55 protein-coding genes and 1 pseudogene (1 of these 56 running past the window's edge) are annotated in these 57,314 nt (G+C 62.3%); 32 read left to right on the top strand and 24 right to left on the bottom strand.

Translation table 11 applies throughout. The features are described from left to right. The 3 genes from DBV08_RS18455 to DBV08_RS18445 form a co-directional block, all read right to left on the bottom strand. Window positions 1–94, bottom strand: partial view of a hypothetical protein gene (locus DBV08_RS18455; protein WP_124568405.1) — the 5' portion only. 245 nt of this gene lie to the left of the window's left edge; the window shows 94 of its 339 coding nt (coding positions 1–94); the start codon lies at window positions 92–94; the stop codon falls past the left edge of the window. Next, window positions 91–894: a hypothetical protein gene (locus DBV08_RS18450; RefSeq protein ID WP_124568404.1), complete on the bottom strand. Its 804-nt coding sequence runs from the start codon at window positions 892–894 to the stop codon at window positions 91–93. Before DBV08_RS18450 ends, DBV08_RS18455 begins: the two co-directional genes overlap by 4 nt. A 98-nt stretch (window positions 895–992) precedes the next feature. After that, window positions 993–1,712, bottom strand: a complete 720-nt coding sequence (locus tag DBV08_RS18445) for an SOS response-associated peptidase (RefSeq protein WP_124568403.1) — start codon at window positions 1,710–1,712, stop codon at window positions 993–995. A gap of 157 nt (window positions 1,713–1,869) precedes the next feature. Between DBV08_RS18445 and DBV08_RS32340 the strand changes: the two genes are divergently transcribed. Both DBV08_RS32340 and DBV08_RS18440 read left to right on the top strand, forming a co-directional pair. Next, window positions 1,870–2,007: a hypothetical protein gene (locus tag DBV08_RS32340; protein ID WP_185564723.1), complete on the top strand. Its 138-nt coding sequence runs from the start codon at window positions 1,870–1,872 to the stop codon at window positions 2,005–2,007. 425 nt (window positions 2,008–2,432) lie between these two features. Further along, on the top strand, window positions 2,433–2,861 hold the full coding sequence (locus tag DBV08_RS18440; RefSeq protein ID WP_124568402.1) for a hypothetical protein: 429 nt from the start codon (window positions 2,433–2,435) through the stop codon (window positions 2,859–2,861). A 427-nt stretch (window positions 2,862–3,288) separates the two neighbouring features. On the opposite strand, the gene DBV08_RS18435 is transcribed toward DBV08_RS18440, so the two are convergent. The 3 genes from DBV08_RS18435 to ligD form a co-directional block, all read right to left on the bottom strand. Continuing rightward, window positions 3,289–3,735, bottom strand: a complete 447-nt coding sequence (locus DBV08_RS18435) for a hypothetical protein (RefSeq protein WP_124568401.1) — start codon at window positions 3,733–3,735, stop codon at window positions 3,289–3,291. A gap of 12 nt (window positions 3,736–3,747) precedes the next feature. Further along, window positions 3,748–4,806, bottom strand: a complete 1,059-nt coding sequence (locus DBV08_RS18430; RefSeq protein ID WP_221621611.1) for a S41 family peptidase — start codon at window positions 4,804–4,806, stop codon at window positions 3,748–3,750. Between the two features lie 124 nt (window positions 4,807–4,930). Beyond that, a complete protein-coding gene (ligD, locus tag DBV08_RS18425) occupies window positions 4,931–5,920 on the bottom strand; it encodes a non-homologous end-joining DNA ligase (RefSeq protein WP_124568400.1) in 990 nt (329 codons plus the stop codon). A gap of 65 nt (window positions 5,921–5,985) precedes the next feature. On the opposite strand from ligD, the gene DBV08_RS32335 reads away from it, so the two are divergent. Further along, entirely contained in the window at window positions 5,986–6,150 is a 165-nt protein-coding gene (locus DBV08_RS32335) for a hypothetical protein (protein WP_185564720.1), read from the top strand. Window positions 6,151–6,201: 51 nt separating this feature from the next. Here the strand turns inward: DBV08_RS32335 and DBV08_RS18420 are convergent, their stop codons facing one another. Next, entirely contained in the window at window positions 6,202–6,387 is a 186-nt protein-coding gene (locus DBV08_RS18420; RefSeq protein ID WP_124568399.1) for a hypothetical protein, read from the bottom strand. 532 nt (window positions 6,388–6,919) lie between these two features. Between DBV08_RS18420 and DBV08_RS18415 the strand changes: the two genes are divergently transcribed. Together DBV08_RS18415 and DBV08_RS18410 are read left to right on the top strand one after the other, a co-directional pair. Continuing rightward, window positions 6,920–8,305 carry a pentapeptide repeat-containing protein gene (locus tag DBV08_RS18415; protein WP_124568398.1) on the top strand — a complete coding sequence of 462 codons (1,386 nt, stop codon included), beginning with the start codon at window positions 6,920–6,922 and terminating at the stop codon, window positions 8,303–8,305. A gap of 246 nt (window positions 8,306–8,551) precedes the next feature. Next, window positions 8,552–9,472 carry a toll/interleukin-1 receptor domain-containing protein gene (locus tag DBV08_RS18410; protein WP_185564718.1) on the top strand — a complete coding sequence of 307 codons (921 nt, stop codon included), beginning with the start codon at window positions 8,552–8,554 and terminating at the stop codon, window positions 9,470–9,472. A 181-nt stretch (window positions 9,473–9,653) separates the two neighbouring features. Here DBV08_RS18410 and DBV08_RS18405 read toward each other — a convergent pair whose 3' ends face one another. The 5 genes from DBV08_RS18405 to DBV08_RS18390 all read right to left on the bottom strand — a co-directional run bounded on the left by DBV08_RS18405 (window position 9,654) and on the right by DBV08_RS18390 (window position 13,535). After that, a complete protein-coding gene (locus DBV08_RS18405) occupies window positions 9,654–10,334 on the bottom strand; it encodes a TetR/AcrR family transcriptional regulator (protein ID WP_124568396.1) in 681 nt (226 codons plus the stop codon). Beyond that, entirely contained in the window at window positions 10,331–10,993 is a 663-nt protein-coding gene (locus DBV08_RS18400; protein ID WP_124568442.1) for a TetR/AcrR family transcriptional regulator, read from the bottom strand. The genes DBV08_RS18405 and DBV08_RS18400 overlap by 4 nt, the downstream gene beginning before the upstream one ends. Window positions 10,994–11,074: 81 nt before the next feature. Further along, window positions 11,075–12,172 carry a DUF2637 domain-containing protein gene (locus DBV08_RS18395; protein ID WP_260395643.1) on the bottom strand — a complete coding sequence of 366 codons (1,098 nt, stop codon included), beginning with the start codon at window positions 12,170–12,172 and terminating at the stop codon, window positions 11,075–11,077. An 80-nt stretch (window positions 12,173–12,252) separates the two neighbouring features. Then, the gene (locus DBV08_RS33305; RefSeq protein ID WP_196248321.1) at window positions 12,253–12,552 is read right to left on the bottom strand and encodes a ParB family protein; all 300 of its coding nucleotides are present in this window, start codon (window positions 12,550–12,552) and stop codon (window positions 12,253–12,255) included. 65 nt (window positions 12,553–12,617) lie between these two features. Then, window positions 12,618–13,535, bottom strand: coding sequence for a ParA family protein (locus DBV08_RS18390; protein ID WP_124568395.1), 918 nt, complete (start codon window positions 13,533–13,535; stop codon window positions 12,618–12,620). Between the two features lie 595 nt (window positions 13,536–14,130). Here DBV08_RS18390 and DBV08_RS18385 point away from each other — a divergent pair. Further along, window positions 14,131–14,943 (top strand): SDR family oxidoreductase, encoded by an 813-nt coding sequence (locus DBV08_RS18385; RefSeq protein ID WP_124568440.1) that lies wholly within the window; start codon window positions 14,131–14,133, stop codon window positions 14,941–14,943. 129 nt (window positions 14,944–15,072) lie between these two features. Beyond that, complete coding sequence (locus DBV08_RS18380; protein WP_124568394.1) at window positions 15,073–16,080, top strand: GAF domain-containing protein; 1,008 nt, start codon at window positions 15,073–15,075, stop codon at window positions 16,078–16,080. Between the two features lie 4 nt (window positions 16,081–16,084). Here the strand turns inward: DBV08_RS18380 and DBV08_RS18375 are convergent, their stop codons facing one another. The 3 genes from DBV08_RS18375 to DBV08_RS18365 all read right to left on the bottom strand — a co-directional run bounded on the left by DBV08_RS18375 (window position 16,085) and on the right by DBV08_RS18365 (window position 18,497). Then, complete coding sequence (locus DBV08_RS18375; protein ID WP_260395642.1) at window positions 16,085–17,260, bottom strand: replication protein; 1,176 nt, start codon at window positions 17,258–17,260, stop codon at window positions 16,085–16,087. 390 nt (window positions 17,261–17,650) lie between these two features. Further along, window positions 17,651–17,851, bottom strand: a complete 201-nt coding sequence (locus tag DBV08_RS18370; protein ID WP_020971495.1) for a hypothetical protein — start codon at window positions 17,849–17,851, stop codon at window positions 17,651–17,653. A gap of 145 nt (window positions 17,852–17,996) precedes the next feature. After that, entirely contained in the window at window positions 17,997–18,497 is a 501-nt protein-coding gene (locus DBV08_RS18365) for a helix-turn-helix transcriptional regulator (protein ID WP_124568393.1), read from the bottom strand. A 1,057-nt stretch (window positions 18,498–19,554) separates the two neighbouring features. Here DBV08_RS18365 and DBV08_RS18360 point away from each other — a divergent pair. From DBV08_RS18360 to DBV08_RS18285, 16 genes are all read left to right on the top strand, one after another. Beyond that, window positions 19,555–20,745, top strand: a complete 1,191-nt coding sequence (locus tag DBV08_RS18360) for an insoluble domain protein (RefSeq protein WP_124568392.1) — start codon at window positions 19,555–19,557, stop codon at window positions 20,743–20,745. Window positions 20,746–20,969: 224 nt separating this feature from the next. Then, entirely contained in the window at window positions 20,970–21,470 is a 501-nt protein-coding gene (locus DBV08_RS18355; protein ID WP_124568391.1) for a hypothetical protein, read from the top strand. Next, window positions 21,470–23,557 (top strand): cutinase family protein, encoded by a 2,088-nt coding sequence (locus tag DBV08_RS18350; protein WP_124568390.1) that lies wholly within the window; start codon window positions 21,470–21,472, stop codon window positions 23,555–23,557. The genes DBV08_RS18355 and DBV08_RS18350 overlap by 1 nt, the downstream gene beginning before the upstream one ends. Before the next feature lie 154 nt (window positions 23,558–23,711). After that, entirely contained in the window at window positions 23,712–25,355 is a 1,644-nt protein-coding gene (locus DBV08_RS18345; protein WP_124568389.1) for a peptidoglycan DD-metalloendopeptidase family protein, read from the top strand. An 80-nt stretch (window positions 25,356–25,435) separates the two neighbouring features. Next, window positions 25,436–26,083, top strand: coding sequence for a hypothetical protein (locus DBV08_RS18340; protein ID WP_124568388.1), 648 nt, complete (start codon window positions 25,436–25,438; stop codon window positions 26,081–26,083). After that, window positions 26,080–26,691 (top strand): hypothetical protein, encoded by a 612-nt coding sequence (locus tag DBV08_RS18335; protein ID WP_124568387.1) that lies wholly within the window; start codon window positions 26,080–26,082, stop codon window positions 26,689–26,691. Before DBV08_RS18340 ends, DBV08_RS18335 begins: the two co-directional genes overlap by 4 nt. Before the next feature lie 50 nt (window positions 26,692–26,741). Then, window positions 26,742–28,106: a ParA family protein gene (locus DBV08_RS18330; RefSeq protein WP_185564716.1), complete on the top strand. Its 1,365-nt coding sequence runs from the start codon at window positions 26,742–26,744 to the stop codon at window positions 28,104–28,106. A gap of 80 nt (window positions 28,107–28,186) precedes the next feature. Next, complete coding sequence (locus DBV08_RS18325) at window positions 28,187–28,543, top strand: hypothetical protein (RefSeq protein ID WP_260395640.1); 357 nt, start codon at window positions 28,187–28,189, stop codon at window positions 28,541–28,543. A 70-nt stretch (window positions 28,544–28,613) separates the two neighbouring features. Further along, entirely contained in the window at window positions 28,614–29,345 is a 732-nt protein-coding gene (locus tag DBV08_RS18320) for a hypothetical protein (protein WP_124568386.1), read from the top strand. A 16-nt stretch (window positions 29,346–29,361) separates the two neighbouring features. Beyond that, window positions 29,362–31,653: a hypothetical protein gene (locus tag DBV08_RS18315; protein ID WP_124568385.1), complete on the top strand. Its 2,292-nt coding sequence runs from the start codon at window positions 29,362–29,364 to the stop codon at window positions 31,651–31,653. Beyond that, on the top strand, window positions 31,653–33,227 hold the full coding sequence (locus DBV08_RS18310; protein ID WP_124568384.1) for a hypothetical protein: 1,575 nt from the start codon (window positions 31,653–31,655) through the stop codon (window positions 33,225–33,227). Before DBV08_RS18315 ends, DBV08_RS18310 begins: the two co-directional genes overlap by 1 nt. A 17-nt stretch (window positions 33,228–33,244) precedes the next feature. Beyond that, complete coding sequence (locus DBV08_RS18305) at window positions 33,245–34,753, top strand: ATP/GTP-binding protein (RefSeq protein ID WP_124568383.1); 1,509 nt, start codon at window positions 33,245–33,247, stop codon at window positions 34,751–34,753. Next, window positions 34,750–36,507: a type IV secretory system conjugative DNA transfer family protein gene (locus tag DBV08_RS18300; protein WP_124568382.1), complete on the top strand. Its 1,758-nt coding sequence runs from the start codon at window positions 34,750–34,752 to the stop codon at window positions 36,505–36,507. Before DBV08_RS18305 ends, DBV08_RS18300 begins: the two co-directional genes overlap by 4 nt. Continuing rightward, entirely contained in the window at window positions 36,504–36,854 is a 351-nt protein-coding gene (locus tag DBV08_RS18295) for a hypothetical protein (protein WP_124568381.1), read from the top strand. Before DBV08_RS18300 ends, DBV08_RS18295 begins: the two co-directional genes overlap by 4 nt. After that, window positions 36,851–37,444, top strand: a complete 594-nt coding sequence (locus DBV08_RS18290) for a hypothetical protein (protein WP_124568380.1) — start codon at window positions 36,851–36,853, stop codon at window positions 37,442–37,444. Before DBV08_RS18295 ends, DBV08_RS18290 begins: the two co-directional genes overlap by 4 nt. A 221-nt stretch (window positions 37,445–37,665) precedes the next feature. Then, a complete protein-coding gene (locus DBV08_RS18285) occupies window positions 37,666–37,911 on the top strand; it encodes a hypothetical protein (RefSeq protein ID WP_124568379.1) in 246 nt (81 codons plus the stop codon). A gap of 76 nt (window positions 37,912–37,987) precedes the next feature. On the opposite strand, the gene DBV08_RS32325 is transcribed toward DBV08_RS18285, so the two are convergent. Continuing rightward, a complete protein-coding gene (locus tag DBV08_RS32325; RefSeq protein ID WP_185564714.1) occupies window positions 37,988–38,158 on the bottom strand; it encodes a hypothetical protein in 171 nt (56 codons plus the stop codon). A gap of 12 nt (window positions 38,159–38,170) precedes the next feature. Then, window positions 38,171–38,938, bottom strand: a complete 768-nt coding sequence (locus DBV08_RS18280; RefSeq protein WP_124568378.1) for a DUF6338 family protein — start codon at window positions 38,936–38,938, stop codon at window positions 38,171–38,173. Window positions 38,939–39,062: 124 nt separating this feature from the next. Here DBV08_RS18280 and DBV08_RS18275 point away from each other — a divergent pair, with 124 nt between their 5' ends. Beyond that, complete coding sequence (locus DBV08_RS18275) at window positions 39,063–39,566, top strand: hypothetical protein (protein ID WP_124568377.1); 504 nt, start codon at window positions 39,063–39,065, stop codon at window positions 39,564–39,566. 1,049 nt (window positions 39,567–40,615) lie between these two features. Here DBV08_RS18275 and mobF read toward each other — a convergent pair. After that, on the bottom strand, window positions 40,616–45,133 hold the full coding sequence (gene mobF / locus DBV08_RS18270) for a MobF family relaxase (protein WP_185564711.1): 4,518 nt from the start codon (window positions 45,131–45,133) through the stop codon (window positions 40,616–40,618). Between the two features lie 324 nt (window positions 45,134–45,457). Between mobF and DBV08_RS18265 the strand changes: the two genes are divergently transcribed. The 3 genes from DBV08_RS18265 to DBV08_RS18255 all read left to right on the top strand — a co-directional run bounded on the left by DBV08_RS18265 (window position 45,458) and on the right by DBV08_RS18255 (window position 46,828). Continuing rightward, window positions 45,458–45,904 (top strand): hypothetical protein, encoded by a 447-nt coding sequence (locus DBV08_RS18265; RefSeq protein ID WP_124568375.1) that lies wholly within the window; start codon window positions 45,458–45,460, stop codon window positions 45,902–45,904. A gap of 196 nt (window positions 45,905–46,100) precedes the next feature. Next, complete coding sequence (locus tag DBV08_RS32920; RefSeq protein WP_124568374.1) at window positions 46,101–46,610, top strand: hypothetical protein; 510 nt, start codon at window positions 46,101–46,103, stop codon at window positions 46,608–46,610. Window positions 46,611–46,630: 20 nt separating this feature from the next. Then, complete coding sequence (locus DBV08_RS18255) at window positions 46,631–46,828, top strand: hypothetical protein (RefSeq protein ID WP_124568373.1); 198 nt, start codon at window positions 46,631–46,633, stop codon at window positions 46,826–46,828. Between the two features lie 145 nt (window positions 46,829–46,973). On the opposite strand, the gene DBV08_RS18250 is transcribed toward DBV08_RS18255, so the two are convergent. Then, window positions 46,974–47,945, bottom strand: a complete 972-nt coding sequence (locus tag DBV08_RS18250) for a DUF4192 domain-containing protein (RefSeq protein WP_124568372.1) — start codon at window positions 47,943–47,945, stop codon at window positions 46,974–46,976. Window positions 47,946–48,373: 428 nt separating this feature from the next. On the opposite strand from DBV08_RS18250, the gene DBV08_RS18245 reads away from it, so the two are divergent. Next, the gene (locus DBV08_RS18245) at window positions 48,374–49,348 is read left to right on the top strand and encodes an SMI1/KNR4 family protein (RefSeq protein WP_124568371.1); all 975 of its coding nucleotides are present in this window, start codon (window positions 48,374–48,376) and stop codon (window positions 49,346–49,348) included. A 149-nt stretch (window positions 49,349–49,497) separates the two neighbouring features. Beyond that, window positions 49,498–49,950, top strand: a complete 453-nt coding sequence (locus tag DBV08_RS18240; RefSeq protein ID WP_124568370.1) for an HIT family protein — start codon at window positions 49,498–49,500, stop codon at window positions 49,948–49,950. A gap of 37 nt (window positions 49,951–49,987) precedes the next feature. On the opposite strand, the gene DBV08_RS18235 is transcribed toward DBV08_RS18240, so the two are convergent. The 5 genes and pseudogenes from DBV08_RS18235 to DBV08_RS32910 all read right to left on the bottom strand — a co-directional run. Continuing rightward, the gene (locus tag DBV08_RS18235; RefSeq protein ID WP_124568369.1) at window positions 49,988–51,187 is read right to left on the bottom strand and encodes an IS110 family transposase; all 1,200 of its coding nucleotides are present in this window, start codon (window positions 51,185–51,187) and stop codon (window positions 49,988–49,990) included. Between the two features lie 334 nt (window positions 51,188–51,521). Next, window positions 51,522–51,860: a hypothetical protein gene (locus DBV08_RS18230; protein ID WP_124568368.1), complete on the bottom strand. Its 339-nt coding sequence runs from the start codon at window positions 51,858–51,860 to the stop codon at window positions 51,522–51,524. Further along, the gene (locus tag DBV08_RS18225; RefSeq protein WP_124568367.1) at window positions 51,854–52,192 is read right to left on the bottom strand and encodes a hypothetical protein; all 339 of its coding nucleotides are present in this window, start codon (window positions 52,190–52,192) and stop codon (window positions 51,854–51,856) included. Before DBV08_RS18225 ends, DBV08_RS18230 begins: the two co-directional genes overlap by 7 nt. Window positions 52,193–52,279: 87 nt before the next feature. Then, window positions 52,280–52,486, bottom strand: coding sequence for a hypothetical protein (locus DBV08_RS32915; protein ID WP_260395639.1), 207 nt, complete (start codon window positions 52,484–52,486; stop codon window positions 52,280–52,282). 373 nt (window positions 52,487–52,859) lie between these two features. Next, window positions 52,860–53,171 (bottom strand): annotated as a pseudogene (locus tag DBV08_RS32910) (ArdC family protein); the annotation flags it as partial. Between the two features lie 880 nt (window positions 53,172–54,051). On the opposite strand from DBV08_RS32910, the gene DBV08_RS18215 reads away from it, so the two are divergent. From DBV08_RS18215 to DBV08_RS18205, 3 genes are all read left to right on the top strand, one after another. Then, complete coding sequence (locus DBV08_RS18215) at window positions 54,052–54,441, top strand: hypothetical protein (RefSeq protein ID WP_124568366.1); 390 nt, start codon at window positions 54,052–54,054, stop codon at window positions 54,439–54,441. A gap of 140 nt (window positions 54,442–54,581) precedes the next feature. Further along, window positions 54,582–55,334 carry a CPBP family intramembrane glutamic endopeptidase gene (locus DBV08_RS18210; protein ID WP_185564700.1) on the top strand — a complete coding sequence of 251 codons (753 nt, stop codon included), beginning with the start codon at window positions 54,582–54,584 and terminating at the stop codon, window positions 55,332–55,334. 611 nt (window positions 55,335–55,945) lie between these two features. After that, window positions 55,946–57,314 (top strand): PIN domain-containing protein (locus DBV08_RS18205; protein ID WP_124568364.1); only part of this gene is annotated, 1,369 nt, incomplete at its 3' end.

The raw sequence follows: 57,314 nt of genomic DNA, 5'->3' as shown, positions 1-57,314 counted from the left end.
GGCCTATGTCGACTTTCACTGCCCTCGGTGGGTCGAACGTCCTGATCACGGGGTGGTCGGGCCAGCGTTCGGTCCAATGGTCGGTATTGATCACTGTGCTGCCCTCAACGGCGGTGTCGATGTGAGGGTGGTGCCGTCGACGGTGGCCCAGCGGAGTTGTCCGGTGTCGTCGCAGATTTCCATGCGGCCCGTGCGTTGTTGGAATCCTTTGCCGGCGGCCGCGACGTCGAGCCGAATGCCTGTCACACGCCCTCTCCCCGCTGTCAGTCCTGTGTATCCGGCGACTCGGGATGAGATTCGCAGATCCGGGCCGTCCCATTGCCCTGCTGTCACGATGAGCAGCGATCCCTTACTCCTCGCACGCGCGGCCACCGCTCGCCCGCGGGAGGGCGTTACCGCGCCACCAGAGAGCCCCAGGACAACCACGTCGAATCCCTCCAGCAAAATTGCGGCGCAGTCGATTGCAGCGTCCTTGGGCTGGGGCACGAGGGCGACCTTCGCCAAGTCGCCGCCCTGCTCGTGGAAGGCGAGGAGTCCGAGTCCGTGCATTCCGATCACCGCCACGTGCCCACCGGCAGCGGTGACGGTGGCGAGGAGTCCGATCAGGACCGATGCTGCGCCGTCGACACCGACGACGGTTCCTCGGGCCAACCCGCCGCGTGGGAGCAGATCACCGATCGGCTCCGGAACGGGAAGCATCCGGAGGGTCGATTGCGCGGTGGCCACGATCGGAGTCGGCTCGCGCTCGCCTACGGGTTTGAGCATCACCGACGGCGTAGCGGGTTCGGTGCCGTCGGAGCGGGCGGGGATCGAGGCCATCTTGCGGCGTAGCTGTTCGAGCTTTTCCGCCTTGGTCAGCACTGTCGTTGCTGATGAGTGGGGCTGTTGGTTCATCGTCGCCCCCGCTTTCCTGGATCCGCGCATACGTCCCGCACACCCAGGTTACTCGAACACAGGTTCGATCAGAACCGTATCGAAAGAGGTCTAGATCGCTACTGTCGGGCCACGGGCTCGAGCAAGCTCGGATCGTTGTTCCTCGGAGAGTTCACAGCGGTCGAGACTTCGTAGGGTTCGAGGTGCGGCTCCGGAACGGAGTTGATCATGGCCTGGACTTCACCTTTATCGGTGAGTGTCGGGTCGAGCCAGTGCTCCCAGAATGATTCGGGCAGAATCAGCGGTGATCTGTCGTGTATGTGTCCCGTGGCATCGCTGGCTGGCCGAGTCAAGACTGTGCAGGTCCATACCCACCTGTTCGGATCATCTTCGGGCAGTTCAGGATCGGGCCACAACTCGTAGAGTCCGGCCATTGCAAGGATGTCGTCCTCGCTGTGAAGGAAGTATGGAATCTTCGACCCTGCATCACTTTTCATCCATTCGTAGTATCCTGCGGCCGGGATGATGGCACGCCGTTTGGATGCACTACTTCTGAATGAGGGCTTCTCCGTGACGGTTTCACTGCGGGCGTTGATGAGTTTGGAGGCCATCTTTCTATCTTTTGCCCAGGCGGGCAGCAGGCCCCATTGGACGGTCCGGAGCTGGCGCTGGGGCTCGGCGTCGGGTTCCTCGTGTGGGGTTCGTTCGAGGATCACCCGGACAGGTTGGGTGGGTGCGACGTTGTAGGACGGTGGAAGTGCGTCGCCGACGGTCTGCATGGTGTCGAAAAACGACTGCAATTCCTTATCTGAGCTCTTGCTTGCATAGCGCCCGCACATGGCCTGACCTCCTCGTAGTCGGTTCCCGTCCCATTGAACAGCGTGGGTCCGACGTCCGCGCCCAACGGCGTGTGATGATCTCTGCGAGTACGTCGTCGACTGTCGCGGAAGGGGAAGTGCGATCACCAGCCCTCGGCCGGCGCCTACCGATGTTGCGTTGGCGATCGTGGCCGCAACGGTCCTCGGTGTCATGGTCGGAGTTCTCCTCGCCGACGTGGTGGCCGGTATAGCGGTCGGGGCCGGTACCGCGGTGGTCTTCCGCTTCGTATTGCGGACGATCATCCCCCGGAAATGACCGCCAGCGCTGGTCAGCGGATCGGAATAACTCTCTGACGGTGTTCGTTGTAGAGGCTGTCGGTGTTCGGTTCTTTGCCCCGGGTACCACCCCAGAAATGCCGCTTCGAGCGGCCACTTGCCGAGAGGCGCAAGACGGGCACCGACCCTGTGAAGCCGCTGGACACCTTTCGGTGCCGGCGGCTTCGTCATGTCCGGCGGTCAGGGAGACGGATTGCATCAGATGCAAGTTTGATGCATCTGTTTTGGGTGCCGGCTGCTCGTCGTGACGGCGGTCAGTGTCGGCCGGGGAGATCGACTGGCGGATGTGCAGCATTCGAAACGTGCAGTATTCACTTGGGAGCGATCAGGCGTCCGCAAGCCCGCCGACAGGTGTAGTCATCTCGGGCGTGTCCGCAGCAGGCGTTGTGTGTTCTAGTTGGTTCCATGGACTGGGTGGGTAGAGAGTTGTCTACGGCCGCGACGCTCGGAGCAACTACCGGCGCTGCCATCATGGTTCCAGTTGTCGGTCTCACCGGATTTTTGCTGCCCGCGATCATCGGCGCGGCAGTAGGGCTGGTCGTCGGGTTGGGTGCGGTCGCTGGCGGACGGTACGCGCTGGCCACTGCACGTGTATGGCCAGCGCGTAGCCACCGCTCGTGGAAGCACCGATTTGCATTGTGTTCGACTGTGGCCGTCCTTTTGATTGTCGCGGGCGCATTCATCTGGGCGATCGCCGCTTCAGGCGAGTTGTCACCGCAGGGTGCGGGTTTCCCTGGAACCCTCTTTGTCTTGGCGGCGATACTCGCAGTGAGTTACGTATGCGCGTATGGGTTCGCTCCATACGCGCCTACAGGGCCGAAGATCGACGAGTGATTCTCGGTGCTCGAGATCGCGGTCCGAGCGCAGAGGACGTGAGCGCACCGAACAGGTGTCGGACAGACAGGTGCACCGGCTGAGCGCGCCCGCAAACCACTACGTCGCCCTTGCCCGGGACGCGGACCCCGCCCACGTGCAGCAGCTCGCTGACGAGTTCGCGAACCGTAAGCGGAGCTGACGCGAAGCCATTGCCGAGCATCGGCCCGAAGCCTGGCACAAGAGCAATCACCCCTGCGTGCCGGTGGCGACGGAAGCGTCCCTCGATCGGGTAATTCAACTCTCGTAGCTCAACATTGGAGTCACATCCGTTGCGTCAACCCGCCTGTGCGGCACCATCTTGCCCAGCCACCCTCTCCACTGCGGTGCAGTCTCGATCGCACTGCACAGCAACTGAGCGATGGTTCGGCGATTGCGGGCGCCGCAGCTACCGAGTACCGGCAGTCTGCTTTCGGCGGGCGGCTTCCGTGCTCCCCCAGATTCGTCGATCGTCGCCGTCACGAAAGGTCACCCCGACCCCTTCGATGCCCCAGTTGATATTTGTGACCTCGCCGTCCTTGTCCGAACCACTATTGGAGGTGGTCGTACCGACCGGGCCGACTTCGACGACACCCCAATCGTCGGGCAACCTAATCCTCACACCCTCCGCATCGCAATCGTGCAGCATGGCTTGATCCAATGCTTCCACGGGAATCTCGGACTGCACGTCGCACCTCGACAGCGACTCGTATCCCGGCTCGATTACTTGTGGCTCCGGCCCACAACCGGCAAGCAGACACGCCAGTCCGCAAGCCGTCAACCCCGTCACGAAACGTGGGGCACCCTCCCGCGCAGCAGCAATTCCGAGCATTGCGACCCCCCGTTTGCGGTCCACCAAGTGACGAACTTAACGGTTACATCCGTTGTCGTGCAGCCATTGCCGAGCAGCATCGATAGTGTCCTCCGGTGCAGTCCGCGAATTGGGCTCGATCGGTTGCTCGTCGACGCTCCTACCATCCCGGTCGACGTACACACTTGTCGTGAGCACGAGACGGGCACCATCATAAAGAGGGTGCACTGAGTTCGCGGATGAGTACCCGGCACTGTCGGAGCCGAAGGAACGGACGTTGTCGAGTCCGCGAAATGCGGTCAAGACCGCTTCACCACTCGACGCTGTATCCCCATCCTGCAAAACGGCTATGGGTTGACCGGCGACTTTCGACATGCCTTCAATCGGAACTACGACATCGTCGATACCAGCTCCGTCGTCGGCGATGGAGACAGCGGTGTCCACCGCCTCACGGGTGCGGAAGGTCATTGCGGTCCCATTCGGGAGGAGCGGAGCCAGACCGGTCAGCATCGGATACATTGTCCCGCCGGTGTTTCCGCGGAGGTCGACAATCCAGGCGCATGTGGTGGCGGCTGCGCTTGCAATGCCGTCAGCTGCGGCGTGGGCGTAACGCTGCTGCATTTCGGTCGACACTGGACCCACGGCGGGAACTGTCACCGTGGTGACACCGTCGGCGCTCGTGATTGTCGGGGCGTTGAACTCAGTCGCGGCTCGGGTGTTGGATCGTTCAGCCTTGGCCGGGTCGAGGAAGAACGAGTGTTTTCCTCCCGCAACCCTCGCCGCTGCCGCCAGCGGCTCATGCAATTCACCGATACTTGATGCGCCTACGGCGATAGCGTGCACGCGTGCCCGTTCTTCATCCCATCGCGGACCTGATGCGTAGTAGCCATCGTCCATCACGTCCAAGGCGAGCTCGGCATACCTCTCCGGCGACGGAGCGAACAAATAGAAACCGTGTCGAGGCCCATATTCGTTTGCTGCCCAGGCGCCTGCCGTAAGGACAACAAGCACTGCCACTGCGGCAATTGACAATGCCTTACGCCACCGTCGACGGGGTCTGGTGGACGGGCCCTTCGACGTTGCGCTGTCACAATCGATTTGGGGAGCTGTCGTCACCCCCTCACCTTAAACGTACCGACTGGACTGCTTCTAATCGGCACTGCCTCTCGTATCAGCATCCGAGACAACCATCTTCCTGTCCCAGATGGATGCCCGGAGAAGTGGAACCGCAGATCGAAAGTTACGTTGCATCTCGGCCGAATACCGGCGCTTTGACGTCATCGGCGGTCTTGTCGATGCGCATACCTTTGAATGCAGGGTGTCTGAGTCCACCGCCTGTGTACTCGCGGTACTCGACGTCGCACACTAAAAGCGGTTCTGACCAGCGGGCTTCGCGGGTGATTGCTCGTCGAGGCGGTGCGATCACGAACGGGCTGGTGGGTCGCTCGATCTCGATGAGTTGCTCGCGTAGTTCGCGGCGCTGTCTCGCAGAAAAGCCGGTACCGACGTTTCCGATGTAGATGAGCGATCCGGAGTCGTCGTGGGCGCCGAGGATCAACGATCCGATTCCGCCGGCCGCGTTGCCGGATCCGGGGACGAAGCCGCAGATAATTCCTTCGGTGTTGGCGCGGAGCGGTGTTTTCAGCCAGCTCGGGGACCGTTTTCCGGGTTGGTAGGTCGAGGTGATGCTTTTGGCGACGATGCCTTCGAGGTGGTGTTTGCGGGCGACCTCGAGCATGGTCGGTCCGTCCACGTTGAGCCAGTGTGGTGGAACTCTGATGCGCGGGTGCTCGAGGCTGAGGTTGGCGAGCGCTTCGCGGCGTTCGAGGTAGGACAGATCGGTCGTCGAGGTGCCGTCGATGTCGAGGACGTCGAAGACGTAGTAGGTGGTCAGGGCGTCGTTGCGGAGCTGCGCGGTGGGTTTGAGGACGTGCATCCGGCGCTGCAACCGGGAGAAGGACGGGACACCGTCGGGTCCGAGTGCGACGATCTCACCGTCGAGGACGGTTTCGCGGTGGTCGAGCACGGCGCTGAGTGCGTCGACGATCTCGGGAAACGAGGCGCTGAAATTGTTGCCGTTGCGCGACCACAATGCCGGCGGTTTGGTGCCGGTGGTGGCGATGGCCCTGACTCCATCCCATTTCGACTCAAATGCCCAGCGCTCCCCCGTTGGTGGATGCCCGAGTGTGGCGAGCATCGGCGGCACTGGCTTTCCTGTGGCGGCGCTCATGCCTTCCACTGTGCGCGGGTTTGTACTGGTTTCGGCAGGTTTAACGAGGTCGAGACAATAGCGAGATGAGTGAGAGTGCAGAACCCGATGAGGTCCGAGGGTGGAGCCCGGCCCCGGATGAGGGCCAGGCCGGCACGGTGCTGACGAAGGATGGTCAGTGGGCCTATCGGTACAAGGACGGCGCGGAGCTGATCATGATGAAGATGCCGGAGCGTCCTGCCCCGGCGTAGGAGTACAGCAGTGGGGCCCGCACCGAATCCGGTGCGGGCCTTGTTGGTTGGTCAGCCCAACTGTGTGTTCATCTTGTTTGCGAGCCATTCCGCGTCCGCCTGGACCATCGGTCCTCGCAGGCAGTAGCGGCCGCCGTTGTCTTGGACGTAGTGGGTGAAGCACTCGTTCTCGTATCCGCCGTGCTCTTCGGTACGGGGTATCGCGACAAAGCGTGTGGGAGCGGCCGTTTCGGTCATGGTGATGCCTTCCTGCGAGTCGGTAGAGTCGCTCCCCTGTCACCATGTCGAGGGTGGGCTGTCAACCCCGTAGAGCGAACCGTGGGTTGACGGGTCGGGCCCCCGGCATGGTGTTCTGGGGCGACTTGTACGACGACTTTCTTGACCACTCGGGGCTGCGTAGCGGCAACGGCGCCGGAGGTGGCGTTTGGTTCTTGTGTGTAGCCGGCGGTTGGTGTGTGCGGTGGTGGGCACCTCCCGCTCGGTGCGCTGGCGTGGTGATTCTGCGAGAGCGACGGAACTGGACCACGGGTGGTGTCGCGGTAGCTCTAGTTTGTGGTGGTAAATGAGAATCAGGTCGCCACGTGCGACCGATCTGCAAGGGTTGTTGCAGGTCAGGACTTCGGCTTTCGCTTCGGTCTGGTCAGTGTGGCGACCTGATGCTCGTCGCGATGTTGATGCTAGTTCGGGGGTCGGACATGTCTGCTCTCGGCCCAATTTGGTTTGAACAGTCGGGTCACTTATGACCCGCTCTTAGTAGAGAATCGACGACATGAGCACGTCAGACGAAACGACGCCCGTTGCGGAGCAACCGGGCCCGATCCCTCCCAGCGTTCCGGCCACGACGCCGCCGCTTCCTCAGAAGCCTAAGTCCGACTGGGATATTGAGCCTTCAAAGCTGCCATGGTGGGCGATTTTCATTGTCGTCTTGGGTGCCATCGTGATTTTTTTGAGCTTGGGTGCAATCATACTTACGGTGGATTTCCAACCCGGCCAGGGAACAGTGCTTGGTGGTGCTGCGGTACTGGTCGGTGGCGGCCTCACTTATCTCGCGAGCCATCAGAAACGGGCAAGTGACGAACGTATCGAGAAGCTCAAGTACCAGCAGACTGCTCAACAGATCGTGCTCGCCGAAGAGGAGGCAAGGCGAGCACGAACAGAATTTGACCAAACATTGCAGTCCCAGTTGGACGCCCAGAATGCTGCTACTGCACGCGAACAGAATCGCGAGTTACGTGCACGGTTTGCAACTGCCACTGATCTCTTAAGTTCTGGGACATATGCAGCGCAGCTGACTGGAGTTCACGAACTCGCGGCGCTTGCCGACGACTGGGCGGAATTCGGCAAGCCGTGGGAGCGGCAAGTCTGCATCGATCTCTTGTGCGCCCAGTTGCGAACACCCCGGGTATCAAAAGATGACGAGCGGGCTCGTATCGAGGATGATCAGCTTCGTACTGGGATCATCCGATTGATTCAGGGTCGGACGATGATTCACCCGGAAACGGGAGATGGTCCATGGCAGGTTTGCAATTTTGATTTCTCGAATGCAGAGCTACCAGACATTGATCTGCAGAATTGCCGGTTCCGAGGCGAGCTAAATTTCCGAAAGACCACCTTTTCCGGATTGGCCAATTTTTTGGGCTCCTATCTGGAGAACACTAGATTCGATAATGCAACATTCGCGAGTTCAGCGATTTTTCGGAGCACAACCTTCGGCAGTCGAGTTAGTTTCTTTTTCGCCACTTTCGCTACCAGGGCCAATTTTAGGGCTGCTAGATTCAGAGGTACCACGGATTTCAGCTACGCAGTCGTAGAGGATGCGACTCTGAATTTTTCGAATGCCCGGTTCTTACCTGGAAGTAAAACTTCCATGCGTTTCATGAGACTTCAGGGACATTCGGTACTCAATTTCTCGTCCGCTTGGTTCTCTGGCGGTGAAGTAGAGCTCCGGTACATCGATTACCGCGAATTCGGTCGTTTCAAGTTTGTTCACCCTCAGGCGCTTAAGGCTGTGCCGCGTGCCGATTGGGAGGATTCGGCAGCTGGTGACCTTCCTCTTGCGCTCGAACCGCGGGAGTGGCCGCCGACGTTATTTCCGCACCCTCCGTTCCGGGAAGATGAACCAGATCCAGCCGAGCAGGGACCTGAAACCACCTAGCATCCTCGGCCCCACTCCCCACGCTCATTGACGAGGGGGGCGTCAGAGCGATCCTGCGAGTTTGGGTGTGCGTTTTGACCAACGCCAAACAGGAAAAGGTCTGAGTGGAATTCAATCTCGCTGTACCCCATCTGGAAACCTCAGATCACATCCCGCCCAATTGTCATCGTCGATGCGACAGCGGGCCGGTCCGAGGGACCTGAGAAGATCGTGGTCCCAGCAAAGGGCAGGCGATTGGAGACATTCTTGGGCGCGGATCTATTCATCTCGTACGCATGGACTTCGGACCAGCATCGCGAATGGGTTCGGTTGCTCGCCGGCCAGTTGAAGGCTCTGGGGTTCGACGTACTCATCGACGCGGATCTCGACTACGGTAACGACCTCACCGGGTTCATGCGGCGGGTCGTCGACAGCAAGCACGTTCTTCTGGTCGTCGACGAGAACTACGTGCAGCGAGCCGACACCCTGCCCGATTCCGGCGTCGGGAAGGAGAACTTCTGGATCGCGGACGTCAAAACCGATCGACCGGCGACATGGCTTGCAGTGCTGTTCAAGGACAACCTCGGCTATCAGCTGCCGGCCTGGCTTGCGGATGCGAGCCCGAAGGGCTTTCCCTTCAACCATGATCCGTCGAGGCCCGCAGACTTCCCCGGGTCCGAACAAGTCGAGGACCTGTGGCGCTGGATCGAAGGACTGCCGGCGAATCGTGACCACGCGACGCCGATCGCAACCTTGCGCGAACGCTCCTCTCGACTCGAGCAGCACTCCTTGCGCAGCGATCCGTTGCAATGGCGGAGGCCCTCGTTGAACGGAGAAGTCTGCTTCGCGTACGCCGACGCGCCCCGCAACACGTTCCACTGGGGATTTGGGGTGTCGGAGTTTGCGTTCGAAGTTACCGGGCATGGATCCGACTCGGTCAATGTTTACAAAGACCAGATCGAGGCCGTCGGAATGGTCCGGAGCGCCGATTTCGAGGACTCAGACCTCGCTGCGCACCTGTCAATCGGCCGCAATGTGGCTGCTTACGTGGGGCAAACCGTGGTCCTCATGAACAAGCACGGAAGGCTCGCGCTGGTCGAAATGCTTGATGTCCAGGATGAGGTAACCCGCGACTTGTATGTCGCGCCCCACGTGACGTTTCGATGGCGTGTCGTCGATAGTTCTTAACTCCAGCTGCGGGGGATCGCTTGCGCAGATCGAGCGGGAAGCTAGCGGCCGGACCCCTTGGATGGAGAACTGAGCTCGAAAATGGGATCCGGCCGACGCCAATGGTGCAGATGTTGTCGGTGTAGTTGTTCCTCAAGTAATTTCGATCGGTTGATGTTGAGGTCAGTGCCCGTGTTTTGGATCAGGCGGGTGTGAGTGCATTGCGCAGCTGTGCTGTTACCGCGTCTTCGATGCGGGTTGCGAGGTCGATGTCTTCTCTCAAGATTGCTGAGGCGTTGGCGGCTCCGATGGTGCCGGCGCAAAGGTTCCATGCGAGTCGGTGTGTGGTGGGGGTGTCGGTGAGTTCTCCGTCGGTGATGGAGGTTTCGATGATGTCGCTGATGGCGTCGACCCAGTGTGCGAAAGCTGCGCCGTTGTCGATGGTGGGTTCGAGGGTGAGTTTCATTCCGGCGCGCAGGTTGGTGTTCTCGGCGACCTGGTGTGCAAGGGAGGTGAAGATCGCTGTCAGCTTCTCTGCTGCTGTGCTGCTCGAACCGGCCGCCAGTGCTTCGCTGATGGTTGCGGCGACGGCGCGGTTCCATTCCGAGATAAGTTGGTTGCCGATCGCTTCCTTGGACGGGAAGTGGTAGTAGAGAGCGCCTTTGGCGAATTTTCCGGTGCGGGTGATGGTGTTGATGCTGGTGTGGCCGTATCCGTCGGTATCGAAATGGTGGGCGACGACGGCGATGATCGCTTCGCGTGTTCGCACTGCGCGGTCCTGCATTGCTGAGTTCTTACTGCCGGGGATGCGCCCGATCCAGGGGCGGGCTGGCGTGGCGGCAGCGCTTTCCGGAGTGGCCGCCGGTTCGATGGGGCTGTTCACAGGGATGCTCCTTCGACCATGCGGACGGCGGCCGGGTCGGTTCCGCGCCACATCAGCAGCAGATCGTCGACTCGTCTCGTGATGGTGTGGTTCACGTCGAGGCTAGCGGCAACCTGCACAGCGCCGACGAATCCGGCGCAGAGAGTGTCTGCGAGCCTGGACATGCTTTCCGCGCAGTCGAGGGCGCCGGAGCGAATAGCGTCGACGACGATCGGTGTGATCGCGTCGGTCCATGCCTCGTAGGTGGCACACGCATCACTGAGCGACTTGTCGACGGACAGGATGAGGCCGGCGCGGATGATCGGCTCGTTTTGGGTGCGGCGGGCGAGTTCACGGTAGATCATCAGCACTTGCCGGTCGGCGGGCTGCCCGGTCGCTGCCGCTTTCTCGACTGTCTCGGAGACTGCGGCGAACCAGCGACGGAGCATCTGGCTCGCGATGGACTCCTTCTTCGAGAAGTGGAAGTACATCGCCCCTTTGGTGGTCTCGGAGATCGCCAGGATGTCGTTGATGCTGGTGCCCGCGTACCCGGTTTGACTGAACAGGGTGGCGGACACCTCGAGGATCGCTTCTCGGGTGATTTTCGCTCGCGGCTGCATAGGTGGTCGGCCGGTTTTGCCGTGGTCGATGCCTTCGGAGCGGTCGGTATGATTGTTCATGGTCACAGGTGCTTTCTGTGGTCATCGGCCCTGACGGTGTTCGTAGCACTGTCGGGGCCACCCTTTGTTGGTGGGAGTTGGTCAAACGGTGGTGAGTTCGCTGCGCATCGGGTTCTCGGCGGCTCGCAGGTCGGGCAATGGTGGGCTGTGGAATCCTGCTTCGCGGGCGGCGGTATCGAATTTCTCGTACCGGCGCCATGCAGTCGATGTCGCGACGGGGGGCTTCGACTCCAAAGCGATGGTTTCCCACGTGAGGTTCTGGTTCGTCAGCTTGCGGACCGCTGTGTCTTTCACGTTCTTCGCCAAATCCGAGCTGGCAATGAACGCCATGAGGTCGTCTATGCCGGCATCCGTGTCGGCATGGGCTTCTTCGGCGGCGCGGCGGTCTGGGAACTCCGTAGCGGCGTCTTGGGGATCGAGGATGTCGTCGAGGCCTTCATTCGTCATTTCGTCGACGAAAAACGGCTCCGCAAAGTCCGCAATAAGCTCGCCCTGGTCGGTCTGCGTGTCCGCCGTTGTGGCGTCCTCGTTTCGTTGCGCTTCCGTCGGCTCCGCAATATTGTGGGCGATCTTCTCGCGGGGCTGAGGGACGCGAATCGGTCCCCGGCCTACGGTGAGGTCAGACGCAATACTCGTTGCATCCTCACTGTCGGTGGCACTTTCGACGATCGAACGGTAAGCGGCGTAGGCCATTCCGACTGCCTTCACCAGGATTGTGATTCCGTGGGTGAATGCCAAGACCAGGGCCGGCGGGATGATCGCAATGGCCGCTGCAATAGCGGGCGCGAGTGGAATGAACCCGAGGTCTCCCCCACCGTCGATCCACTCCTGCGCGGCGATTGCTGCGTGATAGGCGTGGTAGGCGTTTCCGAGGATGCTGATCACGACGACGCTGACGGCGAGTGCGATGTAGAAGCCTCTGTCGCGTTTGTTCATGTTGAGCTTGCTGATGATGACGATGGCGATGGTGGCGCCGAGGATTGCACTGTCGACGATCGCCGGGAAAATCCAGGTCAGGTGTTCGGGGATCAGCGCTTGCTTTGCGAGGTCTCGTTGCACGGCGAAGGAAAGCACGAATGCGCCGGTAGTGATACCGAGCGCAATGACGATCGCGAGTGCGAGCGCAGCAAGCAATGCGCCTAGCTGAACACGGGCAGCTCGGAGGCTAAAGTCGGTCATGACTGGGTTTTTTCCTTCCAGGGGTTTCCCGGTCTGGAGCCTCGTCGGGTGCAACCGGCGAGGCTCCTTCGATGTGTGGGTCAGTCGTCTGAGATGGGGCGCCCGCTGGGAAGTGCGCCGGTCTCTGCTTCGTACTGGTTTCCGCTGTTGTGCGCGGTTTCCCGGCGTTCTGCCTCTGCCGCTAGTGCTTTCTCTACGAATTGCGACCAGGATTTGTCGTCCTCAAGGTGGCTGGTGTTTCGGTAAGCACCTCGGGCGCGACTGAATACGACTTGATCGACGTAGACCGTAATACGTTTGGGCTTGGGCTTTTCCACAGCTGTCGGCGTGGGCTGTGGAGGCGGCGGGACCTGTGCGGCCGTGCGGTTGGACCTCTGCATTCGAGACAGGTCACCAGTCACGTTCCGCGGAGGTAGCGCCGTGAGCTTTCGTTCGGGCCGGTCATTCATACCCGTGCTTCCTCTCTTTCCGCTGTTGCAACGCGGGTGACAACTTCTTGCGCAACTGCAAAGAGGTCGTCTGCAACGGATTTGGACGATTTCGGTGCGAGAGTCTGAGGCTCGGCGTTGCCTTTGATGACGTCGTACCATTTCGGGCCGCTTCGGACGACTGCGTCGAGTTCGGCTGCGAGCATGCCTCGCTCGCGTGTTGCTTGGGCTGTCGCTTCTGAGTGACGAACGGTGGCAGCGAAAACGACGTCGTCGTTGCCGAACGCCTCTGCAATTGCAGACCTGGCTTGCTTGAGCACGGTTTTCGCTGATGTACCGACGGCTACGAGGACGACGCCCAGTAGGTCGAGGTCGGGGTTGATTGCAGCGACAGCATCGATGCGTAGTGCAACGGCTGCCATCCCTTTTCGGCTGGACGCATCGGATTTGACTGGCACGAATGCCCATTTTGCGGCGGCTAGCGCTGCTGTCTGCAAGGTTTCGTCGCCGGGGGGGCAGTCGATGAGGATCATGTCGTATGCGGGCGCCATTGGAGCAAGGACCCTCGCGAGGGCAAGTTTTGCGCCATCGGGATCTTTGGATGCCATGGCGGCAAGCGCTGCTGTTGCTTGTTCGAGGTGAACTCCCCCAGGGAGAACATCGAGATTAGCGCGAACATTTTCGATGGGTTTTGCGTCACCGCCGAAAGCGATTGCGCTAGCAAGCGACCTTCCCTGGTCATCGCCGGTTTCACTGGTGTACCCGAGATCTTCGGCGAGGTTCCCCTGAGGATCGAGGTCGACGAGCAGAATTTTCTGCCCCGACGCTGCCAGTTCTCCACCGACGTTAGCTGTCAGGGTCGTCTTTAAGACACCACCCTTGCCGTTGATTACGGCGATCACCCTTTTGCGTGTTTCGTGAAAGTCGGTCTGCATTGCTCTCCCTCGACAGCGCTGGCACTTTTGACGGTATTACCAGCATTCCACGCCATCGCCAGCAATGCAATCAATAGCAGTAATGCCAGTATTGCTGCTATCGGCTATCGGCCAGGTCGAAGCAACACATCTGGCCTCAAAACTAGTAATGGCAGCAATGCTGGCATTACGCACAGTTTCGCCGTGGCAGCACCTTGACCTGCATGTTTCCAATAGCAGTATTACTGTCATTACGGCAGGCGGGGTTCGCCGAGAATCGAGACAGGCCGAGACTGCCACACCAACATTGACGGTATTACTGGTGTTACTGGGATTACAGATCCCCGGAGCTTGCCCCCAACTCTTTACTGCCATTGACAGTAATGCTGGCATTTCTTCAGTTCGGCGCAATGGCGCAAAATGCCTGGACGTGAGGCGGAGAACGCCACGGCTCGACGACTACGTCACCCGTTCGACCGCACCTGGCGGCCCGCACGTAGGTCGCATCGCTCACTCGACATTTCAATCGAGCAACGTCAGCATGGGTCAATTTTGCGCACCCACCCAACTAAGCCCGTTCCGCGAAACCACCGTTCTCACGAGGAATACTTGCGGCATGGGGTATTTCATAGGACGCGTTGTGGTCGTTACCGGCGCCGGAGCGGGAATCGGGCGGCAACTAAGCATCCAACTGGCCGCCCAAGGCGCAAAGCTCGCACTAATCGACGTCGACCAAGGTGGCCTAGAGGAAACGGTCGAGCTGGCTGGAATCAGCGCCGACTCGGTGATGATCTCGGCGACGGATGTCACGGACCGAGAAGCGATGGGGGAGTGTGCCGCGGCAACGCTCGCCCAGTTCGGGCATGTTGATGCGATCTTCAATAACGCTGGCGTTCTGTATTCCGGAACCGTGGAGGATTCCGACTACGCAGACATCGAGCACGTGATGAATGTCGACTTCTGGGGCGTAGTTAATGGGTCGAAAGCCTTCTTGCCGTACATTATTGCGTCGGATCGTGGGTCCATCGTCAACATCTCATCGGCCTTCGGTCTCATGGCCGCGCCTGGTTACTCTGCCTACAACTCCGCGAAGTTCGCGGTCCGCGGGTTCACCGAGTCGCTCCGACAGGAGATGCTTCTTCATCACCGGCAGGTAGCTGTGATTTGTGTGTTTCCCGGAGGAATCAAGACTTCAATTGCACGTACAGCGCGTGTGGCGACAACTCTCGACCATTCGGAAGTCGTCGAATCCTTCGAGGGTTCCATCGCGAGAACGGATCCAGCGGCCGCTGCCAAAACGATTTTGCGCGGTGTGGAACGGCGCCGACCTCGAGTGCTGATCGGTAAAGATGCCCGCATCGTCGACCTACTAATTAGGACTGCCAGTTCGGGCTACCAACGGATCATTCCAGCACTGAAGTCCGGCTAGTACTTTTGGCAGATGCCCAGGTCAGCGCCGTCCGCCGAAGGACTAAATACCTGTAACGGGCAGTAACATTAAATCTATTTTGTCGGGTAGTGTTCCTCTGTTCGCATCCGCGGGGAGAGGAACTACGCAGTGGCAACAAAGTGGTTGTTGATTGAATCGATCGGCGGCGCTACACCGTCGATCATCGGTCTGGGGAGCACTCCTCGAAAGTTCACACCGTTGGACAAATTCTTCAAAAGCAAGGATTCCCTCGACGAGGTTTACAGCGTGATTGCCGCGGTCATGGCGTCGCCTGACCGCGTAGACAGGGTCACGGCTGATGGCCGCCGGCGTGTCGTTGTAGAGCCCTTGGTGACGTTCTCGGGACGTCTGCATGGCATGTACCTATGGACTGGCGGACCAGACGAAGTCGTTCCCGACAGGGACCCGGCCGGAGCTTGGTTGTTCAACCTGACGGCGAGCAAAGCCAGCGGAAGCAACGATCTGCTCGACTTGTACGGCGTTCCGGAGGATGCGCGACATACCGAGAAAGCAATGGCCGGCGCCTTCACCCGTCTCGTGACCAATCGCGATGAGGGCGAGGCTTTGTCGAAGATCATCCACTCGGCTCCCGGAACCATTCACCAAGCGGTGTGGACAGTGAGGCGAGATGACGACGACCTGCGTGCCGCCCACTTTTCATGCCGAATGCTTGAAGAAATCGATCCTGCGACCGGCAGGTCAGAAGTCATTTTGCGAGGAATAACGCAAGACATCGGCCCCGCGATCGACGTTGCGGCGGCTCCGCCCCCTGTGGTTCTTGAATACCGGGTCCTCGAGGCTGCGACGGAGGAGGGGGAGTACCGAGCGATCGTCAATCTCAAGACGCTGCAACTCATTCGATGGGTAGGCGATCCGATGCCAGACTTGGCGTGGGAATCAGTGGATGACCAGGTTAAACCTGGTATGCATCCCGAGGACTTGCCTGTGGCGCTAGAGATGTCTGCGGGCTTGGCGCGGGGCAAAACGCAAGGCACCGTCCGGTTCAGACAGCTCGACGGGAAGTGGAAAGCCTGTGATGTGCGAGCGACATTGATAATGCTCGACCAGCACACCACCGCCGGCCTGGTCATGGTCCGCGCTGCTGCGGATTCGTAGCTTTTCACCAGTTGTCGATGCCGCGCTGACGCGCGCACAGTTCTGCGCGCGCGTCAGCGGCAGTCCTTCGCTCAGCAATCTGTCTGCGGCGGCGTACTTCCGCAGCATCCGGAACAGCTGCCATCGCTGCCCGGCGGCCGGGGGAGTCCTCGGTCGCGGCCACTGCGTAACGCGCACGTTCGGCCTCGAACTGCGAGGACTGTCGTTTACGTTCAGCTTTTGCCTGCTCAGCGGCAATTTGAGCGAGAACATGCGGTGAGAAGGCCAGATCCTGCTCCTTCATGAGCCAACGGATAAATGCAATCGGATGCTTCGGGTCCGGTGTCATCTTCCGTGCCTCGGCCCACGCGTCGATGGTGAAGTTGAGATCGTTAGCGGTCCAGCCGTGCGCCGCTGATTCGGCCAGTGCCGGCGCCCAACCTCGGGGGGTGTGTTGACGTGCCCAAGCAGGCGTTCTCGGATTCCCGAGCCACTTGGATGCGAGCAACAGGCCTTTCCGGATGCCGTCAGCCTTCTCGACCTCGACGCTGGATTCCTTGCGCCGCGAAGCGGCTCGTTTATCCACAGATCGTTTTGTATTAAGTACCTCTCTACGAGAGGTAGGGATAGAAAACTGACCCCTGCGGGGGTGGGGTGCCATCTGTATAGATCCTGCGACTGACATGCGGGTTTTATCCACAGGCTTACGCGGGTGCAGCGCCCACACCGATGCCCAGCCACGCGACTTGTCATCAAATCTCCACGACGCCATACGTTCGCCTTTGCGACGTAGTCGGCCACGCAATACCTCCGTGGCTACCCGAAGTAGTTTGAGCGCTTGACGGGCTCGCTGAACGGTCCGCTCTCCGAGCCCTGTTCGCTCGACGAGTGTGGCAATGGATAGACGCGAGCTGCGGCCGGAATCGAAATCAGCAGCACCGGCCATGACTTTCGCGACCGCCAACAACGACTTAAGACTGATCCCTCCGCCGGCGACACTGCCTGCCTTCGACGTCTTGACGAGCTCGGGGCGGATGCGGTTGTACTCCGCGGTGTAGGCGCAGCGGACGACGATCTCAACCCAGTGCTGGGCTCCACGCCATGAGGCGATACCGCTGTATGCGCCGGCCTCCAATTCGAGCGTGACCTGGCAGTACCTTCGGCAAGCTACCTCTGGGCCACCGAGCGCGTTGACGAACATCGGGGTCAGGGAATGGCATTGGTGCCCGTGCACATGGCCAGATACAGCGCGAGGCGTACGAGCTGTGCCGTACCGACGCCGCATGGGGCTGCTACCGCAGTACGGGCGCAGTACGGATGTAGGTGCGTGCTCGTGAACAGCGACACGCGCAGGAATCATTGAAACTTCATCAGGCCACGATGTAGCCTGAGACCTGTCCGCCAAGACAGTCCCTTCGGGGATATAGCAGTACCGCTGAGAAACGAGCGTCTAACTCGAATCTCACCAACTTCGAAAAACCCTCGACCCCGCCCGGTTCGGGGGTTTTTTGTTGCAGTCGGTGCGCTACAGCTAACGATGTGTGGTTGTCACGGCATCCCCCGCCCGGGTTTGCCGTCTACGCGACGTTCGTTACGCGGTGAGCTGCAAAACCTCCTGGTCGAGTTCGACGACAAGATTCTTATGGCCAGTGGTGGCCGCCAGTAGATCTGCGACGTACTGGCTGACGGAGCTGACTCCAGCCGCCTTCCGCCGCTTTTCCAGCTCTGCGTACACCGGATCTGGAACGCGACTCACAACCCGGGTTCGATCACCCTTGCTTGGTGTGGGCATGCTCTTCTCCCTTCGGCCCGACCTTGCTCCTAGCGATGCAGTGCCAGGTTCCCGTTCATCCTGTGCCAAGATCGCACAATCGTCACGGTGACACGCCGAAGAAGTACCGAACTTCGACCTTTGGGTGGAATTATGGGGAGATTTTTTAAGAATCGCGAAAGCGTGTCGCGCGTGCTTGACGGTTGTCGCGATCGCGCTGCCAGACCTCAGCGACCAGCTCGGGCGTGACCTTGTACAGCTCAGCAAGCTGCGCCGCCCTGGCCTCGTCGTACTCTTTGCGCCCTTTTTCAATTCGGCCGAGAAGCGTCGCCGAAATTCCGAGAGCTTCAGCAGCTCGCCCTTGAGTCATCCCGGCTTGGGCGCGTAGATCACTAAGGCCAAGTTGGTCATTCGGAATAGGCACAAGGTCAGCAACGGTAAGTCGCAATTCGGCCGCAACCTTGGCTAGCAGCTCGGGAGTTGGTGCCGCACGACCCGTTTCCCATGCAGAGACGGTCTGCTCGGAGACACCAGCGGCGTCGGCCAGGTCTGCAATGTTCGCCTTGCGCGCTAGTCGATAGCGCCGCAACCTGGCAGCACTAAAGCCTCGAACAGCACTCCGCGACACGCCTACTCCAAGCTCTCGAGAACCATCCCCGTGAGTCATTGTGTCGCTCCTTCGGCCCGTCAACTCGCATTGGTGTTTAGAATAATAGGGTGTTATATTGGTTTCGCATAAAAGGTTACCAAGAAAGAGTCGAGGTCAAGGGGCCTATAGCCGGGAAAGGGGAGCTGTGAGGCGATTGAATGAGTTGCCGAACACAAACCGCGCGGTCTACCCTGCAACGGCGTGCCCAGCCTGGGATTCCTCGGTACTTGTCGACGTCGGTACCGCTTGTAGCGCAGAAGAATTTGCACACGTCTATCTGCGTGTGCCTTCTGAGTCCGGGCGGGCGATTTGGATGAACTGGTTTCACGCAGTGCGCGATGCATCATCGCAGGTCACTCTCAGTGACCGTTCTACTTCAAGCACAAATACAAGGACTTCGGCTACTGCCGAGCGTCGTGCTGTCTCGAAAGCCCCAGGTGCGTTGGTGATTGGCGTCCCCTCACGCACCTGGGGTTCTTTCATGTCTACGGTGCTGCACGCACCAAGGCGACCAGACCGCAGGCCTTCGAGCCTATGCGGTGAAGTTGAAAACGCAACTAGCCGGAGGCAGTCGTGGGGAACAACTCTGCGCAAAATACCTATTCCAGCTGGGTAGAACAGGACACTCTCGAACTCGGATTCGCTGACCGCGAACTCGGGCGCCCTGTGGACCCTGCGTGCGGCCATGCCGCCCCGAACCCGGTCCGTCGTGCCACACCCCTCGCGGTGGTCGGCAACACGGTCCGTGAAGCGCCCACCCCGCTCCTCCCGCCCGGGGAGCGGGTGGGTGCACTTACCCCACGCTGCATTCCCTTGTTCGCAAGCGTGGTTCAGTGCTCGGCGAGAACTCCCGGCACTGTCTGTGTGAGCGCCCCCATTCCCAGCTTTTCCCGCGTTTGCCCGATGGGCCACACCGTACTTCCCACTGCATCAACGGTATTCCGCCGTTTCGTGGACAAGTGTCTGCCCTCTTAGGGCGGCACCGATTGTCGAGGCGAAACCTGTGGCCACGTGCATGCCACCTCAGTCCGCATCAATTCCCCGTATTTACAACCCAATTGGAAGGTTCCACACGATGAAGCATCACAAGTCCGGGCGCGGTAAGCATCGCGCAGTCAAGTCGTCCGCGGTTGCAGCGGGAACGTTTTCGCTTCTTGTCGCTGCTACGTTCGCAAACGGTGGTCTCGCGGTCGCAGCACCGCAGCCCGGTATTACCGGCCCCGCACCGGTACAGCCCGGCGTGACCTCGCCGGCGCCGTCGACGCCGACCGTTCCTTCACCATCGCCGTCTGTTCCTGAGGCGCCGGTAGAGGCATGGGTTCCGGTTCCGCCGCAGTACTCGCAGCCGACGAAGCCGATCCCGAACTGGGATTACGACTCGAATCAGTATGTGGCCCCGGCGACTCCGACGTACACACCGCCGATCGACTACTCGCAGATCCGTTTGCCTGCTGACCCGATTACTACTCCGACCGAGGTGTTCATCGCGCCGCGTAACACGGTGATGGTCGGAAACCTGCACTTCACCCAGCCGAACTGGATGAGTGACAACACCGCCGCCCGCACGAATGCCACCACGAATGCGGCGTTGGCTGCGGTCACCGACTTCTGGATCAGCCACAACATTCCGGCCGATCAGGCGCAGCAGCTCGCAGCGGCGCAGCTCGCCGGAACCGCTGGTGGGGCGATCATTGCGGCCGTGACAGCGGGCGGAACCGCCGCGACGTTGGGCGCCCTGTTGGGCGGCACGATCGGCGGCACGTCCGGCGTCGTGTTGGCTGCACCTGCTTTGACCCCGTGGGGCGTGATTCCGGTGGGAACGGTTGCCACGGCGGCCGGCGCTGCCATCGGTGCTGGTCTGGTTGGTGTTCCGGTGGGCTTGGGTGCCGGAATCCTCGGCGGCTTCGGAGGTTTCGCTCTTGCCACGGCATACGGCGACGGCACGAACGGTGTGCCCACCACGATCGACGTTCCGGACATCGACCAGCCTGCCATCACCACCGAAACCCGCGACACGCTCACCTCCTGGGAGCAGTCCGGCCCTGTCGGCACCGCTGCCGCCACGTTCGTTCGTGGCACGGCCGCGAATGCTCCTGTCGTCGACGCGCAGATCCGTAGCGCCGTCTCGTCCATTCCCGGTGGCGATGGTGTTGTCGCTGCATTCGACCAGGCAGTAAGTGATTTCCAAGCCGCGACAGAGGTTCCGGGTCTTCCGCTCGGGATGATCGCCGACGCTATCGGCGCCGGTATCCCCGCTGCTGCGTAGCACTCGCAGGCCGGGGCGGGCGTGCGCTCGCCCCGGCCCACTGTCACGGCTTGTCCTGTCGACGAAGGAGTTTGGAAAAGATGCTTGGGCCGAAAGGATCTGACACCAGGTCCGCAGTGCGTAGTGCGACAGGTGGGACCGGCAGTGCGCCGCCGCGCGGGTCTCGTCTTCCGAAGCGCTCTCGTGTTCCACGTGCCCGAACGCCTCGACGTCAGGTCGCAGCGGTGACGGCACTGGCGATCGCGGTGCTGGTGTTGTTGGTCGGGGTCGGTGTGGGCGCTGCGTCGGTCATCGGCCGGGTTACCGACGACGAGCCGTCGAACATCAGCGAGATCGTTAATTCTGTTGCAACACCGTCGACTACACCTTCTCCGGAACCTGCCGGATGCCCTGTCACGGCCGGTGACCAGAGCAGCGGCGAGGGCGTGATCGCAGCGTTCGAGCACGCGTACTACTCATTGCGCTCGGCTGATGCGGTGATCGCTGTCATGGCTCCTGGGGCCGTGAGCTATTCGCCGGCCGAAGTGCAGGCAGGGATCGACTCGATTCCCGCAGGAACGACGTACTGCATGACGGTGACCGGCGTGAGCGCTGGGACGTACGCACTGGAGCTGACCGAGACCAGGCCCTCCGGCAAGGGCGCTTCGCTCTTTCAGCGCATCACGACTGCCGAGATCGACGGTCGGCATTTCATCACGTCCATCACTGATGCAGAGGGAATCTGATGAACATCTCTTCCACCGCCCGCTTCGCGTCGGCGTTCGCCATCATTTCGACGCTGGTCGCGGGCCTCGCGGCCGCACCGCTCCTCGCCAACGCCGCACCGTCCACTACATCGGGCTGCACCAGATACATCGGTGTCTTCGCTCCCGGAACGACCGAGACCCGCGCCGACGCCGATCCGTCGAAGCCTGCCGGAATGTTGGGCCAGGTGGGGGAGAAGCTCGAAGCGATGTACGGGCCTAACACCTTCCGTGCCATCTATCCGTCGTACCCGGCCGAAGCGTTTTTGCAGTCCGGCATGACCTACTCGGCTTCCAAGACCGCCGGTGATCAGGCAATGGCGACCGCGATGGAGCAGTGCCCGAACTCGAAGTTCGTGATCGGCGGCTATTCACAGGGCGCGCAGGTCGCCAACGATGTCGCCGTCAACATCGGGGCAGGCAGCGGTCCCGTTCCCGCTGCGTCCGTTCTTGCTGCGGTCATGCTCGCCAATCCGAAGCTCGGCACTGCCGGTTCGCAGGTCGTCGGCCCCAAGCTCGACGGGCAGGGCATCGCCGGTCCGGCGGCGGAAGGCTACGGCGCTCTGTCGGGTCGGGTCTTCGACATCTGCCACCCGGAAGACAAGTACTGCAACACCAACACCGGTAAGGATTCGTTCTTGGCGTCGTTGGGACGAGTGCTTGCCAACCCGCCCGGAACAGTCGCGCCGACCACCGCGACTGCTGTCTCGGCAACAACGACTCCGTCTGTCGCCGGTCAGACCGCGATCACCCCGACCGACACGGTCGCGAAGCCGACGTCGACTCCGGCGGCCGCCGCAGCTGCGAATACCTCGGCAGGCGCCGGAACCGCGAACGCGTCGGAGTTCTTGGGCGCGGTGACCTCGAACTACGGTTACGCGGATCTCGCGGCTGCTCCAGGGGCTGCGTCCGCGTTGGCGACCTCGGTGGACAAGCTGCAAAGCGCGGGCGCTCCCACCTCGACGTCGGCGGCGGTCGATGTCGCCGCGGTTCGTCAGCAAGCGCAACTGCTGGCCGGAACCTTCAAGCCGGTCCAACAGACACAGGCGTGGATGGCGGCGAACCCGGCCGCTCGAGACGGGTTGCGCAACGCCCCGGCTGATTCTCCTGAGGCCGCCGCGAACTCGGTCGTCGACGCGCTCGACAAGGTCGACGTTCCGCAGGTTCTGGGTGCCGCTGACCAGGTGGTGACGTTGGCGAACAGCATCCTCTCGGGTGGTGGCACCGGTACCGGCGGCACCTACGCGGGCCTGACCGGTCCCGCACAGAGCTTGTCGAACGGTGTGGCTCCACTGGCGGATACACCGACCGATCAACTCACCACCGCCACGTCGATCCTCTCCGCGATCCAACCGGTGACGATCATCAACCAGATCCTCGGCGTCGTCTCGGGTGTGACCTCGGTGGACTACAACGCCGTCGCTGCCAACCTGCAAATACTTCCCGGCCATCTGTTGGCCGGCAACGTCAAAGAAGCGCACCGGGTCGCGGGAGAGCTGAACAACCAACTCTCGCCTTTGGTGAAGATGGCGGCCGGGGTTGATCTCAAATCGGTGTCACGGATCCTGGCACTGATCCCCGATCCGTCCGGCACAGCCGCCTCGGCGGCGCTGGTGGCGAACCTGCTGGGCAACGTCGACATCATCCGCCTCGCCCGCGACGTCGGGCAGCTCCAGGAAGTCGCGTGGCAGGTCGCCGAAACCGGGAACGTCCTGGCCCTCGGTCAGCTCCTCCCGATCGGTGTGGACCTGGCGAACGTCGCGCTCGGCGTCCTGACACCGGGGCAGAAGATGACCGCCGATCAGCTCCACGAACCGGCCGATTCGATGACCACGTTGATGGGTGCGCAGGCGCAGAACTCCGACTTCGTCGGACTCGGTAACTCGGTCCTGGCCACGGTGACCTCCCAGGATGCGCAAGCACTGACCTCGGTCGTCGACGCCGGATTCACCGCCGCGAGTTTCCTCGGTTCCCGCGTTCACGAGTCCTACGGGCAGTGGTTGATCGACGGAAAGCGAACCGCTCTGGACGCGATGGTCGACATCTACCGACAAGCGATCGGCGGCTAGCGCCTGACGGCGGGTGAGCCGAAAACGCTCTTGGGCGAGAGCTTTTGACATTCACCTGCCACTCCTCGCACTCGCTCGCGGCCTCGCGGCCGCGATAGGTCCCCACACGTTGCCCAGGCGGGCACGAACGCGACACAACGACAAGGAAATGACGATGGGTGAAACACCGCGCTCGAACAAGACCGGCCTCAAGGCCACTGGCGGCGTCGTTGCCGCAGTGGTCCTGATGCTCGGTTTCGTCATGTTCGGTACCGACAACAACCCCAAAGCAAGCGTCGACTGCCTGCCCACCTCGCCCACCACCGGTTCGGTAGCACCGTCCCCGGGGACCAAAACGCAGCCGCTCAAAGCCGGTACCTACCAACTGACGTCGGGTTTCGGTCCTCGCGGTGGTTCCATGCACCGCGGTACCGACTTCGCCGGCCCGCTCGGTACTCCGATCTATGCCGCTACCTCCGGTGTCGTCGCAGAGGCCGGCCCCGCATCGGGATTCGGGAACTGGGTCATCATCGACACCGACGTCGACGGGAAGCGAATTTCTACCGTCTACGGCCACATGGCCGCCTCGACGATCAAGGTCAAGACCGGCGATCAGGTCACTGCCGGTCAGGAGATCGCCGCTGTCGGAAATGAAGCCGATTCCTCCGGCCCGCACCTGCATTTCGAGGTCTGGGAGGGTGGCCGACTTCCCGACGGCGCCGGAACGCCAACCGATCCCGCACCGTGGCTCGCCGGTGCTGCCGAGCCGTCCGGACCCGCGCCCGTTCCCGCGCCCGGCACGGGTGTTCCGTCTCCCGCGATCGTCAACGCTGCCGCGATCACCCCGCTTCCGGCGGGCGCCGGGTGCGGTGGACCGAGCCTGGGCGGCGGGGGACTCAAGCCGGGCAGCGTGCCTGCGGAGTTCGAACCGTGGATCCTCAAAGCCGCCGGTACCTGCCCCGAGATCCCCGCTCCGCTGCTGGCCGGGCAGTTCAAGCAGGAAAGCGGCTTCAACGTCAACGCCCACAACGACGACTCCGGTGCGGACGGCCCGGCACAGTTCCTTCCCTCAACTGCTGCACAGGAAGGCGTGGACGGGGACGGGGACGGAAAGGTCGATATGCGCTCACCGGCCGACGCTGCGATGTCGATGGCGTCCTACGACTGCAAGATGGTCGAGTTGGCGAAAAAGGGGATGGCTGACGGCCGTTTACACGGTGAGCTGATTCCGCTGGCGTTGTCGATGTACAACTGCGGCCCCGGAAACACCTTGTCGCAGGGCCAGGTCTGCCAGAACGAGGAAACACGCGGCTACGTCACCAACATTCAGAAGTTCGCGATCGAGGAATTCACCGATACGTCCGCCCCGGCGGGTCCGATTCCGGGTGGCCCGTCCACCGGCTCGGCCGTCGTCGATGCCGCTCTGCGGTGGCTCGGCACCCCGTATGCCTGGGGCGGCGGCGACGAGAACGGACCCACCAAGGGGATCAGCGACGGGGGAGTGGCAGACAGTTTCGGCGACTTCAACAAGGTCGGGTTCGACTGCTCCGGATTAGTGAAATACGCAGTGGCGCAAGCCACCGGCGGCCGAACGGTCCTCGCCCACTCAGATCAGATGCAGATAGGCGACTCTCGCGGAACCTCGATCACCAACCCCGCCGACCTGCGCCCTGGCGACATCATCCAACCCCACAGCGGCCACATCTTCATCTGGATGGGCGGCGGCAAGGTCGTCGAAGCTCCGCAGTCGGGCGATGTCGTCAAGGTCTCCGACTGGACCCCACCGTCCTCGGGATTGGCAGCGAAACGATTTGCCTGACAAGACAACCCAGACCAGAACATCGCAAGCCGATGACCACCCCGGAATGAAGTTTCACCCGAAGAAAGGTAGATCCGACAATGACGGCATCCGCAGCCACCGAATGGGAACAAGCCGCCGCCGCAGTGCGCGCCGCCGCTGACGAGTTGCGCACCAGCGACTCCTCTGCGATGCGGGCGTGGGCCAAGAGCAACAACCTGCTCTCGCGCAGCATGTGGCCGAAGGTCAAGCGCGAGTTGGTCAAGCAACTCGATCTCGACTACGACGTACTCCGCGACGCGGAAGCGACCAAACGCAAGAACGAGATCGCCGAGGCCGCCGCGACCGCACCGTTGGTGGAACTGTTCGCCGCCGGTGACGAGCGGGGCAGCTTCGCTGTACTCGGACCGGTCGACGACGCCGCCTGGTACGGGACATTTCACAAGAACGACACGGTCTTCAAGGAAGGCAACCAGCGCTCGGCAGACGACTCCGCAGCCGGTAAGGCGATATTCCTCGCCGGCAAAGCACGTGAGGACGCGAATGTTCCCGCGGTGCGGTTGCTCCTGCACATCTCCAATCCGGAGATCGACGGCAACTCCCTCGCTGGCATGGCAGCCAAACACGGTGTCGCACTCGACCTCGACATCACCGACAACAACCGGGCCGTGGACTGGTGCGAAGAGCCTGGTTACCAGGCATGGCAGGCGATTCGGTTGTCGGATCTGTTCATCGAGGACGAGTCGTGAAACGCCACCTCGCCGCGCTCGCTGCTGCATCCGCCGTCGCCATTGCCCTGACCGGATGCTCCTCGGGTACAGAAGGCACCGCAACCGGCCCGTCCACCACGACCGGGGCACGGGCGCAGCAGTGGTCCCCGAACGAGACGTCCGCGGTCGAGCCCACACGGCCCGCGGCCACCGTTCCGGAACACGCTCCCGAACAGGTCGCCATCGTGGACCGCAGCGATCCGGCTGCCGTCGCCGACGCCGTCGTCACCACTTGGTTCACCTGGAATACCGCTGACGATCGCGGACCCAACGACGCGGCCGCCCGCACCGGCGACCTGCTTACCGAACGCTTCCTCGGCGACGTCACCGGAACCACCCCGACCGGAAGCCCCGGCGGTCAGTGGCTCGAATGGGCCGCGAAGGACGCGCAGGTCTGGCCGACGGTCAGCTCTGTACCGAACCAGGGCGCCGTGGACACCGCGACTGCGGTGCACCGGATGTATCAGGTCGAACAGACCGCGATCGCCGCCGACGGCTCCATCGCCGGCGTCGACACCGTCATCGTCGCCGTCCTGGTCGTCAGCCGCGGCGGCCTGTGGGCCGTAGACAACCTCAAAAAGCTATGACCAGCGAGAAGAACGTCCCCGGAACCACCCCCGCCCCGAAAGGAACTCCCGTGAGCACTCCTGACCCCTACGAAACCCAGAGCAGCTACGACGCCGAGATCCCGGTGAATCTGCGCAGTCAACGTCTGCGCCGTCAGCCTGCCCCCGCTCCGGAACCGGCCGAGTCGACCGAACCCGATCCCGTGGTAGACGAGACCGACACCGAAGCATTCGACGAAGTCGACGCCGGTTACGCCGATCCGTACGAAGTCGGACAGGACGCGCTCGCCGCGAACGAAGAACCAGCCCCTCTCGCCGAGGTCGGATATGCCGGACGACGGTTCGAGCGCGAGGGAAACGACATCGACAACAGCCCCGCGACCTGGGGATGGCGTGGCCGCGTCAATGCTGCTGCGGGAATGAAGATGGCGCCGAAGCCGGATTCGGCGGAAGTACGGTTCCGGCAATCGGTCACCCGCATTCAACAGACGTTGCCCGGTTGCATGGTCGTCTCGGTGATCAGCCTCAAAGGTGATGCTGGGAAGACTTCGACGACCATTGCCCTGGCGAACACCTTCGGCCGGCATCGCGGTCACGGCGTCGTCGCGTGGGATGCCAACGAATCCACCGGTTCCCTCGGAGACCGCGCCGCCCGCACCACCGATCCGGAGCTCGGTCCGTGGGACGTCCTCGAGAACGCCCACGCGCTCGCGTCATCTGATGCCGTCTCGGGGGAGCTGGGTCGCTACCTGCGCTTGCAGCCCACGCACGATGAGGTCCTGGCGGCCGACATCTCCACCACGCGAGATCGCGGGATCGGCTGGGACGAATGCGCCGCCATCATGGCGGTGTTGCGCCGGCATCGGAATCTGATCTTCGTCGACACCGGCAACAACCCCGTCGCCCCGAACTGGCTGTGGGCGGTGCAGCACTCCAACCTGCTGGTCGTACCGCTGCCGCTCCGCCGAGACATGGCGAAGATGGCGTTGCAGATGCTCGAAGGACTAGCCGATCGAGGGTACGGACATCTGGTCCGCTCGGCGATCATCCTCACTGTCGTCACGCCCGGATCGGACCCGAGCCTGGAAGCGGACATCGAGGAAGAGTTCGGCCGACTCGGCGTCACGAACATCATCCGAGTGCCGTACGAGCCGTCGTTCGCGACAGGGGAGCGCATCGTCTACGACCGGCTTCTGCCGTCGACGACCGAGGCGTACACCAACGTTGCCGCCGAGATCGCTGATTCCCTCGCCGCGAGTGTGTACGGCCGCGCCGCCGAATACGCCGACGCGTACGCCCCCGAACAGATCCGTCGACCACCGGAAGCGCCGCGCCGTGCTCCTGCGCCACGCGTCGCGGCGTACCGCGAATTCGACCCTGAGCGATACCGCGAACCAATACCCGAACCCACCTCCCCGAAAGGCCGTTTGCGATGAAAACCGTTACTCCACAGGCTCGCTCAGCAACACCGACTACCACTTCCTCGAAGGCACCACTAGTGCGGCGGGTATCCACTGTGGCGATCACCCTGGCCGCGACGGCAGTAGTGCTCCTGCTCTCCGCAGGCGCAGCAAGCGCACAAATCGAGAATCCCCTCGACGGTGTCAAACCAGATATCGGAGTCCTCGGGCCTGCTTTCAACAGCGTGTGGGCTCGTGTCGTCGGTGCAATCTGGGGCGTCGCGCTCGCCGCGAGCGTGGTCAAGCTCATCATGGCGCTCTACAAGATGCGCTCGATGAACAAGGCCGGAATGCCGACGGAAATGGCAGACGCCGGTCAGGAAGCGAAGATCGCCGGTATCGCCGTCGGTTGCCTGGCTTCGGTCGGCATCATCGTCGGCGCCATCCTCTTCGTCGTCGGCGGCGGCAACTGACCATGCCGACGCTGTTCTTCCTACGTAACCCTTTATTTTCCAGAACTTTTGACGAGAAAGCGATCTGATCATGGCGAAAGATTTTTCACAGGTGGGTTCGAGCAGCGGCCCGTCCTTCGCGACCGGATCCCCGAGCAGTGGCCCGGCATCCGGACTTCCGTTGTGGGTGAAATTGGTGATCGGGTTCAGCGTGTTCGCGTTGATCGTCGGGATCATTGCGGTCTTCACCTCCGGCGGTGGTGACGACTCCGACTCCGGCTCCGATGCGATCCGCGCCGCGCACGGTCCGACCACCACGATCGACGGTGTTCCTGCCGGATACACCCGTGATCAGGCCGGTGCACAGACCGCGGCAGTGAACTTCAGCCAGGCGAACGGGCAGACCTACATGGGCCGGATCGACGCAGCAAAGCTGCGAGAGGTGGCCGTGGCATCCAACCCGACTCCCGCGCTCGAGTCCGTCATCGACATCTCCAGTGGCCGAACCGACTCGGGAAAGGGCTCCTACAGCGACGTTCCGCTCGTGGTGACGGTCACCGACTTCACCCAGGATTCGGCGACCGTCTCGATCTGGAGCATGGGCGTGAGCCAGAGTCCGGTCAGTGAGGACAGCGACAAGGTCGGCATCCTCACCGTCTACGGAACGAACACGATCACCGTGGTCTGGGAAGACGGGGACTGGAAGGTCCAGGACTGGAAGTTCGTCACCGGCCCTTCCCTCGAAGATGCACAGTTCCCCGCGGCAGACTCGGCGCTCTCCAAGCCGGGCGCGAACGGCTTCTACACGTTCTACGTCAACTAGAAAGGGGGCCTGACTGATGTGGCGCAAACTTATTCTGACCGCGGTCGTGGCGTTGTTCGCGATGCTCGGACTGGCATTGCCGGCGGCAGCGCAGCCGACGGCTGTCCCCAACACCGACCCGGCTCCCGGCGTGCAGAATGCCACTCAGTCGGGCAAGGAACTCCCCAAAGGATTTCCGGATGATCTGAAGAAATTCGTCGCCGGCACAGACGAATTCAAATCCGCCTCGTGGTTCACCGGAGTCTGCAAGGACAAAGGCGGCGACATGGGCCAGTACTCGACACAGGTCATGCACAACGAAAACCGGTTGATGTACTGGACGGCAAAGGAATCCGAGCGGATCGCCGCGTGGGCACCGCAGGTGATGATGTCGAAGAACCCGGCTCTGATCGACGCCTTGGTCGCCGCCGGCGGCGCCGGTACACAGATGTCCGGTGTCGACATGGGAGTGGAGGCCAACCAGAAGGCCGCCCTGAGCATCACCGACGAGTCGATCCTCAAGGGCGTCTACCCGAACACCTACCCCCTCAACGAGTCTGCGGACATGTACCCGCCGTCCCCGACGTGCGCGGACGATCTCGCCCGGTGGACAACGAAAACGACGACCACCTGGGGTTTCGAGTGGAGCCCGACACCTGACGCGGCCTCACTTACCGAGATGAAGAAGCAACCGCACGCGGACAAGGTTCCCGATGCTGCGTGGTCCGCGCCGTGCGGCGGCGGGGACGTCCCGAGTGTTCTGTGCATGCACGCGATGTTCGTCAACTGCGATCGGAGCGCACCGGGTAAGGACCAAATGGCGTGCACCGCATGGAACGCCAGGGTCGGGAAACTGTTCGGCGGCACCATGAACTGGATCGACCAGAACACCAGTTTCAGCGACCGCCTCGGCGAAACCCTGGGCGGGATGATGAAGGCGACCCCGGCCTACATGGGCGGCAAGTACATCGTCGACAGCTACACATGGGCGTGGGACACCGTGGCCGGCCCGATCGGCGACCTCGTCGACTTCGTCAAAGACCCGTCCGACGTGATCGACTCCTGGGCGAACAAACTCAAAAGCAGCGCCATCAGCACCACGAACTCGGTGCTGACCGGCCTGGCCGGTGTCGGTGAATTCGATCCAGCGAGAACCGAATTCATCGCCGTCTACGCAGTCTCCACCGGGATCGGTTTGTTGGTGTTGGTGCTGATGACGATCCTGGCGATCTACAAATCCTCCGACGGCGGCATGACCGGTGAGGAGCTGGCCAAGTCGCTGTTCGGGTACATGCCGGCCGGAATCATGATGATGATGTTTGCCCCTGCCATGGCACAGCTGCTGATCTCACTGATGCACGAGATGTCGCTGGCGCTGGTGGACTGGATCGGGACGAGCACCGACGAGGTCATCGGCAACATCTCCTCGGTCCTCGGAACGCTCACCTCAGAGACCCTCGTCGGTGGCTCCATCGCCGCGATCGTCGGATTCGGGTTGATGTTCCTCGGCGCGATGGCGATGTTCTTCGGATTCTTGATGCACGCAGCGGCATTGCCGATCCTGGCGGTCGTGTGCGGCATCGCCTTCGGTATGTGGGTCCACCCCACCTGGCGCAAGAAAGCCCTACGACCGGTGATGATGTTCATCGGAGTGGTGCTCTCAAAGCCGCTGATGTTCGTGATCCTCGCCGTGGTGTTCGCGGTCATCAACATTGCCGCGAAGGGGTCGATCGCCGACGACGGCAAGCTCGAATCTCTCGGTCAGCTCTCGTTGATCGCGGTCTGCTTCGTGATCATCGGCCTGGCGCCGTTCTCCATGCTCAAGTACTCGCCGATCCTGCCGACCTCGGCCGATTCGGCGGACTTCGGCGGCGGCGGATCTCAAACCGGCCAGACCATCGGGTCGGGCGCGCAGATGTTCCAGCAACGTGCAGGAGGGGGACCAGGCGGGGCCGGCTCGCATAATTCCGAAGCTGCCGGATCTCCCGGCCGCCAGGTCGAAGGCAGTCCGGTCCGCGGCGCCGCCGGAAACCAGGGGGGATCTTCGCCCGCACACGAGAGTTCGGCGTCGAGTACTCACGCTGCCGCATCCGGTGGCCACGGCGGCGGCAATCACCAGGGCGGAGGCGCAGCGACTGCGGCGAAGGCGGCAGGCAAGTCCGGGGGAGCGGAGTCGAAGTTGATGGCCGCCGCGGGCAGCACCGTCGGATTGGCGGCCGGAGCTGCGGTTGTGGCTGCACCGATCGCCCTCGCTGCTGCCGGTGCAGCGATGAACAAGGCCGGATCGGCCGCCCAAAGTGCGCCCGAACATGCGGATGGAGACAACTGATGAGTGAGCAACGTACAGCGATTCTCGGCCGCCAGGTTGCACGCCGTAGCCTGCTTCCGTTCCCCGAACCGGTGGTCGCCGCGTGGGCCGGTTCAGTGATCGTCGCGGTGTCCGCGTTGTTCCTCGTCGGACAGAACATCTGGGTACTCGGCTTCGACGTTCTGCTCATCCTCGCGGCGCTGGCATCGACGACGGACATCAACCACCGTGAGTCCTACGCGAGCCGCAAGATGAAAGCGATCCGCAACAGGCAGCGCCGCAAACGCGGCGAGCACGTCTGGGTCTCGCCTACCGACCCCGATTACGGCAACCCCGATCTGGATCCAGGGTGGGCGTTCCCGACGCCGCTGGGGCAGACCGCCCCGCTCGATCTCAGCGGCACCGGTCTGGACGATCTGTTCGTGTTGCACAGCCGCACTCCCGGCGACAACGACCAGTACACAGTGCTGATCGCGATGCAGGGTCTCGCCGAAGGACTGCGCGGCGATCAGGCGTGGGCGGTGACCTCGGCCGCGTTCGGGCGCACTCTGGCAGGGTTCGCGAAACGTTCCTCGTTCGTGCGCGGACTCGAACTGATGAACCGGTCGGTGCCTGCGGACATGACCCCGCACGAGAACTGGATGGAAGCCAAGATCGCCGCCGGGGATCCGGCAATGCAAGTCCTTCCAGCGATCCAGTCCTACGGGCAGCTCATCGACCGGGTGGAGCCGTACTCGGAAGGGCACTACTCGTACGCCGTGCTGATCTTCCCGAAGTCCACAGCCCTGCTGATGGAAGGTGCCCGACTCGCCCGCCGCAAGGATGCGGAGACCATCGCCGGAGTCGCGCAGGTCATCCGCGACGAAACCGAACGGGCAGTGGCATCACTGACCCGAGCCGGCATGGGCCGCGTGCAGGTCTACGGCGAACAGCGCACCTGCGCGGTCATCCGCTCGTGCCAGGACCCGAGTTTCCCGCTCGATGCCCACAAGGGTGTCCGGTGGGACAACTGCTGGCCGTCCTACGTCGGCCGGGAGGAATCGGTCGAGGTCGCGGGCAAGTGGAACACCCGCGTGGGCACCATCCCGCCGCGGGTCATCGAGCCGGTCGAGCTCGGCCCGTTGTGGCTTGCAGAACTGCTCACCGGTGTCGAACCCGATCCGGGCGACGACGAGATCGCCGCCGCACCGACGATTCGCACGGTCATGGTGCGGATGGACTTCGTCGAAGCCGCCCAGGCCCGTACCGCCGCCGTCAAGGACGTGACCGCAGACCGGGCACGGCAGATCGGTGAAGGCCGAAAGGGCAAGGTCACGGACGGATCATCCGAGGTCGCATCCTCGGAGTCCGCGCACCGGCGCTCCGACCTCAAACCAGGCAGCGGGCACCACGGGATGATCTATTCGCTCGCGGTATCGGTTACCGGCCGCGGTGAAGACGACGCCCTGCGTGCATGCACCCGCGTCGAACAGGCTGCCGCGGACTGCGGTATCGGCGAAATCGAATGGCAGGACAACCGCCACGACGTCGCCTCCTTGCTGACCCTGCCGCTCGGCCGCGGACTCGCGGCCACCAAGTGGACCCGCGTCAAGTAGCGAGCGAAGGACACCTCATGACGAACACGCAGCAGCGCGCCGAATACCGGCGCGGCCACAAGAAAACCAGCCGATGGTCCTTCGCTCCCTCGCTCGGGAAGAAGAAAGTCCAGATCGAGAGTCCGGAAGAGACCGCCGTCGTCGACGCAGTGGTCGCGTCCGACCGGATCGCTGTCCGTCGCCAGCCTCCCAAGCGCAACAAATTGCTGGACCGGTGGGGCTGGTACGAAATCCGCTCCGAAGGCGCATGGACCTCCACCCGCCAAGGCGAAGCGCTGAACCTGGCCACGATGCGCCGCTCGGTCCGCCACGAGGGCCTGATGACGGGGTTGAACAAGATCAGCCAGACGATGGAAATCGTCGACCCGTTCGAGCTGTACGGAACGGAAATCGAGAACATCAACATCGCCGTCATCGGCGACATCGGCAAAGCGAAGTCCTCGCTGATCAAGACCGCGTTTTGCCTGCGCCAACTCGCCCTGCCGAACAGGCAGGTCGTGGTCATCGACAAGAAGCGCCAAGGAAACAAGGGCGGCGAGTACTCCGGCATTGCCGATGCGGTCGGCGCCCGTTCGATCCGTTTCCATGCCGGCGGCGCAGAGGGAATCGGGGTGCGCCTCAACCTCCTCGATCCGGCGATCGCCAGCGGAGTCGAACGCACCGACGGAGTTGCCCCGGCAGGGCAGGAAGCTCTTGTCGGCGCCGTCATCGAAGACACCATCGGCCGTACTTTGGTCGAAACCGAAGACGCTGCACTGCGTTTGGCATTGGAGGTAGTCAACAAACGTGCCGCTGCGGAAGGCCGCGAGCCGATCCTGCGTGAGCTCGCCGACGAGCTGCTCAACCCGACACCTGGTTCCGGAGCGACGTTCGGTCCGTTGTGGGCGGACGACGCCAAGCGTTGGGGCCTGACACCGGGTCTGGCGTTGCGCAAGCTGTGCGAAGGCGACCTCAAGGGCCTCGTCGACGGCGCTACCTCACCGGAGGTTCGCGAGGCACTCGAGCACTCGTTCGTGCACTTCGACGTCTCCGCACTGCCGAACAAGGGTCCCGCGTTGCGGGTGATCATGACCGTGATCAACACCTGGCTCGCCAATGTTCTCGCTTCCCGGTCCGCACAACACATGCAGACCGTGTTGATCGTCGAGGAAGGATGGCACGTCGCGGACGGATCGACCGGAAAGGTGTTCCGCGAGAACATGAAACTCTCTCGCGGCCTGGGTCTCTCGACCTGCTCGGCTTTCCACCACATCTCCGATCTGCCGACCGATTCCCCTGCCCGGGCGCTGATGAAGGAAGCCGGAATCGTCTTCCTCTACGGGCAGGACCGAGTCGAAGACGCCGAAGAAACCGCGCGCATGTACCACCTGCCGCCCGGCTCGACCGAAATCATCATGTCCCTCGCCAAAGGCCACTGCCTCGTCAAATACGGCAGCGCCGATCCGATCCTGCTCCAGCACGTGCGTTCGGACATCGAAATCACACTCACCGACACGGACGAAGTCATCAAGGGAGAAGCGGCATGACCACACAGCGCCCTACCAAGCCGATAGTGGCACCCGGTGTGATCCCGCTGGCCGCGACCGCGCTCGCCGTGGTGCTGAGTGTGGTCGGCGGCGGCTACCTTTCCGGGGTCCTCGCGGGCACCGGCGGCGCGTTGCCGTCCGGGATGTACGGAGTGCTCGACGTGTTCACAGGGCTGTTCCTGCATCCGAGCGATCCGGCGCTGGCCTGGCCGGAAGGCTCACGTCCGGGCGGCCCGGTCCTGACCTGGGGATGCATCGCCGTCCTGGCCGCATTGTGCCTGTGGCTGGGCATGTTCATCTCGTCGAAGATGACGATCCGCCGCGCTGCACGCCGGGTTCGAGAGTCCGGTTTCGCGGACCGCACCGAACTTGCCCGCGCCGGCGTCAGCGAGAAGGCAGCCGTACGGAAAGCGAAAGCGACCCGTCTGTCCCTAGCGGATGTTCCGGTGCGCCGCATCGTCGCCGAGGCGGAAACCACGAAGATCGCCACCCTCTACAACGGCGGTGACGGCGTGTACTTGCAGTACCGCGACGGGCTGACCTGCACCGGACCTACCGGCGCCGGTAAAACATGGCGCGTGTGCTGGAAGGGCGTCACCGACGCCGTCGGCCCCGTGGTTGCGACCTCGACCCGCGGCGACCTGCTCCGCTCGACCTGGGCGCAGCGCAGCGAAGTCGGCCGCGTCGAGGTCTTCGACCCGGAAGGGTTGACCGCGATCCCCAACCCGATGCGATGGTCGATCCTCGACGGATGCGATGACCCGGAAGTCGCCAAACGACGCGCCGAAGCGCTGGTCCAGGCCATGCCGATGGACGACACCAGCAACGCCGGCTACTGGAACGGCAAAGCCGCGATGCTCATGCGCGGCTACCTCTACGCCGCGGCCGTCAAGAACAAGGACTTGGTAGATCTGCGGATCTGGGCGTCCTCCCGCAACGTCAAATTGGTGCGCGACGTGCTGGAAAGGGATCTGCCGGACTGGCACGCCGAACTCGAACAAGCATTGGACTCGAAGTCCGACTCCTCCGACGACGTGGTCAGCGCATGTGCGCGGTTGCTCGAACCGTTGGCGTCCCCGAAGTTGATGGCTGCGATGAACGTCCCTCGTAGTGAATCTGCTGATCTTCATGCGCTGATGACCGAAGGCAAGAACACCGTCTACGTGGTCTCGGAAGGTCACAGTGCGTCGGCGGCCGCGTTCACCACCGTCCTGTCCGCCGAGCTGTATCACGTGGCGAAAACACACGGTTTGACCAAGCCGGACGACAAGATCGACCCTCCACTGCGGATGGTCCTCGACGAGATGAACAACGTCGCGGCGATTCCGAACATGCCGGACCTCATCACGGACTCGGGCGGCCGCGGAATCCAGATATGGGCGCTAGTGCACAGTGCCCTGCAGAACGAGAAGCGCTGGGGCCGCATCGGTGGACAACGGCTCTCGACGGATTCGCCGGCACGCATGTTCTTGCCTGGCCTCGGCGACGAAAGCGAGTTGGCGGCACTGTCCCGGCTGATGGGTAGCCGTGACGAGTACATCAGCCACGATCCGCGTTCGGCTCCACGGTCGGTACCCGTGATGGCGCTCAACGAGATTCGTGAGATGCCCGAAGATCAAGCGCTGATGATGTTCCGCAACGCGAAGCCGATGAAAGTGCGTCTGCCGTCGGTGTGGGATGTTCCCGACCTCGCCAAGAGGGTGCGGGCGAATCAAGCGGCGTTCGACGAGTTCTGCGCGAAAGGTACCCGATGACAACCCGATCCAGTGATGACCGGACGTCGCTCGTTGCTGCGATGGTCTCGGGAGCGGTGGCTGCGGAGACCCCGTGGCTGAGCGAGGATCACTGGAAAGCCGGTGATCAGGCCTGGTGGATTCTCGAAACCACAGACGGAATCAGCAAAACAAAGGTCGAAATCGTCTCCCCCGAAGAAGGGACCGTCCGCGACCCGAAGGTGACCTACAACGATGGAGTGTTCAGAGCTACCGGCAAGTTCGAATACATCAGACATCGCGGAGGTTCCTGCGCCAAGTGTGCAGGTTCCGTGCTCGAACTCTCGTCTTCGTCGCCTCACTCCCTCGTTGAAGAGGAACCTCGATGACCGTTCCTCCGTATAACCCCGGCCCCGCCGATTGGCGACATCTCGACCAGGATTCGGCAGCGGAGTTGTGGGTCGAACTTCGCGAGTGGACGGAATGGCTGCGTCGCCGCTACGACCTGGGCAATGAGATCAAGTCCTGCTGGTTCAAACACGCTCCGATGGTCGAGGAGCTGACGGCGGCGATGTTCGCTCATCGTGAGGTCTACCAGGCGGTGAAGACGCCGTATCACGGCGGCATGGCGGCCTGGCACTACCAAGTGCTGTGGCCGCTGGTCGGGCGCCTGCCGAAGATGGGCTTCAGCGAATGCCGCCGGGGCGGTGTGTGCGGGTTCGAGCCGGACGCACCCGAGATAGCCGATGACTTCGCCGAGTTCATCGCCAACGAGGTCGCCGAACGCCCCGACTTCGTACGTAACGCCGAATCAGCCACCAACGGTGCGTCCGCGCTGACGATGGATCAAGTTCTCGACATGACCGACAGCGGCCGCGCAACCGCCGAAGATCCCTCCGACGATTTCACAGCCGTCGACATCGACGGTGTCCGTTGGGAATTCGACGACGAAACGGAAACGTATCGGCCCGTCCAGTAGCCGATCACAAGCCGAAGTATCAACAGCCCCCAAACCCTTCGAGCGGTCTCGCCCACCGTTCGTGCGTACGGGTTGCAGGTGGTTGATGCTTCTCGTGTCCGCCACGGCCGCGGCGATCGTGGGTTGTCCCGCCTGGGGCCTGCGTGTCGCGCCGTGGCGGACACACCCTTTTCTTCATAGGATGCTCTGCAACACAACTCGATTCGGATTGGTGGACTCGCATGCAACGAAATGACCCCTTGGGGCGAATCAACTCCGACGCCGTCGAGTTCTTTTCTCGCTGGGCAAATCGCATGGCCGCGGCTGGGCTTCTGGTCGCTGGAGTGGGCTGGCTCCTGCTTTTTACGATGGGTGAGCAGGACGTGATGGCCTCGCGCGCGTGGGTCGTTTTGCCGGCCGTCGCGCTGCTGCTGGGCGGCGCGGCCTTCCTCATTGTTGCGAAGTCGAAGACGACCGACGCACGATAGTTCTCGACCGACAAATAATGCCCCTGACCTCCTCGAGGTCAGGGGCATTATTTCTACGCCCAATTGGGCAAACGTGTCAGTTTTTGGCGTCGGCTTTGGCAGCCTCGCCGTTCCGGTCAACTACCTTGACCTTGACCTTGGCAGTAATCGGTCCGATTTTCGAGGCAGGCCTGTCGGCCGAGTAGCCGAACGTGTTGTCCTTCGACGACTGGCGGCCGGTCATGGTTCTGGCTTTACCGTTGGGCATCGTGGGCCTCCTCTAAAGCACTTCGATGAACTCAGCGTACGCGATTTCGTCCCATCTGATGAGGCAAGCGACTCCAGTCTTGATCGGCACGATGGGGTTCGCGCTGAGTGCGCGGATCGCTCCGTCCGGTTCGATTTCACAGGTGTCGTAGAAGTAGATGTCCTGATCGTAGGGATAACCGGATGCATAACTTCCGGGTCGTTTGGGTCTCGGCGGCGCCGTCGGTGCATTGTTCGGGGGATTCGCTGGCGGTGTAACTGGAGGATCGGCAGCGCCCCAGATCCCGAGTATCCAAGGGTTCTCGCCCGGTGGAACGTCTTTGAGCTTCACTTTTACGTATCCGCTCAGGTTTGGAGTGAAGAAGAGTCGTTCCCACGCGCGGGGACTGCCGGTTGAGCCGTTCAATGGTCCGCCGATTATCCGAATTAACGTCGCACCCTTGCCCTCCTCCTCATCCGCCCGGTTCTTGATCTTGTGGCCGAGCCAGCCACCGAGGCCAAGTGGGAAGAGTACGTAGGCTGCCAGGACGAGCCATATCCATCCGGGGAGCGGGTTGCCCTCCTTGAGTGCGCCATTCACGATGTAGACCCGATAGCCCTGATAGAGGAGCGGCGCGGAGAGTATCGCAAAGATTGCGGACACCGAGGCGAAGGCAAGGATCCGTTCGTTGGTGTCGGCTTTGACGCTGCCGTTGCTCTCTCGTTCGAAGGCGAGGGTAAATAGAGCGCCCGGTAAGAGCGTGGTGACGAAGACAGCGAGTGCCTGGAAGGTCGCGAGCATGAGCTGAATTGTCCACGACTCTCGTGCAATGTCCTGTCCCGATGGAAACCTGCGCGTGCCACACCTCATTCGGGCGAGACTGGACACACGCACGTTGCACCGAGTCGGAACGGGGAGGGTCGTCATGGATGCCACTGCATGGGTCGCGATTGCCGGTATTGCTGGAACCTTGATAGCGGCGGTTCTGTCCCCACTGGTCGCCGAACATTACCGGGCCAAGCATGCAGGTGAAGAACAACTACGGACAGCACGGATAGCGGTGTACGGGCAGTTCCTCGCTGCTACAGCCCGCATCGTCAGCAATGCGTACATCGCGGCTTCGTCCCCGGATACGTCTGTCGAAGAGACGGATGCGGCTGATTTGGACCGCCTTGTCGGGGAGATAAGGGTCCTCGGGGGCACCGAAGTCCGCGCCGCTTTCAATGATTTCCAGAAGAATGTTGCAGCGCTGCGCCCCCAGATTGATCAGGCTCGGCTCATGCAAAGGCGCAACGCAGGAATGGGCAACGCCGACGGCGTCGAAGGATTACTCCAACGCGTGACTCTCGCTTCACTGGCGAATCAGATCAAAGCGGATGAATCACGCTTGGTAGCCGCACTGCACCGGGACCTCGGGGTCACGTCCTAGCGACGGCACAGTTCATCGACGGCGACCCGGCGGACGTCAAGTTCGCAGATGATGCGGCATACGGCGTTCAGAGCGCGCCGCCACCGAAGAACCATGGGCTCTATCCACGTTGTGTCGACCCGACAACGTCTTCGTGACCAATCCCCGAACGTCGGTCAGACACTTCGACGAGTACCGATACGACAACGCCGGCAACGAACTTCGGTCTGCTCAACTACTCCGCGGAAACTCAATGCGTACATGACACGGGCGGCCATCAGCAGTTGACCAAAGCGGAGACCGCCCGTTTCATCCTCAATCCAAATCAGGCAAAGACCAGCGGGTTTATGTTCACCGCCGCCGATGTCGACGCGACAATCGTTCGGCGCGAACACTTCCGAGCCAGTGCTAAGGCATATCCCGAAACTCGGTTAGGGAAGCGATCCTCACCCCGTTGGAGGTATCAAAACTCGTCTGCGTGCGACACATGTTGTTGTGTTGGCATCCGGGTCCTCGCCCCGCCAGTAAGATAAGAAAACGTAACTAGCGGACAACACTTCAGGCCACTTCCGAGTGGCGGCCCAGTCGACTGGCCGCCAATCGAGGCGGTCAGGGAACCCTGTTTTCAGGGTTCGCAACCGGGCTCAAAAGGCCCACGAAGTGAAGGGAAGTTACGTCATGACTGAGCATTACTGTCATGAGTGTGGACAGAGAAAAAAGAAGAAACCGGATTTGACCCGCTGGTTGCAGTTCACAGCTGCCCTAGCATCGCTTGCCATCAAGTCCGGCTTCGACTTTTCACTGTTGTTTAACCACTTGTTCTGACCGGTTTTCACCGGCGACGTGCAGGTGTTCGAAGTCGTCGTCCGTTCCCGCGGACGGCGACTTCGCCTGATTCTGCACCAAAAGTGCAGATCAGACCATGCTTACGTAATTGATTATACAGATACCAGGTACGCAGATGCGGTAGGTGCATACATCTAGCGCCGAGTTGCGAATCCCGCAAAAGGTTCCCGTCAGCGCCCTGTCCTGGTCCCTGATCACCCCGGCGGTCGGTGTTTGGTCGATTCCTACAGACGCGGGCCGCGGCGCCGGTTCTCTTGTTCGACGTGTTGGGCGATGGTGTGGTGGTGCTCGATCGTCGCTTGTTCGTGTTCGGTGCGACGTTGTTCTTCGCGATGCTCGGCGATGCGATCACCAAGGTCGTCGATGTCGCGGTGAACGGTGTTGAAGGGCGCCGAGTCGGCTTTGTTCTCGGGCCGGTCGCCGGCGACTGATGTGGTGTCGGTGATGTTGTAGCGCTCGCGGTACGCCTGGATCTCGGCAGTGGTGCGATCCCACTGCGCTGCCATCTCGGGGTCTTCGGGCCGTGCTTCGAGGTGCTCGGTGAAGCGCAGTTCGGGGTCGTTGCTGCGCTGGTCGTCGGTGCTGATGCGGCGGGTGTTCGCGGTGTGTTCGGTCGCAATGTCGGTGTAGGTGGCGTCGAGCTGCTCGGCGAGTGTGGGGTCGACGAGGTGGGCGTCGAGGTCGGGGGAGGGCACCCAGTGTGGCGCTGCTGGGTCGACGGGTTCACGTGCTGGCGGCGCGATGGTGTCGAGTGCGTCGGTGATGCCGGAGACGTGTGCGGTGGAGTGTGCGGCGGTTTCGATCGTGCGGCACAGGTCGTCGACGTCGAAGCCGGCGTGGGTGACGAGTTCGCGGATGCGGCCTACTGCTGCGTTCCACCGCGGGTCTTCGGTGCGTTCGGCGGCGGCGGTCGCGGCGGGGAAGTGCTCGCGCAGGGTCTCGTCGTGTTCGGTGGCCCAGCGGGTGTTCGTCTTCTCGGTTGCGCTGGTGATGGCTGGTGCCATGTCTTTGATGAGGTTCGCGGCGGTGACGTCTTCGCCGCGTGCTGCGAGTTGCTGCGCGTGCCAGGAGAGAACTGCTTCGGGTGTGAGGCCGGCGAGTGCTGCTTTGCGTAGGTGGCGGCCGAGTCGTTGCGCACTGGCTTCGGCGAGGATGCGTTCTGCCATGTCTGGTTCGAAAGCTTCCCGCACGGGACGGTGGATACGGGCGGTGTCGAGCTGGGCCCGCGTCTCGTCGTAGCGGCGGATGGTCGCGCCGATGCCGTCGGTGCGCTCGTGGTCGGGGCGGGCGGTGGCGTAGCGGTCGGCGAGGATGCGGGCGTAGTCGTCGAGTTCTTTGTCGGTGCTGGTGGTGCGCGGGGGCAACGGTGGGAGCGCAGTGTCGGCGCGCTCGGCTGCCGCTTCTGCTGCGGCTTGGCTGGCTTCGACGATGCGGGAGTTCAGAACTCGGGCGACATCGCGGGCGGTGTGGAGTTCGCCTGATGCGAGTGCATCGTTGAGGATGCGCCGGGCGCTGTCTCCTCGGTCGTGTGCCTGTCCGAGGGTGGTGCGGAGCGCGGCGAGGCTGCCGGGGTTTTCGGCGGCGATCGTCGCGAGTAGTGCTGCGGGCAGCGCCCGGTCGAGGACGCCGTCGAGCCAGCGGTCGCGCAACCTGCTGTGTGCGGCGTGGTACGCCTCGCGGAGCCGCTGCGGGCTGCGGGCGTGCTCGAGTGCGTCGCGGATCTCGGTGATGGCGGCTTTGTGGCCGTTGTCGTTGGCGAGGATGCGGGTGAGGACTTCGCGGGAGTTCGGAGTCTGGATTTCGGAGAGGTGCATCCCTTCGGTGTCTTGGGTGACGCCGGGTTCGACGGGGACGTACAGGTGGTTTTCGGTGCGGCCGCGGGTGGTGGCGACGTAGAGGCCGGGCCGGTTGGTGCTGTGCCCGACGGTGGTGTGGGAGGTGTCGACGGTGATGCCTTGGCTGCGGTGCACGGTGGCGGCGTAGCCAAGTTCGGTGTTTCGCTTCACGTACCGGGCGGGCAGGGTGATCGTGCCCTCGTGGGTTTTGCTGCGCAGGTTCAGTGAGCCATTCTCGTTCACGGCGGTGACGGTCCACAGGTCGCCGTTGCGGACGAACATGTTGCGGCGTTTGCCGCCCTTGGTGCGTAGCCCGCGCTTGTTCTTGCGGGTCAGGACGATGTCACCGACGCCGGCGTCGAGTTCGTCGGACAGGGTCACGGTGTGTTCGGCTTTCGCGGTGCCAGCGGCACGGTAGTGCGCTTGGATCGCGAGGTTCACTTCACGGACGTCGTCACGGGTGGAGAGCATGACGATCGAGGATTTGCCGCCGTCGATGTCGGCGAGGTAGGCGGCGGCCGCAGCGTCCTTCATCTCGGCGGCGGTGCCGTCGTGGACCCATCCGCGGGAGTAGAACAACTCAAGGCTGCTCTCGTCACCGTGCCGCAGAGCGAGGGAGTTCTCGGCTTGTTCGGTGTCTTCGCCGAAGCGCACGACGACCGTGAGTTCGGGTGCGTTGGTTTCTTCGGCGAGCAGTCGCAACGCTCCACCGGTTTCGACGGCGTCGAGCTGGTTCGGGTCACCGAGTAGCCGGACCACGGCGCCCTTGGCTGCGGCGATTTCGGTGATGGCAGCGAGGTCTTTGGTCGATGCCAGGGATGCTTCGTCGACGAGCAGCATCGCCCCGGCGGGGATCTCGATGTGCTCGGGGAGGCTGCGCGGTTCGTAGTCTTCGAGTCCGCGCCACGGGTACGTCAGGGTCGCGAGGGTGTGGGCGGTGGTCCCGATTTCTTCGCCCAAGGTTTCGGCCGCGACGGCAGATGGTGCGAGCGCGATGACCTCGTATCCGGCGGCGGTCCAGGTGTCGGTGACCGCTTTCATCGACGTCGTCTTGCCGGTGCCGGCCGGGCCGATACCGACGGCGAGGAGTGTTCCTGCGCCGACGAAATGCTCGGCAAGCTCGCGCTGTCCGGCGTTGAGTGCGTGATCGCTCGTGCGGGCGATCTTCTCGACGACCTTGTCGAGTCCGGCTTGCGTCGCGATGTAGGCGGTCGGTGTTCCGGTGGCGTCGAGCATGGATTGCTCGGCGGCGATGACACCTTCGGAGGTGTGCAGTGCGGCGCCGTGGCGTTCCAGGATGAACTCGCCGTTGCGGCGGCGCAGTACCTCGGGGGCGGGCGGAAGATCGGCGGCCGGCATGTGCACGGACTCGGTCAGAACGTGGGCGGTGACGGCGTCGATTGCCTCTCGGCGGGCGCTGTCGTCGGGGAAGGTGACGGCCGCGAAATTCGCTTCGACGGCGCTGTGAATGTGGGTGATCGCCCAGCTTGCGCGGACGTTCTCGAGGCGGTCGAGCACGCGGGCAGCTTCGACGTCGACACTGTCGGCAGCGCGCATGGTGGTCGGGCTGAGAGTTCCTGTGGCGTGGGCGTCTTGGATGTTGCGCCAGTGTTGTGCGAGGCCGTCGATGTGTTCGGGGGTGCCGAGGATCTGGGCGGATCGGGTGATCCAGTTGTGCTGCATTTCTCGCAGGGTTTCGGGTTCTTGCTTGCCGGCGCGAGTGTCGAGGTTGGCTTGCTGGTAGAGCGCGTACATCGCTTTTGCAGAGGGCATCCGGCCGTGCGAGGCGCGGTAGTCGGCGACGAGTTGATCGCGGCGAGCTTCGATCTGGGTGCGGCGTGAGGAGAACATTTCGCACAGCTCTTGGGGGACTGCGGCCAGCTCGACGATGTCCTGGCGGCCGCGTCCGGTGGAGCGTTCGGTGAGGTCGAATCCGAGTTCGGTGTGCAGTTTCGCCATGACGGTCGCGTTGTAGCGCTGCGAGGCCGGCACGCCGTAGCGGTGCAGGGTGGACCCGTCGAGGGCACGCCACTTTCCGTCGTTCTCGGTGCAGACCTTGATGGAGACGACGGCGTGGGTGTGCAGGTTCGGATCCCCGGCGCGGGAGTCGTAGTGGTTGTAGAGGGTGGCGACGAGGCCGGTGGTGTCGTGCACTTCCTGGCTGGTGGCGCCGGTCCGGGTGAAGCACGCTTCCTGCTCGATCCAGCCGAGGGTGTCGGTGACGGTTTCGTGGTGGATGCGTTCGATTGCGCGGCGGGTGTCGTCGTCGGCGAGTGCCCACATCGTCGACACGCTCTTGGGCGGGGTGAACACCAAGTCGTAGCCTGCGACTGGTTGGCGGACGCGGGATTTCTGGGCGCTGATCCATGACCACAGCTCACGATTGTCTTCGGCTGCGCGGCCGTGCGTCTGCTCGAACAGCCGGGTTCCGACGCTCTCCATGAGCGCAGCTGAATCGGCTTTAGACGGTCGACGTCCGTTGTCGGCGGCGAACTGTTCAAGGGCGGCACGGTGCTCGGTCAGGAGCGGGATGTCGTTGGTGAACTTGGGGAACTTGCGTCCGAGCCGGGCGGCTTTGACGGCGGCCTCGGGCTTGGCGCCAGCGGCGATGAAGTCCTCGATCATCGCATCGGCATTGGGGTGCATTCCCTCGCCGAACAGTGCCTTCATCTGCGGTTCGGAGACGGTCTCCCCGGTACCGATCCGGTCCGCAGGATCGACTGCTACGTCGGCGTCCATGCGCGCCAGGTCGTTCAGTCCTGCGCCGAACCAGGTACCCGGCGGGGTGCCGTGGGCGGTGTAGTAGTCAGTGAGTTCTTGCCCGTGCTCCAGCTCGCGGTCAGCGGTGGCGACCTGCTTTGTCAGGTACTCGTAGCCATCGCCCGCGTGCAGTACGTGGAGCGTCATCACAAGGCCACCATAGTCGCCGCAGGCGGCCTGGTGGAGGGCAGATACCCCCAAAGTCTGAAATTCAGCAAGAGGTGTGTCTGAATTTGTGGGTCTGTCTGAGTGAAACGAAGTGCACTTGGTAAGGGACGAATTGTTTGTGCTGAGGGAAGCGAAGTGTTGGAAAACTTGGGTGACATGGATGGATAGATGGTTTGACATAGTGATGTGTGAAAAGGTTCAGTGGAATTGTGATGGTTAGCCCGAGATTGCGAGCCGGGAACCGTTAGGTGGTCGGGGAACAATTGATGGCCGATCGCCGCTGCCGGCGGTAAGGTTTGCGGCATGGCGTCCTCAAACACATCCACGATCAGCGCGAGGGAACGGGCACGCGCAGCGAATGCCGCCCGTCTCGCGGAAGAGCAAGAGCGATTGAAGAAGGTCGAGGACGATCTCGTCCGATTCTTCAAGGCGCAGGAGTCGCGAGAGAAGATCGCGGACGATGCGCGAGTGCGTATCGAGCGCATCCGCGAAGAAACCGACACCAAGATCGCCGACGCGGATCGTTCCGGTGCGGCTGCGATTGCGGATCTCAAATCTCGCGGCGAAACGGTGGCGAGCATCGCGCAGCTGACCGGCCTGACGACAACTGAGGTCAACAAATTGCTGCGGTCGACCAAACCGAAACAGAAATCGGAAAAGGCTCCCGCTGATAAGACTGCGTCGAAGGAAGATTCGTCACCGGCACCGGCTTCGACTTCGTCGACTGATCCTGCCGCGCTGGCGTCGTAGAAGCGACCAGCGAATCAATGTCGGCCTTCGCGGTTTTCCCCGGTTGGGTGTCAGCGACCGATTGTGTGTTGCCTGAGATCGAGCGGAGCGGGAACAGAAATCTCGGGCATCCACATGAGGGATATCGCTGTCCCCGGTTGGGGGAAACCGCGGCCGATTCGTCGGCAACTCTCACAAGCGTTAGGAGTTCGTTCTGATGGCGGACGTCCTAACGCTTCCGGCGCTCGGCGATCCGGAACGGGAGAGATTCGAGCGGTTCATCGTGCGCGGACCGGGCGAGCGGGATTGCCATTTTTGGACCGGCAGTATTTCCGATGACGGGTACGGAAGATTTTGGCTGATGCGCGATGGCCGGCAGCGAGTCGTGCGCCCGCATCGGTACGCGTTGATGCTCGAACTCGGTTGGCCGTTGACCGATTCCGAGTTCGCGATCCACGAAGTGTGCGACAACCCGATCTGTGTCCGGGCCACGACGAGCATCGCCGGACGTCCACATGTGGTTGCGGGTACGCAATCGCAGAATCTTGCAGGGATGAGCGCGAAGGGTCGCGGCGGCGGCCGGGGGCAGAGCTGGCATTGGTACGGCCCGGATCGCGCCGCCCGTGCGGCGCGATCGAAGGCTCTGCGGGATGCGTTGCGAAATGGATGGGACGCAGACGCGGTGGAATCCGCGTTGCTTCGCACGGACACTCCGACACTCTTTTGACGAGCGAAAGGCACGAGAAAATGAGCGAGAACTTCCCTCCGCGGGAGCGGTCCGCAGTGGAAGCGGCGGCATACCAGGCAACGAAGCACACGCAAAAGATCACCGACGCGGATCTCGTTGCGGTCGTCGAAGGTTTGACCGGAACGTCGGTGGCGCAGACTCCGCGTATCGACATCGCGTTTCCGGCGGCGGGCGATCCGGACGAGCTCTTCCACTGACCGACGCACGACGCGGCTCGGTTCGCCGGTTCGCGCAGTGCGGCGCAGTGGTTGTAAGGGCTCGATGCCCGAGCAACCACCACCACGTACGGGGGCGGCCCCGACTCTCTCGAGTTGAGTCGGGGCCGCGTTTTTGTCCGTTCGGCTATTCGGTGTCGAGGTCGATTCCCATCGACCGCGCTACCTCGACGCCGATGGTGGCAAGTTCGGCGATCGCCTCCGGCTTGATTCCGGCCGTGCGGGACGCGTCGAGCAGCTTGAGCAACGTCGTGAGGCTGGGGTCGACGCCGATGACGCCAGCAGCGTCGAGCGCAATTCCGGCGGCGACTCCGTCGCCGTCGACGTATGCGGCCAACCCGGCAAGGGTGAGGATCTGGACTCGGTAGTTTCCGCGTAGGTGCGCGGCGATGGTGCCGAAGGCGTCCGCTGCGGCTTGCGGGCTGATCGTGACGATTCCGATCATGGCATCGCGGTGGTGCGGGTCCGCTGCCGCGCACAATCCGGCACGGGCGGCGAGGTCGAGACTGGGAACCTCGAAATTGCGTACGATTGCGGCGATTTCCGTGATCGTGTTTCGTGCGAAGTCCTCGCCCTGCTCGGCTGCGGCGGCGCGGGCTGCGTCCATGTCGGCGGCCGTGTCCTCGCGGTAACGGGCTTCGATCTCGGCGCGGCTGCTCGACGTCTGACGTCCGCTCATGATTCGGTTCATGCTGACCTCCGAGAGGATCGGGTCGGCGGTGCGGCCGCTCTCCTCGCCGTTGGTGTCGAACCACTCCGCTCCGATTTCGAGAGACTCGGCGACAAGAGTGCGGACGCTGCGGATTCCCCTGCTGTCGAGCTCGCGCTGCGCTGCCTCGATCTGATCGAGTCCGGCGGCTGCTACCGGACCGGCGCCGACGACAACCCAGATAACGGACGTGACTGCGGCTTGCTCGAGTGCAGTGCTGTAGTCGGCTGCCGCGTTGGCTCCGATGACATCGGTGCGCGCAACGAACGCGAGCGTGGCCGGTGATCCGGTGAGAGCGATCATCACGACGGAATTGGCGGGGACGAATCCGAGCAATGCCGGGATTGCGGCCAAGACGTCGGTGGCGGTCCTCAAACGGATGTTCTGCATGTCGTTCCCCTTGCTGTGAAAGTGACCGGGCCTCGTGCCCCGCCAATTTTTTTCGCCTTCTGGCAAAGGAGAATCGCGTCGGCGTGAGGGGGCCGGAGTGCCACCCCTGGGCCGAGAAAATTTTGACGGGAGCTTGCGAGTGGCGAAAATTTCTCGGAGCCATCGGCCGGCGCTTGCGCCGCCAGGGGTTGCGCGCAGGTCACCGCCGACGAGAATCGGAAGGCCAGAAGTGAATCTCAATAGGCTTTGTCAAGCACGGCCGCAGGCCGTTCCTCTTTCCAGCGCGGCACGCGCGGCGCGGAACAGCATCCCAGAATGCGTTCGATCTGAGTGACAAAACAGTGTCGGGCTGTGTCGTCCCGTTCGGCTGAGACAATCTCGTGGTACTGAATAGTCGGTTTCCAGTGTCGGATGAAAGTGAGTGCTCGGTGACCTATTGGGCTGTTGCTCGGCCAGGCTCGAGTCCGGATGGCGTTCTCGTGCGCGATGGCTACGTCGTCGGTGACGATGCCGCCATCGCGCAGATAGTCGAAGTGGGGATGCAGTTGGCCGCTTCCGAAAACGGGTCGCGGCCGCAGATCTGGGTGGCGTTGGGGAGCACGGAGGCTCTGGTGTCGGGATTCGGTGATCAGAGTCTTGACCGTGCAGAACTCGAAGTCGAGGTCCGCCGGTGCGTCACCGCAGATGAGAACAAGCAACGCCGCGCTGCTGTCGAGTCGATGACCGCGAGTTCTACGCACGCGAGAAGCCCGGTGCATTCAACGCCAGTGGGTTCGGTTCACGATCAGTGGAACCGGATCACCGAGTGGTTGCGAGTCCACTTCCCCGGTACGACGATTGATGGTGCCGACCGCGCCAGTGTCGACGCCGCGATGGCGAAGACCGGACAGAATTGGCCGGTCGAGCTGATCGAGCTGTTCACCCTGGTCAACGGAGTTCGCGACGACCGGTTGCTGGGGTTGCTCCCCCGTTTCGCGTTTCTCACGTTGGACGATGCGATCTGGCATTGGGAGTCATCTATCCAGATTTGGGACGAAAGTGCCCGCCTCTACGGTGGTGGGCCTGTTGACGCGCCCATCGAGGCGGGAGTTCAAGCCGACACCTTCATTTCCGCTTTCGTACCCTTCGCGGGACTCGACGGCAACTTTTTGTGCGTCGACACCCGACCTGGCCGCATGCATGGTTGTGTGATCGAATTCGACAAGGTCGGCGCGGATGAGCCTGGACCTCAGTGGGTTTCGATCAGCGCCATGCTGACCGATCTGGCTGAGAGCCTGACAACCTCGACAGCGTTCGACGACGGCTGGTACTGGACTACTGACAACGGAGCCCTCGAATGGGAGCCTGACCGCACCTGGCGGCTCAGACAGCTTGTGTTGCACGCCAGCTCGCACACCCAATGACCAGGTAGCTCCACTAGCGCGCAACGTGGACCGGCTTGTCAGAACAGAAGTCGGCTCATGCGAGGGGCATTCGTAGAACCGTTTGATCGACGACCGTCACTACGGATGAGAGAGCCGTGCCAATGTTGCTGAAGCTAAACTCCGTGGCCATGAGCGATCATTGCCTGTTCTGCGGCATCGTTGCCGGCAGCGTCCCCAGCGTGAAAGTAGCCGAGGACGAGACGACGTACGCCTTCATGGACATCAACCCGGGCTCGGACGGTCACATACTGGTCATCCCCAAGCGACACAGTAAAGATCTGTTCGAGATCCCGGCCGATGACCTGAGCAGCGTCGCCTTGGCAGCGCAGCGGATAGCGAAGGCAGCGGCCGCGGAGTTCGGTGCAGACGGAGTGAACCTGCTCAACTGCTGCGGTGCCGACGCTTGGCAGACAGTGTTCCATTTCCACCTGCACGTCATTCCGCGTTACGTCGACAAGTCCAAGGACCGACTGGTATTGCCTTGGCAACCGGGAACCCCCGGCGACGTGGAAGCGATCGCCACTCTGGGCAGCCGGTTATCTGCCGTCCTGGACGAGCCGCTTTCCGCCTCACTGGATTGACTCGGACCGTGTACCCGCCTCCGCAAGGAGCGATCGTTCAGGCGGCCGATGCGACGGTCAGTTCCGACCGATAGACCGCGTTGTCGCGGAGCATTGCCCACAACACGTTCAGCCTCCGCCGGGCAAGAGCAAGAACAGCTTGTGTGTGCCGTTTTCCTTCCGCACGTTTACGCGCGTAGTAGATCTGCGACGGCTCGCAACTTCGAAGGCTCAGCTGCGCGGAGAGGTAGAACACTCGTAAAAGGCGACGATCGTATCGCCGTGGCCGCCGCAGATTTCCGCTCACCCGCCCCGAATCACGAGGTACAGGAGCCAGACCCGCGATACCCGCCAACCGATCCACCGTTTCGAACGCGGTGAAATCACCTCCCGTGACAGCGAGGACTTCCGCCCCGAGGACCGGGCCGAAACCTGGCATCGACTCGATCACCTCCGCATGACGGTGCCGGCGGAACCGTTCCTCGATATCGCGATCGAGCTCGGTCATCTCCGCATCAATGTTCATAACCTGAACCGCGAATTTCGCGACCGCGCTCGCTGCCACGTCCTGACCTGCCACCCGCGCATACTGTGACTGCGCCGCGCCGATTGCCTTTACCGCGATCTGAGTGGCGTTGTATGCCTTATGTTTCCGCAGCCACGTTTCCAGCCGCGACTGACCGATTCTTCGGATCGCGTCCGGCGTCTGATACCCAGAAAGCAAGATCAAGGTCGCTTTGACGTTGCTGATGTCCAACGCTCGCTCCAACGCAGGGAAATAGGTACTCAGTAGTGCGCGAAGTCGGTTGATTGCGCGGGTGCGGTCCCGCATCAGATCGGTGCGCCTCGAGGTCAAGATACCGAGTTCGACGCTGATCTCGTCGCCAGTCCGCACCGGGTGCAGGTCGCGGCGCATCCGCGCTTGATCAGCGATGATCGCGGCGTCTTTCGCATCGGTCTTACTGTCACCGCGATAACCACCAGCGGCATGGTGGACCGCTCGGCCCGGGATGTAGAGCAGCCGCTGCTCCCTTTCAGCCATCAGCGCGATCAGCAACGCGGCACCACCGCTGTTGAGGTCCACCGCCCACGTCACCACACCACCCTTCGAGAGACTGACAGCAGCGTCGATCAACATGATCAGCTCTGTTTCGTCGTTCGCTACGCGGCGCGAGAGCAATCGCGTTCCGTCGCTGTCGATCACCACACAATGATGATGGGTTTTACCTGCATCGATACCTGCCCACAGCTGGCTCACACGCGGTCCCCTTCACACTCGATTTTGCACGGTCCGAGCTTTCACCTGGGTGGACGACTACTCCGTCGTGTCCTTAAACAGCGATCGAGTCGCATCTCTCAATGAGCGGTCGAGTCGTCGAGAACACCGCGGCGGCCATTCCCTTCCGGCCATACCAACAGCGAAAACAAAGAAGCCATACCGCAGCGTCCCCAGGCAGCTCCGAACCTACGAGCAACAACCCGAAACCGCCTGTCAAAGACGTTAAGGAAAACAAATCAATGCTTTTCACAGAACGGAGCGCAGCGGAGTTCATTTCGGGGGACACCGAAGGTGGCCGGCCGCCGGGCAGGAGTCACCTTTCCGCCGACAGCGTGCAGTCGCGGCACTCCCACTGACCACCGACGCGGGTACAGGTGCGGCGTTGCTCGCACAGCCAGCATCGTTGATTGCGTCGGGTCAACTGCTGCGCTGCGGTCGCGGCGGGCTGTGGGGGTTCGATGGTCTCGGCGCGCTCTCGCTCGGATACGGGCCTGATCATCTCGGATACGGGCCTGATCATGTCGCCGAAGATTCGGCGGCACTGCGAGCAGATTTCTCCGTCCTCGGCCACGATGTTCGAGCATCCCGCGAGAACGCATCCGGTGAACATCTGCGGATCCACCATCGTCTCTGCCTTCGGGGCGCTCACCATCGGAATCGGATTCCGTGCGGTGCGGCGGCGCGCTCAACTCGGCCGTAAACCCGATTCACCCGTGAGGGTGCGATCTGTCCGGCGTCGTAGGCGCGGCGGGTCGCGACGGCGAGCAGGGCGACAGCTTCCCGGGCGGTCACTTCGTGCGCGAGGGTGAGCCACCCGATTTCCGCTTGCATCCCTAACACGCTCGTGGCGGCGGTGATCTTGCCGGTCAACGTCTCGAGGATCTCGGCGGCCGCCATTCCTGAGGGTGCGATCGCGGGATACGCGGCGTCGATGGCGTTGCTGTACATCGTGTCGGCCCGCAGCTCGTCGGTCGTGGTGCTCATGTCGTAGCCCTTTCGTAGACTTCCAAGCGCGACACCGGGCGGGCTGCCTCCACCCGGTATCGCACCTGTGTTTGCGGGTGCTGCCGTCTATGCGGCTGCGGTGTCCTCGGCTCCGTCGGCGGCGGGTTCGAGTGCCTCGGCGAGAGTGTGGACGGTCGCCAGGACTGCGCGGGCGGTGTCGGTGATGACCTCGAGGTCTCCATCTCCCCATCCGGCGATGTAACCGATGCTGTATTCGCTGGTGTCGAGTCCGAGCAGTCCAGCCAGGACGTAGGCGACGGATTCGGCTTCCACCTCGGTGCAGCTCGGCCGGGTCGATATCGCCACTGGCGTGCATGAGCGCATGGGCGGCTTCGTGAATCATCGTTTTAGCGGCTTGTGCATCGCTGATCGTGTCGTCGACGACGATGCGGCGCGATCCGTCGAGGCCGGTGCGGCCGTTCGTTTCACCGGCGATGTGCTCGCGGGTGACGGTCCAGCCTTGTTCGGTCATCACCTGCGCGACGCGGGTGTAGATCGCGGCGGCGTCTTCGCCTTCAAGTCGAGTGGTGATGGTTTCGGCGGCTGCTGCGGGGTGTCCTTCGATCGGGTCGGTCTGTGCGATGTCGAACACGGACAGGATCGGGAACCGCGGCGCGCGGCGGGTGGTTTCCTCGCCGGTCTCGGTGTCGGTTTCGGTGATCTTCTTGGTCGAGTAGCCGAAAATCTTGATCGACTTTTCGCCCTTGCGAACCTGCCGTCCGAGCTGCTGCCACTTGCGGAATCCGGCGACCTGGCTGGCGTCCGGGGCCTGCGAGAAAATCAACATGACGTTGTTGAAGCTGTAGGAGTGGAACGCTGCTGCTGCGGTCAGGTAGGCGGCCCATGCGTCGGTGTCGGTGAGCTGGGCGACCTTCGCGGTGATGCTCTCGTGCAGTGCGGCGGCCTGCTCGCGTCGCGCTGCGCTCTTGTCTGCCGTGGTCTTCACTGGTGCGCCCATAACTTTTCGGCCTCCGCTGATCCGGTGGCGTCCCCCTGCTCGGTGGCCGCCAATTTTTTTGCCCTGCTGGCAAAGGAGAATCGGATCGCCGGGATGAGGTCGGGACGCAACTTCTGGGCCGGGAAAATTTCTCTGCGAGCGTGCGAGTGCGGGTTGAGAAAATTTCTCGGAGCCCTCGGGCCGGCATCGCCGCCAGCGGTTGCGTACCGGCCGCCGGCGATCAGAATCGGAAGGCCAGAAGGACAAACAAATCAACGCTCTTCGTCAGACGGAGCGCAGCGGAGGTCGATTCGGGGCACACCGAAGGTGGGCGGGTTTGGGCGTTGACTGTTCGGTCTCTTGAGTGCGGCGTTCGGTGACCACCTCGACCCCTTTCGGCGCGGTGGTGATTGTGCGGGAGCTGCGTTCGGTGAGTGGTCTCTCGGTCGCGGCAGCCCGGCATTTTCAATCGCTATTTCGACCGCTCTGGTGAGCGCTTTTTCAGGCGCCCCGTCCAACCGTTTTCGATCGCTTTTCCAAGCGCTGTTCGTACCGTTCAACCTGCCATGTTCGAGGCGGTGCAGACCGGATTTTTCGGTTAGCGATATGAGTGAAATTTCGTAGTCATTGATTGCCGCTGATTCGGAGTTTTAACCGTCCTCCAGGTCTGCATTTCTCGAAATAAAACCGTCCTCCAGGTCTGTCGTTCAACGCCCTCCGATTCGGGCGTCTTTCTCGAATCTAACTGGGAAATAGCTTGTTTGAGCTGCCCAGTTGTGGCGACGCGGCCCGTTTCAGATGGTGTGGCCGACTGTGGCAGATGTGTGCATAATGGGGATCGTCGTTCATTTCCGTTCTCGTAGAGCGGGATTCGTCTATCTATTTTCAGGGGGCATTTTTCATGGTTGGCGTCGATCTTTTGGCTCAGACCAATTTCGGTGAGATCGGCTCTCCGACCGGAAGTTCGGGGACGAATTGGCCCGCGTGGCTTCTCTTGTCGGGAATCTTCGTGGCATTCGCAGTGGCGTCGACGATCTTGGCTGTGCGGCTGTTGATCGCGAGGTTGGACAGCACCGGCGGGGGTGGTCTGGTTGCCGTCGCGCTCACTGCGCTCGCCGCTCTTTTCGGGGCGTGGTGGGCAGCCGGTCGAGGGCTCGTCGGCGATTCAGAGTTCGCACAGATGCTGCCAGTTTTGAGCGGTTTGCCGTCGGTCCTCTACACGATCATTTTGGTGGCGGCGATCGCATGCGGTGTCATGGGTGGCCGGTCGCTGGCGAGGAATTTCGGTTGATGCCGGTGTGGTCGACGGGGCCTGTCGATCCCGTCTTCGCGGATCCACGATCGCGCCGTGTAACTGCCGGGATGGCGTTCGGCCTGATTGGCCTGTGGATCGCTCTATCCGCGGGTTCGCTTTCGCGTGCGCTTCCTCGAATGGTTGATCCGCAGCTCGCGCCGACGTCCCTGGATCTTGACGATGTCGTGCGGAGGTTCGAAGAGCAGGTCGTGTGGATAGCGGTTGGTTTCATGGCCATCGGCGGGGTTCTTCATTTCCTGCCTGCGCAGCGATTGTGGTGGCAGACCCCGGGGCAGCCGTCGGCTCTGGCGATGACCCGCTTCTGGGGTGGCGCACAGCTCTTGGCGCTCGCGTGCGCAGGTGCGGCAAGTACGGTCGGCCTTCGCATGGAACCGCCTCCAGTACCGGCCGTTGAGTCCGGCGCTTGGCTGCACGGCTTGACGATGGTGTTGGCGGGTCTCGAGGAGGAGCCTCTGTTGGCCGCACTACCGGTGATTTTGTTGGTGGGGCGTATGCCCGTCTTGTGGATAGCCGTGTTGGCCGGGGTGATGCGTGGGCTGCTGCACACGTACTACGGTCCGGCAGGTTTCGTGTGGGCTTTTGTTTGGGGCGGCGCGGCCGTGCTGATCTATTTCGTTTTTCGGCGGTTGTGGCTACTCATTGTCCTGCACGGCCTTTCCAACGCGCCCGGCCTTGCACTTGGACACGGGGACTGGTGGGAGCTGGGCGCGTCGTTGGTGAAGGCAAGCTTCCTAGTCGGCCTGGGGGTGTGGTGCATGATCGCGGTGCACCGCGATCATCCTCACCTTCGGCAGGCATTCCATGATCGGATCTGGCTGGCGCTCAAGTGGTTGTGGTTTCGCGTCCACACTCGGAGATTGCCCGACTAGAGAGCCGGCGCTGCCTAGCAGACGGTGGCGTCTACTAGAATCAGAATGTTCGTTGGTTGAGGCAGCCAGTGGGCCTTGAGTTCGAATCTCAAGGTCTGGCTGGGTACCTGTTGGCGCTAACGCTCCTTGCTTTCGTTCGTCTGCTCAGTGATTGGCCCAGTAGGGCGGAGAAACTGGCCGACAATCGGCCGAGGAAGGAGTCGCTTATGGGAAGCTTCAAGCAGTTTGGTGTCGTATTCACGCAGAAGATGCTGGAAACGATCTGGACGTGCGGAGCCGGGGTGTTGGCAGCCCACTGGCTTACCTGAGCCAACGACCACCTTCACCAGGGCGAGAATGTCGCGATCTTGAGGATTCTGGTCTCAGCCGCAAATACTTGCGGTGCCGGTGAACACGCCCACGTTGCTGACAACTGGTTTGCCAGGGGCCTGTTTTCCCGGTCAGCGGCCCGGTTCATCAAGCATCAGAAGTCTTGACGACGGTATGCCTACGCCCGACGGCAATCAGGTCTGGCCGACGAAGCCGCTGCTTTCTGTCCACAGGTTTGCTTCTTCAAGCACGATCGTGGGGCCGCCGCAGAAGCTGTCGGTGCCCGCAGTCACAATCAATGTGTGCCAGAGACACAGAACATCATCGTGGTCGACACCAACATCCTGTGTTTCACTCCGTCCTTGAGGCACAAGCACTTTCAATCGCTGGCGGACAACGGCGTGAAGTGGGGCGTCAGGCTGGTAGTTCCCGAAGTCGTCTTCATGGAGACCGTTAATGTAGTTCGTCGCACCTGGGAAGAGACTGCGACGGCAGTGTCGGATCTCAAAATCGGCGAGTTCGGCCTCAATGGTGAGAAAGAGGCCATCGAAGCAACCATCCGAACCCGGATAACAAGTTACGCGGACGATCTTCGAGACCGGCTGGACTCGTTGGGGTTCGACGTTGTTCCTGCACCAGCTGTCCCGCATCTTGAGGTGGCACAGCGATCCGCCGAACGGCGCCCCCCATATCTCCCAGGGTCCGATGATCCCAGACAGATCCCGAAGGATGGCTACCGAGATACCTTGATCTGGTTGACGGTGATGGATATTGCGAAGAGCAACCCTGATGCCGAAGTCTGGTTTGTCAGTACGAATACCAAAGATTTTGGGCCCGCGAGCAACAATTGGACTGGAAAGAGCACTGGTTCTAAGACTGACTGTCCGATCAATTTTAGTGATGGTCTGATCGAGGAGTTGGCAGATCGCGGACTGGCGGATCGTGTCCGCTACGTGACGACTTTGTCGGCTCTCGAACAACACTTTGCCAATCAGTGGCAGCCAGTCGGAGATGAAATCCTTGCCGAGTGGTTCGATCGTACGGATCGAACCAACTTGGCAAATTCCCTGCACGCCAAGCTGATCGGGTTTCCCCTCGACCCAGAACAATCTGCGCTGGCAATCGACACTTTCCGCGCCCATATCGTCAGCGCTGAGAGGCCGCTTGAAGGTTGGCAGTTCAGCGAAGGTGCTGGCCGGGGAAGCGAGGGCGGCTGGACTGCACGTTTCACAGTGCCTGTAGGAGTTGTTATCAGCGTCATCGAACTACCTGCCGCGACGACAGGCGAATACACAAAAACCCTGAATTTTTCTGGGGTTATTTCTGTTGACGCCTCAGGTACCCAGGAAGATCTGGTTGTCGAGGCTGCAACTGCATTCCCAGATGACGAGAACGTGGAAGCCTGGGAGCGTCGGAACGCACAAAGGATCAGCGGTCTGGGCCAAACCCGAGCCGGCACCCTGTCGAACCTCGTTGCAGCGAACGCCAACTCGCAATTCCTCGCAGGCTTTGCGTCCGCACACGCCGGCCCAAACTTCCTCAGAGACTTTACGTCCGCGCAGGCCGGCCCAAATTTCCTCGGAAACTTTACGTCCGCGCACGCCGGTCCAAACTTCCTCAGAGACTTTGCGTCCGCGTACGACGCCAGCAAGATAGCCGGACTCGCCACCG

The sequence above is a fragment of the Rhodococcus sp. KBW08 genome (genome assembly GCF_003852455.1).
GTDB lineage: Bacteria > Actinomycetota > Actinomycetes > Mycobacteriales > Mycobacteriaceae > Rhodococcus_F > Rhodococcus_F baikonurensis.
Note: the sequence above shows the minus strand (reverse complement) of the source record. Positions and strands in the feature narration are given on the sequence as shown.

Coding starts and splice junctions, on each gene's coding strand:
- DBV08_RS18450 (WP_124568404.1), bottom strand. CDS start 894: ATGAACCAACAGCCCCACTCATCAGCAACGACAGTGCTGACCAAGGCG.
- DBV08_RS18445 (WP_124568403.1), bottom strand. CDS start 1,712: ATGTGCGGGCGCTATGCAAGCAAGAGCTCAGATAAGGAATTGCAGTCG.
- DBV08_RS18440 (WP_124568402.1), top strand. CDS start 2,433: ATGGACTGGGTGGGTAGAGAGTTGTCTACGGCCGCGACGCTCGGAGCA.
- ligD (WP_124568400.1), bottom strand. CDS start 5,920: ATGAGCGCCGCCACAGGAAAGCCAGTGCCGCCGATGCTCGCCACACTC.
- DBV08_RS32335 (WP_185564720.1), top strand. CDS start 5,986: ATGAGTGAGAGTGCAGAACCCGATGAGGTCCGAGGGTGGAGCCCGGCC.
- DBV08_RS18420 (WP_124568399.1), bottom strand. CDS start 6,387: ATGACCGAAACGGCCGCTCCCACACGCTTTGTCGCGATACCCCGTACC.
- DBV08_RS18415 (WP_124568398.1), top strand. CDS start 6,920: ATGAGCACGTCAGACGAAACGACGCCCGTTGCGGAGCAACCGGGCCCG.
- DBV08_RS18400 (WP_124568442.1), bottom strand. CDS start 10,993: ATGAACAATCATACCGACCGCTCCGAAGGCATCGACCACGGCAAAACC.
- DBV08_RS18395 (WP_260395643.1), bottom strand. CDS start 12,172: ATGACCGACTTTAGCCTCCGAGCTGCCCGTGTTCAGCTAGGCGCATTG.
- DBV08_RS33305 (WP_196248321.1), bottom strand. CDS start 12,552: ATGCAGAGGTCCAACCGCACGGCCGCACAGGTCCCGCCGCCTCCACAG.
- DBV08_RS18390 (WP_124568395.1), bottom strand. CDS start 13,535: ATGCAGACCGACTTTCACGAAACACGCAAAAGGGTGATCGCCGTAATC.
- DBV08_RS18385 (WP_124568440.1), top strand. CDS start 14,131: ATGGGGTATTTCATAGGACGCGTTGTGGTCGTTACCGGCGCCGGAGCG.
- DBV08_RS18375 (WP_260395642.1), bottom strand. CDS start 17,260: ATGTTCGTCAACGCGCTCGGTGGCCCAGAGGTAGCTTGCCGAAGGTAC.
- DBV08_RS18370 (WP_020971495.1), bottom strand. CDS start 17,851: ATGCCCACACCAAGCAAGGGTGATCGAACCCGGGTTGTGAGTCGCGTT.
- DBV08_RS18365 (WP_124568393.1), bottom strand. CDS start 18,497: ATGACTCACGGGGATGGTTCTCGAGAGCTTGGAGTAGGCGTGTCGCGG.
- DBV08_RS18360 (WP_124568392.1), top strand. CDS start 19,555: ATGAAGCATCACAAGTCCGGGCGCGGTAAGCATCGCGCAGTCAAGTCG.
- DBV08_RS18350 (WP_124568390.1), top strand. CDS start 21,470: ATGAACATCTCTTCCACCGCCCGCTTCGCGTCGGCGTTCGCCATCATT.
- DBV08_RS18345 (WP_124568389.1), top strand. CDS start 23,712: ATGGGTGAAACACCGCGCTCGAACAAGACCGGCCTCAAGGCCACTGGC.
- DBV08_RS18340 (WP_124568388.1), top strand. CDS start 25,436: ATGACGGCATCCGCAGCCACCGAATGGGAACAAGCCGCCGCCGCAGTG.
- DBV08_RS18320 (WP_124568386.1), top strand. CDS start 28,614: ATGGCGAAAGATTTTTCACAGGTGGGTTCGAGCAGCGGCCCGTCCTTC.
- DBV08_RS18315 (WP_124568385.1), top strand. CDS start 29,362: ATGTGGCGCAAACTTATTCTGACCGCGGTCGTGGCGTTGTTCGCGATG.
- DBV08_RS18310 (WP_124568384.1), top strand. CDS start 31,653: ATGAGTGAGCAACGTACAGCGATTCTCGGCCGCCAGGTTGCACGCCGT.
- DBV08_RS18305 (WP_124568383.1), top strand. CDS start 33,245: ATGACGAACACGCAGCAGCGCGCCGAATACCGGCGCGGCCACAAGAAA.
- DBV08_RS18300 (WP_124568382.1), top strand. CDS start 34,750: ATGACCACACAGCGCCCTACCAAGCCGATAGTGGCACCCGGTGTGATC.
- DBV08_RS18295 (WP_124568381.1), top strand. CDS start 36,504: ATGACAACCCGATCCAGTGATGACCGGACGTCGCTCGTTGCTGCGATG.
- DBV08_RS18290 (WP_124568380.1), top strand. CDS start 36,851: ATGACCGTTCCTCCGTATAACCCCGGCCCCGCCGATTGGCGACATCTC.
- DBV08_RS18285 (WP_124568379.1), top strand. CDS start 37,666: ATGCAACGAAATGACCCCTTGGGGCGAATCAACTCCGACGCCGTCGAG.
- DBV08_RS32325 (WP_185564714.1), bottom strand. CDS start 38,158: ATGCCCAACGGTAAAGCCAGAACCATGACCGGCCGCCAGTCGTCGAAG.
- DBV08_RS18280 (WP_124568378.1), bottom strand. CDS start 38,938: ATGCTCGCGACCTTCCAGGCACTCGCTGTCTTCGTCACCACGCTCTTA.
- DBV08_RS18275 (WP_124568377.1), top strand. CDS start 39,063: ATGGATGCCACTGCATGGGTCGCGATTGCCGGTATTGCTGGAACCTTG.
- mobF (WP_185564711.1), bottom strand. CDS start 45,133: ATGACGCTCCACGTACTGCACGCGGGCGATGGCTACGAGTACCTGACA.
- DBV08_RS18265 (WP_124568375.1), top strand. CDS start 45,458: ATGGCGTCCTCAAACACATCCACGATCAGCGCGAGGGAACGGGCACGC.
- DBV08_RS32920 (WP_124568374.1), top strand. CDS start 46,101: ATGGCGGACGTCCTAACGCTTCCGGCGCTCGGCGATCCGGAACGGGAG.
- DBV08_RS18255 (WP_124568373.1), top strand. CDS start 46,631: ATGAGCGAGAACTTCCCTCCGCGGGAGCGGTCCGCAGTGGAAGCGGCG.
- DBV08_RS18250 (WP_124568372.1), bottom strand. CDS start 47,945: ATGCAGAACATCCGTTTGAGGACCGCCACCGACGTCTTGGCCGCAATC.
- DBV08_RS18240 (WP_124568370.1), top strand. CDS start 49,498: ATGAGCGATCATTGCCTGTTCTGCGGCATCGTTGCCGGCAGCGTCCCC.
- DBV08_RS18230 (WP_124568368.1), bottom strand. CDS start 51,860: ATGGTGAGCGCCCCGAAGGCAGAGACGATGGTGGATCCGCAGATGTTC.
- DBV08_RS18225 (WP_124568367.1), bottom strand. CDS start 52,192: ATGAGCACCACGACCGACGAGCTGCGGGCCGACACGATGTACAGCAAC.
- DBV08_RS18215 (WP_124568366.1), top strand. CDS start 54,052: ATGGTTGGCGTCGATCTTTTGGCTCAGACCAATTTCGGTGAGATCGGC.
- DBV08_RS18210 (WP_185564700.1), top strand. CDS start 54,582: ATGGTTGATCCGCAGCTCGCGCCGACGTCCCTGGATCTTGACGATGTC.